The following is a 57,671-nucleotide window of genomic DNA, read 5'->3' as shown; positions in this document are numbered from 1 at the left end:
AAAAACCAATCCATTCAATATCAGCGCAAGCGTGGCCCATACGTTTACAGTTTGCAGGCGGCTTTGCCCTGTGGTAAAAACTTCATGCGAGCGGAAAGACAAGAAAAGCCCACCGCTCACCACAGCCATAACACCCGAAAAGTGAAACTGCTCGGCAGCCAGGTACATAAAGTATGGCGCTATAAGTGTAAATGCGGTATCGATACTTGGCGTTGTAGGCAAAAAGCGATGGATAACGTAGGCAACATGCGCTACAGCAAGGCCGATAACAATACCCATCAGCGTAACTACAAAGAAATCTACCGCTGCCTCCTGAGCCGAGAAATGCCCTGTTAATACTGCAGCCAGCGCAAACCTGAATACAATTAAACTTGATGCATCATTTACAAGGCTTTCGCCTTCCAGTATGGTTGTTATTCGCTTTGGTATCTTAACAAATTTTAGGACGGAAGTGGCAGCAACCGCATCGGGCGGAGAAATGATCCCTCCCAATAAAAAGCCCATAGCCAGTGTAAAACCCGGTATAATTGATGATGATACGAAGGCAACAATGGTAGATGTAAAGATGACTAGACCAAAAGCCAGCAGGCTAATAGGGCGCTTCCATTTCCAAAATTCGTTCCATGAGGTGTACCATGCTGCCTCGTAAAGCAGCGGTGGTAAAAATATCAGGAAAATCAGTTCGGGATCTATCTCAACCAGCGGCATGCCGGGAATGAAACTAACCACCAGTCCCGCAATCACCAGGAAAAGCGGATATGCTATTTTTAGCTTTTTGGCCAGCATAATCAGCAAAAAAGCCGCCGCCAACAGTATCAGATATTGTAAAAGGTTGTAGTGCATTTAATATAAAAATATAAAAAATGCATCTAATACAAATCACAAACTAACCGGTCCGCAAAAACTGCGCTTGTTAAATCTGTTATCTACCGATGGGCAATCTTTTAACAGTTAAGCATATAAACAGCAAAGGCACCGTGTTGGAGTGCCTTTGCTGTTACATAAAATTGATGTTATTTAACGAGGTCGAACCTGTCAAGATTCATCACTTTGGTCCAAACTTTAACAAAGTCGGCTACAAATTTGTCTTTAGCATCAGCGCTGCCATAAACTTCGGCAACAGCTCTTAATTCGGAGTTTGAGCCAAACACAAGGTCGGCACGGGTGGCTGTAAATTTAACAGCGCCGGTTGCACGGTCGCGGCCCTCATAAACTTCCCGCTCCTGCGACGATGCCTTCCAGGCAATACCCATATCCAGCAAAGTGGTGAAGAAATCATTGCTAAGCCTGCCCGGTGTTGCAGTAAATACACCATGTTTAGAGCCATCGAAGTTGATGCTAAACGAACGCAGACCGCCGAATAATACGGTCAGCTCGGGGGCAGCTAATGTAAGCAAGTTTGCTTTATCTATAAGCAATTCTTCGGTAGATACGCCTGACCTGCCTTTGCGGTAATTACGGAAGCCGTCGGCAACTGGTTCCAGATAACCAAATGATTCCACATCTGTTTTCTCCTGCGATGCGTCCATACGGCCGGGTGTAAATGGCACAGTAATATTGTTGCCTGCATCAGCCGCAGCTTTTTCGATAGCAGCGCTGCCGCCCAACACAATTAAATCGGCAATTGACACCTTCTTACCTGCGCTTTGGCTTCTGTTAAACTCGGCTTGTATACCTTCGTAAACGCCCAATACTTTCTGCAATTGCGCCGGCTGGTTAACCTGCCAGTATTTTTGCGGTGCCAGGCGTATACGGGCACCATTTGCGCCTCCCCTTTTATCGGTACCGCGGAAAGTTGACGCCGAAGCCCAGGCGGTAGAAACCAATTCTGATACGCTTAAGCCCGAGGATAATATCTGCGATTTAAGATTTGCCACATCACCTTCATTTATCAACTCATGGTCGACAGCCGGAATAGGATCTTGCCATAACAATTCTTCCTGTGGTACATCGGCGCCAAGGTAACGTGCTATAGGGCCCATATCGCGGTGGGTTAGTTTAAACCATGCACGCGCAAAAGCATCAGCAAATGCATCGGGGTTTTCCAGGAAATTCCTTGAAATTTTCTCGTACGCCGGGTCAAACCTCAAAGCAAGGTCGGTAGTAAGCATTGATGGCTTATGCTTTTTGCTGCTGTCATAAGCATCCGGGATAATGTCTTCGGCATCTTTAGCAACCCACTGGTGCGCACCACCAGGACTTTTGGTTAACTCCCACTCAAATCCAAAAAGATTTTCGAAATAATTATTGCTCCATTGGGTTGGTGTGGTTGTCCACGTAACTTCAAGGCCGCTGGTAATGGTATCGGCACCTTTACCTGTACCGTAGTTGTTGGCCCAGCCAAATCCCTGTAGCTCTACATCTGCCGCCTCGGGCTCCTTGCCAACGTGGTCTGATGAAGCTGCACCGTGAGTTTTACCAAAGCTATGGCCACCGGCAATAAGTGCAACCGTTTCTTCATCATTCATGGCCATGCGGCCAAATGTTTCACGTATATCTTTAGCAGAAGCAACCGGATCAGGGTTGCCATCAGGGCCTTCCGGATTAACGTATATCAAGCCCATGTGGGCGGCGCCAAGCGGCTCTTCTAACGTGCGCGACTGGTGCTTTTTGCCATCAGCATCCTCATCAGATACCAAAACACCATGTGCAGCTACACCTGGTTGGCCATCTGCGTAACGCTTATCATTACCCAGCCAGGTAGTTTCAGAACCCCAGTATACAGATTCGTCGGCTTCCCAAACATCTGCACGGCCACCGGCGAAACCAAAGGTTTTAAAGCCCATTGATTCAAGCGCTACGTTACCGGTCAGGATCATCAAATCTGCCCATGAAATTTTGTTGCCATATTTTTGTTTTATTGGCCAAAGTAAACGGCGGGCTTTATCAAGGCTTACGTTATCCGGCCAGCTATTAAGCGGGGCAAAACGTTGCAAACCTGCGCCTGCGCCACCACGGCCGTCGCCAACGCGGTACGTACCGGCGCTATGCCATGCCATACGAATAAACAGCCCGCCATAGTGGCCAAAATCTGCAGGCCACCAATCTTGCGAGTCGGTCATCAAAGCATGCAAATCATTTTTAACCGCTTCCAGATCAAGACTTTTAAAAGCCTCTGCATAATTAAAATCATCACCCATCGGGTTTGATAACGATGAGTTTTGACGAAGGATATTAAGCTTCAGTTGGTTTGGCCACCAATCGTGATTACGGGTACCGCCACCGCCTGTGTTGTGATTCGTGCTACCGTTATGAAACGGGCATTTGCTAATGTCATTCGAGTTGCCTTCCATATATATTTAAGTTTTATAGATTGAACAATTGACTGCTGTTACTTATTGCAGATGGTATAAAAGTATGTGATTTAAAACAACGCCGCCAATCGATTAATTCTATAGCGGATAGACAGAACTAATTAAGCCAAAACACATTTGGCCGTGTATATAAAGATATTATACTATCATCTTAAAAAGCAAATATTACTTATAAGCTTTGGAAGACGTTAAAATTAATTTCCACTATTGCCATGCCACAACGCTAAAAGACTACTCGTCAAGGTTTCGCAGGTTTTTCAAACGGAATGTTTCACGGGCTATTATTTTGATGTTACTTGCAAGTTCATCAAGCGTGCAGCACTTGGTATTTATTTTAACAGGCAATGCATCTACCGTTTCCATTTGATCGATGTGCAAAACTGCACGGCCGTCAGGCTCGGGATCACCCTCCAGATTGATGAAGAGCGTGTTTGCAGCATCCTTATCGTTGCCCAATTCAAACTGGCCAAAATATTCAAACCCGGCAGGTGTTTTTAAGCTAAGCAAAATATAATATTGAGTTTTCATAAAAAAATAAGGCCCCTTACCGGGGCCTTGGAATTAGATGTTAAACGAATTATTTAATCTCTATTTGGCGACGAACCATCTTCGCCTCTTCGCGTTTGGCAATATCAATCGATAACACGCCATCGTTGTATGACGCTTCAATATTTTCGTAATTCGCGCTATCTGGCAGTGTAAACGAGCGCACAAATGAGTTATAACTGAACTCGCGTTTGCTGTAATTTTTCTGCGCGTCTTTGTTTTCGTGTTGCTGCTCTACAGAAATATTGAGCATGTTACGATCAAGGCTGATTTTGAAATCTTCCTTTTTTAATCCCGGTGCTGCCAACTCAACGTGGTAATGGTCTTCAGATTCGCTGATGTTTGCTGCCGGCACCCGTGTTGCCATACGGTCGTTAAAAAAGGTGTCGTTAAAGATCGAATCAAAAACGTCATTAATGCCTGGCAAAAATGAACCATTGTTTTTTCTGTCCGAATTAAATTTAACCAATGTCATGGGTTTTTCCTCCTTAAAATTTTTAATGATTAAAACTTATAATTAATTAAACCGACAGCCGTAAATCAAATCGCAGACCAAACGATAAACTATTAAGCTGTCTGAAAAATTTTCAGTTTTAAAACAAATGATTGTATAGAACTGGCTGACAAATTTGCAATAATAGTGACAAAAATTATGGGTGCCGTATACCAACATACAGTACCGCAATTTATTCACCTGCCTTATTATCACTTGTGTAGAACTTATCGGAATTATTGTTGTTACGTAGGAGCAAAAACAACTAGCCGATAAATGGACGAATTTCACGATCAGTTCCCCAATATTGAACAAGCGGATATCCGGATATTCGCCGCGGCGGTTAACGCATCAAGCAATGGCGTGGTGATAACCGACAACACGCAGCCCGACCAGCCGATAATTTATTGCAATGCTGCTTTCGAACAAATAACAGGTTACACCAAAGACGAGATTATAGGCCGTAACTGTCGCTTTTTGCAAGCCAATGATCGTGAGCAGAAAGGTCGTGAAGCACTTCTTGGTGCAATAACTGCCGGTGAGCATTGCAAAGTTGAGCTTCGCAACTATAAAAAAAACGGGCAGATGATCTGGAACGAACTGAGGATATCGCCGGTAAAGGACAGCAACGGCCAGATAACTCACTTCATTGGCATCCAGAATGATATTACTGCGCGCAAAAATGCCGAAAATGCTTTGGCCGATGAAAAGGCTAATTTGGAGAAGAGGGTAACTGAGCGTACGCAAGACTTGCAAGAGAGCGAGGATTATCTTGCCAGTATAATTGAGACAATACGCGAAAGTTTAGTTGTACTGAATGAAGACTTAAAAATATTGGGCGTCAATGAACACTTTTGTAAGTTTTTCCAGGTAAAAAGTGCGGATGTTATTGGTAAAGGTTTGCTTAGCCTTGGCGATGGGCAGTGGAATATACCTGAGTTAAAAGATCTCCTGGTAAACGTTTTGCCCCATAATAACCCGTTTGAGGGTTTCGAACTCGAGAACGAATTTCCGGATATTGGCCGCAAACTGCTGGTTTTAAATGCCCGCCAAATTGTGCTGGAAGGTAAATATCAGGACAGGATATTACTCGCCATTGAGGATATCACCGAACGACGGGAAGTGGAACAGCGAAAAGAAGATTTTATAAGCATTGCAAGCCACGAGATGAAAACGCCTTTAACCAGCATTAAAGGTAACATCCAATTGCTGGAGCGCCAGGCGATAAAAAACAATGACACCGCTTACTTAAATGGTTTTGCTACGGCAACAAAATCTATTGCCAGGCTCGAACGACTGATTTATGATTTGCTTGATGTTTCGAAAATACAATCGGGCAAGGTGGAGTTTCATTATACCACTTTTAATTTTGATCATTTGGTTGAGGAGGCTGTTAAAGGGGTGCAGGTAACCACACCAACGCATCAGCTCATTATAACCAGTAAATGCAATACCGACGTTACTGCCGACTTTGGCCGCCTTGAACAGGTACTGATAAACCTGCTGAGCAACGCTGTAAAATATTCGCCGGCGGCAAAAGAAGTTAAAATACATGTTACCAAAGACGATGAATTTGTAAAGGTTGCCATTGCCGACACTGGTATCGGCATAAATGCAGATGATCAACGCAAAATATTTGAGCGGTTTTATCGCTCGGAACGCACCACCGAAAAGTTTCCAGGTGTAGGCATTGGATTATACGTTAGTAAACAAATTATTAAAGAACATAAAGGTACCCTTTGGGTAGATAGCGATGAGGGCAAAGGCTCTGTATTCAACTTTACTGTACCTATTAATCGAGCATAATGAGTGCTAAAATTATTATTTGCGACGACGAACAGGAAATATTAGATATAACATCAATGATACTCGAGGCCGAGGGCTATACTGTTATCCCTACTATAAACAGCCTTACCGTTACGGAACTCGTGGCCAGCGAAAAGCCTGATATTGTACTGCTTGACCTATGGATGCCGGGCCTCTCTGGCGACCAGGTTGCGAGACAGCTCAGGAGCGACGAAGCAGTAAAAAGCATACCCATCATCGTGATATCTGCAAGCAGGGATGGCCGCGAAATCGCTTTTGCAGCCGGTGCTAACGACTTCCTTGAAAAGCCGTATGATATTGATGCGCTGCTATCAATAGTAAATAGACATTTGTTGGGCGGTGAACAAATTGCGTCTTAAAAATTTTTCAGGACATTAAGTATGAATTTGCCAACACATGGGCAGTATGTTGAATACGACCCGATTGCAAAAAACCGAGATATTGGAAATTTATTAGAGCAATTTAATTTATTTAACCTTAAACAAGGTTTTATTAACCATTAGGTATGAATCTTGATGTGTGCTTGGCATGAACAAGCGGATACTCATAATTGATGACGACGAGGACATCCTGGATATTCTGCACATCATATTTAGGGACGAAGGATACAATGTGGTGGTATCAAACACAGGCGAAGCAGCCGATAATATACATATCATAAACCCCGACGTAATTTTATTAGACGTACGCATAGCGGGATCGGCGAAAAGAGGCGATCAGATTTGTGCGGAAATTAAATCATCTTATCCGGGAAAAAAAATACCTGTTGTGTTAGTTTCTGCGGAAACAGACCTGGCAATGCTAGCCAATCAGTGTGGCGCAGATTTGTATATTACCAAACCATTTGATATTTACGACCTGCTGCTAAAGGTAAAAACCTGCATGAAGTAGTTAGTAAAACGATAATTCCATGATTGTGGTTAAGTCGTATATTTGTATGTTAACTGACCCTAATGGAAAAAAGATCAAACCAGCAAAAGCCAAACGGTAAAATTGCTTTAGGCCCACAAAAGTTAAGGACGTATTTTATAAATAATCTCGACAAAATATACGCTGCAAAAAGCCATTTAGTAAAACACCTTCCTGAAATTGCAGACGAAGTGCATTTTGCAGATCTTAGGATGGCCATACTAGAGACGCTTGAAGATGTGGAAAAGCAGCTGGCAAGGATGGACATCATTTATGCCATAATGGATGCCGACCGTGGAAAAGGTAATTACAGCGGTTTGGCTGGTTTGGTTGACGACGCTTTTGAAGACATAAAGTTGCACAGCAATGATCCTGAATTGCGCGATATGTCTATCGCTTTTTATATGCAAACTATTGAAAGTGTAGAGATGGCCTCTTTCCAGGTATTAGAGATGGCAGCTGTTAAGCTTAAGAATAAACAGATAAAGCAACTGATTAAAGAAAATTACGATGAGGCTAAGGCTGACCGTACGTTATTACTGCTGATCACTGCTAAGTATGTTACTGCAAAGTAGCGTCAAATTATTTAAGCAGGGTAAACCAAAATATGCTTCCCTTTCCAGGCTCACTCTCAACACCAATTTCGCCATGGTGGGCTTTTACAATACTTGCGCAGATAAATAATCCCAACCCCATGCCTGAATTACGCCCAACCCGATTTTCGGCCTGGTAATAACGGTCAAACAGAAACTTCTGCTGATCTTCCTTAATACCAGGCCCTTGGTCAATCACCCTTACCATATATCCTGAAGAAGTTGACTGTACGTTAACTTCCACATACTTCGACTCTCTTGCATATTTATGGGCATTGTTAACCAGGTTAACCACAATTTGCTCAACCTTAACAGGGTCGCCAAACACCTTGGCGGTTTCCTCGCCCGTAATCACAACCGGTTGGTTATCGTTAGACAAATAAGCCACAGAGTCTTTTACCAAGGCAACCAGATCAAAATTCTCCTTCCAAATTGTTAACTGCCCCAGGCCAATGCTGTTTGCGTTAAGTAACTCATCTATCAGCTTATTAAGTTTCCTAACGTTTGTTACAGATGACAATACCAGCTTTTCGAGCATAGGGCTGCCACCAGCAATATTGCTTACCATCTTTTGCAGAAACTGAATATTGGCACTTAAGCTTGTTAACGGTGTTTTTAATTCATGGCTGGCAATATTAATAAAGTCGTCTTTTTGCTGTTGTAAAAGCTTTTGCTCGTTAATATCGGTACAAGTGCCAAACCACTTCAATATTTTGCCATCGTTATCATAATAAGGTGCGGCCCTGCCCAACACCCATACATATTCGCCTGTGTATTTTCTTAAACGGTATTCAATTTCATACGGTTCGCCGGTATCGAGTGAGTGGCGCCATACTTTCCAGGCGCGTTCCTGGTCGTCGGGATGAAAAACCTGGTTCCACCCCTCACCTTCCGTTTGCTCGTGTGTTGCGCCCGTAAAGTCATACCATCTTTGATTATAGTATTCGTGCATTCCCTCTGCATCTGTTACCCATATCATCTGGATAATTGAATCAGCCATTTGCCTGAATTGAGTTTCGCTTTCAATTACCCTTTGCGCTGCTATTTCCTGGTCGGTAATGTCAATCATGCTGCCTACAAATTCTATGGTAGCGCCTTCCATTAGCAAAGGTGTTACTTTCATAAAAACCCACCTTATTTTGCCTTCAGCATCAAAAATGCGATACTTCGTTTCGTATGATGTACGGCTTTCTAAAGCACCTGCAAATAACTTACGTTGTTCCGGAATATCATCGGGATGAAACGCCTTGAGGTGCCCCGAGCCAAGGCTGTCTTCGTAAGACAAACCAGTAGTTTCCATCCAGGCATTGTTTACATAAATACAGGATGCTCCCGCGCTTCGCCAAATCATAAATGGAGATTGCTCTGCAAGTGCCATAAAATATTGCTCACGCGATTTGAGCAACCTGCTTTCGGTAACATCCGTAACGGAATGAATTATATAGGCAACCTCGCCCTCAACAATAACGGGCTTATTAACGGGTGCCCAAAATTTCTCAACAAAAGTGTTAGACACCCCGTCCTGCACAGGATAACGCTGTATACCCATCTCGTGACTTTGCCTTGTACTAATCACCGTATGAAAAGATGCGTTAAGATTGGCGACACCATCAGCATATAAATCAGCCGGATCATCCGGAAAAACCTCGAACATTGCGCTTCCAATGATATCCTCGCGCTTTGTAAAGGTAGCGCGGTTATACTCGTCACTCACCTCGACAATTGTAAACCGGGGCGCATCAGGCAATAAAATAAGAAAATTTCCCGGCAAACTTTTTATGATGGCAAGCAAGGCTGCCTTGTCGCTAATGAGGGTAATATTCAAGGGGTATTGGGCTAATATGTTAAACGTAAAAGTAGCAATTATAGGCTAAGAAGTGCTACAAGACGCTCGAAAAAGCTGACGCAGATACATTTCCGGACGTCTAATATATTAGTACTTAAATCGATTAATTAAATATTAATAGGGATTACTATAAAAATGCACGAAAGCCATTTTTACCGCCCGGGAACGAATTGGGTAATACTTATTGACCATTAGTATTTAAGAACAGCAGGCTGTGAGCCGATTAATGAGGAAATCCATCAAGAGTACTAGGTAACTACACTCATAATGCCTTTATAAGAGCGAACACTAATCGAACATGGCTATAAAGCCATCACCTGAGCCGAGATCAATGTTAAACTTGTCTTTATTGGTGACCGTTCCCTTAGCTGAGGTGTTTGCTTGTTTATTACCCATAAACTGATAGCTGTGTGCTTTATAGGATAGAAATGAAAGCGGAACACTTATGTTGCGCGCCTGTTTATTATTCAGCACTGCTAAAAACCATTTTGTACCGCTTCGCCTTGCCATTACGCACACCTCCCCTATTTCACTTGGGGGAAGGACTACAGTCTCATCCCAAACACTTGGAATGGCACGTACAAAAGGTAAGGCCTCACTTTTAAGTAAATCAGCAGGATCCACCCCCAGGCACAAAAACGGGGATGTAAAAGTAACCATTGTAGCAACCTGATGAGGAAGCGTGGTTGACGAAACAAACTTGGCTGTACTCAACGGCGTGTAATCACCATGCCCCGCAAGGTAACGCGTAAACGGAATGATGGTGTTATGGCTTGGCCAGTCGGTATCGTCACTATACTCCAGCCCCCTTACAGCCTCTCGGGATAGCTCATTTGGCCAGGTACGGCTTTGCCCCGACGGTTTACTTGCGCCGTGATAATCGATCATGAGGTGCTGTTTTGCCGCCTCACGGCTTGCCCTGTTGTAAAAGTCGACCAGGTTTTGCGACTCGCTGCTCATGAAATCAATTTTTACCCCGGCTACGCCAGCCTGACGGCAATTTTTAAAGAATTCTTTCATGTAAAAGGAGTCTTTAAGCCCGGCAATACCATTGTTGTTTGGATAAGCTGCCCAAACCCATATTTTGACGTTCTTGGCGGCGGAGTAATCTACCAATTCTCTCAATAACTGCCAGTTATCTTTGCCGGCAGCCTCCCATCGGCCCCAGCCATCATCTACCAAATTGTAAGGTATCCCACACTGTGCTGCAAGGTCGGTAAACCTGCGCATGTTCTCGGGTGTTACCGCGCGAACGGCTGTCATCCATGACCATACACTTTTGCCAGGTTTAATCCATTCCGTATCAAAATCTTCTGGAAACAACCTGCTGTCAGGCTCGGGCGACAAGCAGGCAATTATGTCGTTGTTAACCACTGAGTTTAAATCGGGCCCAATGCTGATCACCCTCCAGGGCGTTGTAACATTTCTGTCCAAATTAACCTCACCATCTAAAGCAGTTGCAAAAACACTGGTACCGGTAGCAACAAGGTACATACCTGCATAGTTGTTAACATTCGCCTCGGTGATTGCCGCAAAACCTTTATTATTTGGTAATACTACTGTTATTGGCATACCAATAACCTGCCCGCTTTTGATGCCTGCGGCCGTACTCTTACTGTACGTCCCTTCATAATTATGTATATCGCCCTGCCACCAGTTTTCTGCCTTTTCAGGTATGTTAAAGGTTGTTAACTCACGGGTAATTTTAGCCTGCCCCTGGTCTGGCATAACATAGCGGAAAGCTATTCCTGTATTAAAAGCCTGTACTTCAATAGCAAGCGTATTTGTTGAATTAACAGGCCCGGTAAAAACTGTTGCTGTTGTTGCATGATAAATAGCCTTGCTATGCACACCACGCCAGGCAAACTGCTTTTGTATCACCTTGGCTTTCGACGCCCGGAGTTTTTTGGCGCTTCCAATTTCAAAACCGTTAACCAACAGCCCCATACGCGATTGATTGATTACCGCAATCTTTTTATAGTCAACGCGGTATTGCAGCAAGCCTTGCTTATCCGTAAATATGGTTGCGGAGACCTTTTTATCAGGGCTTTTGATAGTAAAGCTGTTAATCTGTGCCTTTACATTTAAAGAGTTGCCTATAAATAAAATAATCAATAAAACCCTGTTTAGCGGAGAAATGAGCATAGTAATAATTAAGAATACAGTAAAAACAAAAGGCGGAAATTGACCTCAAAAATCCTGTCGATGAAGATAGACCAATATTTTGTTTGTACAAAATGAAAATAAAGCAGACATATGACGAGATTAACAAATCGGTTAGATAGCCCGTACTTATCAATTGATTTTTCCGGGCACTTGGTACTTCGCTTCATAACTCATTGTATCCTTATCAACAAAGTCTATCCGCCGGTTAGGTTGTCCTTTTAGCTCCACCTTATCGTCAATAGCAAATTTACATTCGAGAAAATTATACCCCGTTACGGTGTTAAAGCTGACTGTGTATATCGAGTCTTTAATTACCGGCTGCATGACTAAATCTTTGTCACTACTTAAAGGATTACCTTCGCCCCGCACGCCCACTTGCTTAATGTTTTTAATACCGGTAACATATAGCTTTAAGTTAACGGTAACCGTCCTTGATTTTTGTACGCAACCAGTCAGCATTGCTGCGAAAATAATAAAGGTGCTGATTGATAATGTTTTCATTTGCTTGATTTTGTTAGTAAATAGTCTATGCCAAATCTGCCGCTTCCCAGTAAGGTAGTGTACAAGGCCACCCAGCAAAATCCCATTGCCGGTAACATGTTCCATAAGCCGTTTTCCCACTGTTGCATAAAAATGGCCACCAACATGGTAAGCAGTAATAAAAAGCTAAATAATCTTGTCTGTAAGCCCAGCAGCAGGAATATGCCGCCCACAGCCTCGCTGAATGCGCCTATCCAGGCAAAAAAAGCAGGGAACATTGCAAATATTCCGCCGTAATGCGCAACATCATTAGGGAACCAAAATGCAACTTCAAAAAAATGCAGGTTGGCATCGGCGGGGCTCCATGGCAAACCAAACTTTGCCGAGCCGAAGTTTGTTGCAAGCAGGTAACCACAAACAATCCTCGGGATTGCTGATAATAGATCTTGAAACCAGTGAGGCAATAAATGCGGCCTGGTTAATGGTGTAAGTAAATGGATCATTGTTTGTTTTTTGACGCAATTTCTGCAGATGCAAACAGCGCTGCGCTTCAAAACATGTTATGAGGCAATAACTATCGATTTGTTACTTATTGCTTCAAATATTGGCTTGGATTAACGCCTGTAAACTTTTTAAAGGCCCGGTTGAAAGTGGCTTTTGAGTAAAAACCTGCCTCGAGCGCTATAGCCAGCAGGCTGAAATTCATGTACTGTGGGTGTTGCATTAACCTAACCGCCTCCTTAACGCGATGTTGGTTTATAAAATCATTAAACGATAAACCGTAGCTGCCATTAATTACTTTGCTTAGCAGCGAAGGGTTGGTGCCCAAATGCAGGGCCAGGTCAGACAGGGTAAGGTCGGCCTTTAAAAACATCTTTTCTTCAATCGCTGCGTCCAGTTTATGTTTCCATAGCAGCATCCACGTATCATCAACTAAATTCACAGCATCATCAACCAAAACCGGATTCTGTTGAGTTGTAATTGCATCTGGATCAAAAGTTAGTTTAAGATCGCGTACTAGTTGCGTATTGTATGCGCTTATGGCCATATAATAACAGATGATGGCGAACGCAAGGAAGTAATACCAGTTTCGAGCATACTGCAACTCGATGAATATGGAAAGGATTTGCTCGAAAAGGAAGAGAACGGTGAGCGCTGTAAATACCCAAAGGAAGTTTCGTAACCAACGAAAGCCCGCTACATCTGCAAAAGACAATTCGACACCGGCAAACTGCTTGTAATTTTGATAGTACCTTAAAGTTATGAGCAAGTAGATAACAACGCTGCACAACCATGCATAACTATACCAGCGGTCAAAGTCAGGGTCGGACCTTCCATTCATTAAATAATAGCGCTTCAGTATTAATTTGTCTGTCACGAACACTACTAAGCACCAAGTTAAATAAAGCAAGCCCGGTAAAAAATGTAGCAACTCCTGCTTTCGAACTTTGTAGGTTACGTTGGTCAACGCCTTTATGTACAGGTACAATAACGGCCCGAAAAACAAGGGTTGTAAGAAAGGCGTGTAAAACAGAATATCGCGATATGGCTGCTTATCATACCATCCTCCAAAGCCGGTCATCCACGGTACAATAAATAACGAAGCTAAAATCAAAAAGAAGCCCAGGAGCTGGTCGGAAAGCCTGCTATCGCGCTTGCCGCGTACCAGAAAAAGAATGCTGTAAACTACAAGATGTAAAAAGAAAGCGAGTAACAGTGAACTGTTACGTCCGAAAATGAAATACATGTACCGAATATACGAAAAGGCGACAGCGTATATACACGCATTGTTCCCTAGCGATATGAAGAAAAATTAATTTGATTTTCATCAGTCAATCATGGAGTTGGAGTTTCTTTTGCAGTGGATAGTGAAAATCAATCTACCTGTAATTATCCATTTATATGATGACACCAAGCAACTCGTCGATACCTGTTAGAATTGAAAAAGGCACCATTCGTGCTTTGGAAAGCCTTAACTTTTTTATGGCCGATTTACAGGCAGGTGTTGGCCCATTCCTGGGCATTTTCCTTTTAGCCCACGGTTGGAAAAGCGGATTGATTGGTTCGGTCATGACCATTGGCGGCGTTGCGGGCATGATCATGACCATTCCTGCAGGGGCACTGATTGATGCGACGAAAAAGAAGCGTAATTACATAATCCTGTCGGCAATCTTCAGCATTCTTGCTTCGGGGATCATCCTGCTTTCTCAAGAATTTTGGATGGTAACCGTATCGCAGGTTGCAACAGCAATAGCCGGATCAGCCATTGGCCCGGCAGTAATTGGTATCACTTTAGGCATTGTAAAACAAAAAGGCTTTAACAGGCAAAATGGCTATAACCAGGCATGGAACCACGCAGGCAATGTAACAGGCGCTGCATTGTCCGGTTACCTTGGCTATAAGTTTGGCCTTCCGGCTATTTTTGCCTTGTCGGCATTATTTGGCGTACTAGCCATCATATCAACCTTATTTATCCCTGCTAATGCAATTGACGACCGTGCTGCCCGGGGAATGAAAGATGACAATACAGATGATAAAGCAAGTGGTTTAGCCGTTTTGCTGAATTGTAAGCCGCTGCTAATCCTCGCTGCGGCACTGGCATTTTTCCATCTGGGCAACGGCGCAATGCTTCCGTTATATGGCTTAGCAGCTGCTGCCAACAAAGTTGGTAACCCATCGGGCTTTGTGGCCCAAACTATTGTAATTGCGCAAGTTGTGATGATAGTTGTATCGCTCATAGCCATGCGCATGGCCGAAAAGAGTGGTTACTGGCTGGTAATGCTCATCTCCTTTATTGCCTTGCCCATTAGGGGACTAATTGCTTCGTATATGATTAATAATACCGGTATTTATCCGGTTCAAATTCTTGACGGTATTGGTGCGGGGCTGCAAAGCGTTGCGGTACCGGGGTTGGTTGCGCATATTTTAAACGGCACCGGGCGGGTAAATATAGGCCAAGGCGCAGTGATGACCGTTCAGGGATTGGGTGCTGCATTAAGCCCTGCTATTGGTGGTTGGATAGCGCAAAGCATTGGTTATAATTCTGCATTCCTGATACTGGGCAGCTTTGCAACCGGCTCAATATTACTATGGATCATATATTCTAAATGTATTAAAGAAGCTTGTTAAGGCTATTTATTGTTTGCTTACATACCTCCCTGTCATAATTGCTTTTGTTGTTTAAGACAGTTACGTACAATTTTATGAAAAATCAGCTCACATTTGCCCACATCGGCGACCTGCATATAACCAAAGCAAGGGAGCAAAATTATATTGATTTCCTTTCCATCATTTCACAAATTGAAATTGAGTGCAGCAAACAGTTAGACTTTGTTTTTCTACCAGGAGATAATGCAGACAATGGATTGCCTTTTCAATATCAGTTGGTTGAAACGGCACTTAAGATGCTGAGCGTACCGGTACATATCATCCCCGGCGATCATGATATGGAACAGGGTAGCCTGGAAAACTACTATCAATTAAGTCATACCCGGAAGCTACCCTACTCGTTCACAAAAAATGGTTGTCGTTGCGTGCTTCTTGACGTATGCGGGCGTGGCAAAGGCGGCCCTGATTTTAGATTATTAGATGAACAACTCATTTGGCTGGAAAATGAGTTTAACCTTGCCCATACTGAAAGCAACAAGATTGTGCTGTTTATGCATACTTACCCAGCCGACCTGGCCGACATGAAGGAAATAGCCCGCCTAAACCAGCTTATTTCAAAGCATCAGGTAGTTTTGGTAGATATGGGACACACGCACTACAATGAGATAAGTAATGATGGCCACACGATATACTCGGCCACACGGTCGACCGGACAGATAGAGGAAGGGCCGGTAGGTTATTCCTTAATAACGATTAAGGATGGGGTTGTAAGCTGGCGGTTTAAGCCGCTTGATGATCCATTCCCTCTCGTTGTGATTACACAACCTGCCGACTACAGACTTTTAACTTCTAAGGATCATACCATAGTTGACAAGATAGAAGTGGAAGCAATAGTTTTTGGATCGCGCGATTTGGAACAGGTAAAGTGCAAAACAGAAAATAACACTTGGCTGGAAATGACTAAAGAGCGGGATAATATTTACAGTGCTACTTTATATGATCTACCTTATGCAGATAAAATAAGCATTACAGTAGAAGCTAAAGATTTAACCGGCAGGCCGGGCAGGCACACAATATGTGCAGCTACTCCCCTGTTTATTATAGAACGAAAAATTAAAGATGGCAGTAACAGAAATGCTATTGATGGCTGGCCGGAAAATGGCATATTTGGTACACAACTGGGGCCAAATCAAAATGGAAAACCCTTATCATAATCAACCATAATATGCAGCCTGTTTTTATTTGGGTTATCTCGATTTTGGCCATTGGGGGCGTTATTACCCGTCCATTTAAATTACCCGAGGCGGTGTGGGCCGTATCTGGCGCAGTTGCACTTGTTGCTTTCGGCCTGATAAGCCCCTCCGCAGGATTAGCAGGCATTAAAAAAGGCCTCGACGTGTACTTGTTTTTAATAGGCATGATGCTACTTGCCGAGACCGCCCGTGAAGAGAAGCTATTTGATTGGCTGGCTGCCCATGCCACCAGAATGGCCAGGGGATCTGCCGCCCTGTTGTTTTTTTTAATTTACCTGGTTGGGATTGTGGTAACGGCATTCCTATCAAATGATGCTACCGCAGTTGTGCTTACACCCGCAGTGGCCGCAGCGGTGAAAACGGCTAATGCAAAAAAACCATTGCCTTTTCTGTTTATCTGCGCATTTATTGCTAATGCTGCATCTTTTCTACTGCCAATTTCTAACCCGGCTAACCTGGTTATTTATGGTTCGCACATGCCATCGCTATTACAATGGCTGCCGCAATACTTGCTGCCATCTGCCTGCTCAATCGTGGCAACCTATCTCATTTTGCGTTTTACCCAGCGCGAGGAACTTAAACAAACAATTGCAACAGATATTGAGATACCAACGCTATCTACCGGCGGCAAAACAGCTTTAATTGGAATAGTGTGTACCGCGGTACTGCTATTAATTTCGTCTGCCTACGCGGTAGACCTTGGCCTGCCTACTGCCATTGCCGGAATTTTAACTTGCCTGGTGGTATTAATCAGTGCGAAGAAAAGCCCGTTAATAATTATTAAAGGAATATCATGGGCGGTTTTGCCTTTGGTTGCAGGGTTGTTTGTGATAGTAGAAGCGCTAAACAAAACAGGATTAACACAACAGCTTAGCGCTTTGCTGCAACAGGCAGTAGCTGAATCTACTTATGGTGCTGTATGGCTCAGCGGGACAGTAGTTGCAGCTGCCTGTAACCTCATGAATAATTTACCCGCCGGGCTAATAGTAGGTAATGTTATGCAAACAGGGCATGTGCCCGAGGTGGTGAAAAGTGCCGTACTAATTGGTATTGACCTTGGCCCCAACCTATCCATAACCGGTTCACTTGCCACCTTATTGTGGCTCGTGGCGTTGCGGCGCGAGGGAATAGAAGTTGGCGCATGGCAATTTTTAAAGTTGGGCGCCGTAGTGATGACCGCAGCATTGATAATAACACTGGCTTCGCTGTGGATATGAAGTATTCTTAATTTGCTATTCATACCCGCTTCAGGCCAGCTGGGTAATTTTGAGTATAAATAAGATAATCCAATTTAAATTCAAAAAAAATGAAAAATCAAATTAAGAAAATGTCACTGTTGGCTGCCATGCTGCTCACCGGCTCAGCAATATATGCGCAAAACGCTAAAACAGGCGCCGTGCCGCCAACACCGCCTACATTCCATGCAGCTTTACCGCCAACGCCGCCAAAAGATCATCCGGCTCCACGTGGAAGGAACAGCCGGAATGTGCCACAACAAGGCCTTAAAGTTATTACTACCATTAGCGGTAAGGTAATTGCTTATGTTGCAAATGACCGAAACATTTATGACAGTTTTAATCTGCAAAGCGGTAGCAAGATGGTAAACGTTAAATTCCCCGACCACTTAGGCAGCCAACTAATGCGCGATGCAAAAAAGGGTGAAAACGTTGTTGTTAATGGCTTTTCACAAACTGATCCGAGTGGTGTTGCAGTATTTCACTTGGTAAGCGCAACAGCAAGTGGAAATCAAATTACTGACGCGCCGCCTGCAGCACCTGCAAAAACCAATGCTCCTGAGCTTAAAAACCACGAAAGTACCATTAGTAGTTTCCAAAAAAATGCGGAGGGTAATGTTAATGGTATCGTATTAAACTCAAAAGAGATCGTCGAAACGCCACCGCATATCATGGAGCAACTGCAGGGTATCCTAAAAGTTGGCCAAAAAATCAGTTTAACCGGTTTTAAATTTATGCCACCTTCCGGCGTGGTAATGGCAAGTTCAAATACCGTTATTCGGCCTCAAACTATTACTGCCGGCGGCCAAACCTACCTGGTACGCTAAAACAGCACAAACTCATTTGTGTTATATGTAAAAAGTCGATCATAATGAGCCAACAGCAATTATTACCACCCGGCAAGCCAAACACGGCGCTAATGGTGGTAATTGCTTTGTTAACACTTATAATCCTGGTCCTGCTATTTAAATCGCCGTTACCAGGTCCTCCCGCGGGGCCATCAACCCTGCCGCCGCCGCCAGACCATCACATTGGTGTAGTTAAAGAAAAAACGGGGAAGGTAATTTCATATAAATACAACGCTCATTTCGATATTAATTCATTGCAATTGCAAACCAAGACCGATGGCTTAATAACCGTAGACTTTTTACCGCACACCGCTGCAAAAGTTATGGAAACAGGTCCTGTGGGGCAATTGGTAAACCTGACAATTACCAGCAGGCCAAATGACGAGCAGGTTGGCAACAGGTTGGTAAGCATTAAAAACGCTGCTACAGATTCTACTTTTGTTATGACTGAATTGCCCCCTCCGCCTGATGTACCCGGTCAGTTGATCGAAAACTTCAATATTGCCAATCCAATTGTAGTAACTGATAATTACGGCGGCATAGTGGCATTAAGAAAAGGCGATTTGTTCTTTCATTTTAAACCGGGCCTGGTTGACGATATAGCCGGTCAGATTAAGGCCAGCAAACTATTTGGCATACAAGCCGTTAGGCGAGGCGATCAGTTAGGGTTTGTGAATGTAAAGCATGACAAGGTGTATATAGTGCTAAGTCTTCATATCGATAATAAAACATTTTTGGTACGATGAAAATCTTGTTGATTGAAGACGAATTGAAGCTGGCAGGTTTTATTGCCGATGCGCTGCGCCAATCGGGCCACGTATGTGATCATATACCGGATGGTACAAAGGGCTTGGAAGCCATCATGACGGGCGACTACGATTTGGTTTTGCTTGACCTGATGCTGCCATCTATGAATGGCTTTGACGTATTAAAAAATTTAAAAAGCTTTAATAAGAGTGTGGGCGTTATCATATTAAGTGCCCTTAATGATACCGAAAACGTAATCAAAGGACTTGACCTTGGTGCAGTTGACTATCTCAAAAAACCTTTTGATCTGGAAGAATTATTAGCAAGGGTAAGAAGTGCTCAGCGCCGATTGCTAAATCAGGGAACATTTAAGCTAAAATCTGAAGGCTTGACTGTAGATCTGTTAAGCCGCGAAGTTTGCCGTGATGGGAAAGCTGTTTTGTTAAGCAATCGTGAGTTTGCATTACTGGAATACCTGATGACCAACAGCAACAAAGTACTTACAAAATCGCAGATACTTGAAAAAGTCTGGGACATGAACTTTGACCCGGGAAGCAATATAGTAGAAGTGCATCTTTATCAACTGCGAAAAAAAATGGACCGCGGTTACGCGCAGGAGTTGATACAAACAGTAATTGGCCGGGGTTACATTTTTAAAGGCAATGTGGTAAGCGCTTGATATGAAATTAACGTTTATATCGGGCATTAAACTAAAGATTACTGTAGCTTTCAGCCTGGTGTTTGTGAGCCTGAGCCTTGTTTTTAACTTATATTGTTACCAGCGGATCAAAAGCCTGCTCATAAACGATAACAACAAATACTTACTTGACAGAGCCGAGCGCTATCTCAGCAAGATCGACGTATCTCCTGTCATTATACCTTTGCCAGGCAATAATACCATGATACGGGTGCTTAATCACTCCCGTAATAATCACCACATCCTGTTCGAGTCGCCGGGTATAATTCGAAAAATTCCAACGCCCGTTAAAACGGGCGTAACGGACACTTTAAACCAACGTGTAACTTTTGTAACCAACGTTATCGAAGATAACCCGGCAGAACTGGTATTGGTAACAGACGGCACTCAATTAAATAAAAGCCTTGATTATCTGCTAATTCTACTCATATCCTGTAGTCTGGCAAGCGTAGTCATTGCAGCACTAGTCTCTTATATATTGGCCTATTCACTACTAAGGCCTGTGCAAAAAATCATTAATGCGTCAAACGTAATTAACACTAACCAATTAAAGGAACTAATCCCTGTTGAGGAAACTGGTGACGAATTGCAGGAGCTAACCGAGACTATAAACAGGATGCTTATCCGGATAGAATCATCCCTTCAGCAACAGCAGAATTTTTTTGCCTCAGCCTCACACGAATTAAAAACGCCATTAGCCATCATGAAAGCCGAACTGGAGCTCGGGCTGATAAAAAAGGGGGTCGATCCGGAATTGAAAGCTTTGCTAAGCAGCCAATTAGACGAAATTAACCGCTTACAAATGGTTGTGCAGGAATTTCTGATGATAAGCGAACTTAAGAACGGCTCATTAAAGGCATACAAAGAACCGGTTGATATTGCGGCATTTGTTGTTAAAGCTTTTCACCATTTGCAACCGCTATTAGCAGCTAAAAATTTGAAACCTGAAATTACTTTTAATAAAAACGTCAGCGACTTTACCATATCTGCAGATAAAGATAAAATTTGGATAACGCTGCTAAACGTTATCGAGAATGCAATTAAGTACAGTCCGGATGCAGGAAGCATAAGTTGCCTGGTTGAAGAATGCCCCCATAAGCCTGCATTGGTTATCTGTGTTACTAATGCCACAACTCATGAAAAAATTAACACCGATTTTCTCCAGAATGCCTTTTACCGTGCAGATGCAATCCAATCCGGTAACGGCATGGGCTTGTGGCTTTCTAATCAATTACTATCGGCCCAAGGCGGCGAACTGCAGCTCGTGTCGGCTGATTATACTTTTACCGCCAAATTGATATTATTGATTTGAAGGCCTTTATCAGGCAAACTTAAGTTCTTGGTTTGCTCCAACTGATTAAATAAAGTTACAGTAACAGCCTCCATTGAAATAACGCCCAAAAAATCCACATCGTTATAAACCGGAAGATATGGCGTGGAAGCTGTTTGCATCAATTTAAAAATTTCGCTTAGAGAATTTTTCGGGCTTACGCTGGGTTTATGGAACGCACAATCAATAAGCTGATAGCCCGTTTCACGGATCATGTCAACAGGTGTAATTAGTCCTACGGTTTTTAAATCTTCGTCTACAACTACTAAAAACTCGTTTACTTTGAGCCACTGCAAAACCTGCCTTGTATCTTCCAAAATGGAAACGCTTGTATAGTCTCTGGTAATTATTGCTGCTATGTCCATATCTATTGGTGATCTATCGTAAAAAATTGAGTCTAAAGCATTATAATTGGTAACGAAAATTTAAAAACTGCGCCTTTCCCCTCTTCACTTTCTACTGATATGTGCCCCTTATGCTGACGTATTATTTCCGATGCAATGAATAGCCCCAAACCCAAACCCTCATATTGCCCTTTTGGTAAGGTATCTACACGATAGAATCGATCGAAAACCCTGCGAAGTTTTTCTTTCGGAATGCCAATGCCATGATCGCTCACGGTAACTTCAAGCGTGTTATCAACTTTTGCCAACGAAAGATTAACAGGAGCATGAGGCGGAGAATATTTAAATGCGTTGCTAAGCAAATTGGTAACCACTTGTCCAATCCTTTCATGATCTGCGTTAACGTGCGGAAGTCCTTCGGGAATGTCCATTATTAATTCGCGGCCGGTAGTACTTGCACTTACCGCAACAGCCGCGTCCTTTACACATACAGCTAAATCAATAGGGTTGAAATGGTAGCTTAACTCCCCAGCTTTAATACGGGTCATGTTAAGCATGTCATCAATCAGGATCAGCAGTTTTTCGGTTTGCGCCTTTATGCGCGACAGGTACATGGGCTGGTCGTCACGTTTATTATCCTGCCAGCGCTTTTCTGCAATCTGCAAAAATCCACGTATGGCCGTTATGGGCGACTTAAGCTCGTGCGACGCCATGTTTACAAAATCCTCCTGATGGCGTTGTTGGTTAACCCGGTGCGTTATGTCCCTAACTTGTATAATTAATCCGCGTACCATCGGGTCGTTCAGTAAGTTGTTAATACAGCACTCTGTCCACCGCCACTCGCCGTTTCCGCACAATATGCGTTGCTGCAATAAAGCCGATCCCTGCCCCTGGTTTTGCAGGCGAAGCTGGGTTAACTCAAAATCTGTCCTTTCTTCGGGATGCACAAGTTCTGCAAGTGAAAAATCATGAAGCTCCTGGCCGCTCCGTACAAACAACCGCAATGCTGCCGACGAGGCTTGCGTTACATTGCATTGTGCATCGCACATGAGCAAAGCTTCGGCGCCCTGGTCAATAATGCGCCGGTATTTTTGTTCGCTTTCGTCAAGCTTACGCATCCAGCGGCCATTCCACCAAAACAATAGAATAAGGGCCACGCCCTCACTAAAAAACAGCACCAATTCGGCAATGGTGTATCGGCCCACCGTATTTGTTACCGGCATAAGCCAACTAAACGTGCATACAGCTATTGCTACCAGGGCAGCTGTAATACCCCTTACACCTGTAGCAAACCCCGAAGCAAATAATACTAAAAAGTACAACAGGAATGGTATGCTGTAATTTGTTTGTTTAAAACAAATTAGCTTGATATACGTAGCTAATACGGCCAGTAATACCGGCAATACATAAACTGCTATTGGATGTTGAATAATTTGCATTTGTAAAGATCTTCTTCCCATACCCCTTCCCTTTCTGGGAATAAAGCTATTTGATAAGAATTTCTCGAGCTGGGTTATTTACGCATTCAACAATGTTTTTTTACGTTAAATTGCGCTCATTGTCAACAATTTAACTAACGAATAGCAAACTTTAGCCCAGGCAACTAAAAATCAATTCATGTAAGTAAAGCAATACGTATACTAAATTGAGCAGTAGCCTTGCTAACAACTTGTTGTTGTAATCTGTTATCTTGGTTGCGCTATACCTAAAGCCAGACACGATGGAACCAAACGAAAACAACGAGCTGCTCAGAAATACGATTGACAGCTCCCTGGATATGATCCAGGTGTTTCGGACGGTAAGAGATGATAAGGGAGAGATAACAGACTTTGTTTGGATTTTAAATAATAATGCGTCAGAAAAATTTTATGGCGACGTTATCGGCAAAAGCTTACTTACCTTAAACCCCGGTGTTATAAAGGAAGGCATTTTTGACACCTTCAAAATGGTGGTAGAAACAGGCCAACCCAACCAATCTGTACGCCACTATGTACACGAGCAATTTGATGGCTGGTTCCTGCAATCGGCAGTGAAACAGGGCGATTGGCTAACAACTACCACTAAGGATATTACACAATTGAAAAGGGCCGAGCAAAACATCCTTGAGAAACAGGCTTTGTTAGAATCAGTGCTGAATAATACTGAAAGCAGTATAATGCTGCTTAAACCTATTCAAGACAAAAAAGGTGATATAATAGATTTTGAATATGAGTATGCAAATGATCCGACGCTAAAATCTGTAAGTCGCGACTCGCTTTTAGGGAAAAGAATGATTGAAGAATTCCCGGAAGTTAAAGATTCAGATCTCTTTAAAAAATATGTTACAGTCGCTGAAACCGGCGAGGGTTTTAAGGGAGAAGTTAATATCGACCCTTATGGCTATCCGGTATGGGCCCAGGTGTTCGCGCTGAAATTCGCCGACGGTATATTGGTCACCTACTTTGATATAAGTGAACGAAAAAGGACAGATCAGCAACTGGTAGAAAGTAAAGAATTAGTACAAACCGTTTTTAATGTGACCATCAATCCAATAGCTTACCATAAAGCCGTTCGGGATCATAACAATAAGATTATCGATTTCGAATTTCAATTGGAAAATCAGAAAGCACGGGAATATTCGCTCGAAGACCGGACCGGTCAACGCTACTCCGACGCCTACCCGGGGATAAAAGACACCGTTGTTTTTGAAAAGTATTGCAACGTAGTGGAAAGCGGCAACAACCTTGATACCGAAGTTGAAGTTTCCTTAAGGGGCCGTAACCATTGGTTTCACTTAATGGCAGCCAAGCTTGGCGACGGGCTGGTTGCAACCGCCATCAATATTACCGAACGGAAGCAAGCGCAGGACGAAATTCTCAGATTAAAGGATGATATTGCCCAACACGCGGAAGATAAATACCGAACGCTGTTTAATGCTATTGACGAAGGCTTCGCACTAATGGAACTGGTTCGCAACAACGATGGCCTAGTTGTTGATTTGATTTACAGAGAAGTAAATGAAGCCTTTAAACGCTTTACGGGGTGGCAGGAGGCCGTAGGCGTTAGAGGCAGTGAATTGATGCCACGGTTGGAAAGTTCACTCCTTGAACAGATGCAATTGGTTGCCGATACCGGGAACCCATTTAGAAAAGAAGACTATGTAATTAACCTTGATCGATGGTATGATGTACACTACTCTGCGGTAGGAGCGCCCGGTAGTAATGTGATAGTTGCTGTTTTTAATGACACCACTGACCGAAAACAGCAGGAAATGCAACAGCAATTTTTACTTGAGTTCTCTGACGCTTTGCGGGTTGAAACAAGTGAAGATGCTATAGCTAACCAGTCGCTTCGAATGATTGCAGATTTCCTGAAACTTGACCGCTGCTACATTGCGTTATACAATTTAGATGATGACAAGGCAGATGTTTTATTTCAAACAGGAAATGAAACTATCCCACCAATGCCCGACAAAATAAGATTGTCAGATTTCCCAGATGCGCTTAAAGTAATTTTTGACAGCACGCTTGTTATAAATGACCTTCAGCACGAGCCAGGCCTTTCCGACAATGATAAAATTAATATTGGTGCATTTGGTTTTAACGCATTGGTTGCTGCTACATTACGAAAGCATAAGAACATCCCGCTATGGTGCATTGTAGCCGTATCATCAAAGCCACGTGTATGGCTACAAAGCCATATATTTCTTTTGGAAGAAATTACAGAGCGAACCTGGGCGGCTATTGAAAAAGCAAAGGCCGATGAAATGATCCGGTATTCTGAGCAACGTTTCCAATCTATTGCCAACCTTATACCTGACCTGCTTTGGGATAGCGAACCTAATGGTTCAACAAACTGGTGTAACTATAGTTGGCTTGCATACACAGGGCAAAAATTTGAAGAGGCCATAGGCTCGGGTTGGATAAACACTATTCATCCCGACGACCGGCAGGGCTCTGCTCAGCGCTACGCCGAGGCTGTTACGGCCGGAAAGTATCTGCATCAAGAGCATAGAATAAGAAGATACGATGGCCAATACAGATGGTTTGTAGTTAGCGCGTCGCCAGTAACCGATGACAACGGAAAAGTGATAAAGATGTACGGTGCCGCTACAGACATACATGACCGTAAACTGGCGGAACAGCAAGCGCTGGCTAACGAGCGGCGACAGACATTTCTGTTGCAACTTTCTGACGCGATCCGCACAGTGTCTGACCCTGTTAAGATACAGCGCACGGCCGCACGGCTATTGCGCGAAAGGCTCAAAGCCGGATGGTGTTACTACAACGAATTTGACGAAACTCAAAAAGTTTCGAAAGTGCTTATTGATGACGTGAGGGACGGCTTGCCATCAATGGTGGGCGTTCATGATCTTTCTGTGGTTCCCGAGTTTCTTGACCATGTACGTGCAGGAAATATATTAAAAGCGCCGGATATCGCTGTATCCGGTTTATTCAACCAGCCGGTTACTGATCATTATGCATCGTTAGGCATGCGCTCGGCATTGGGTGTTCCGCTGGTAAAAGACGACAGATTACTTGCGGTTTTGCTTGTTGCAGACACCATTCCGCGCGAGTGGACACCGGAGGAGATTGAATTGTTAAAAGAGGTTGCCGAACGTACCTGGAACGCCATCGTTCGTGCACAGGCCGAAACGGAATTAAAACAGGTACAATCTACCTACTTGCTTAAATTAGAGCAACAGGTGCGAGATCGTACTGCAGAATTACTGGCTAACCGCGATCAGCTCCAATTATTTTTAGACACTACACTGGTGCAAATGTCAATACTGGAAGCGGTACGTGACAGCAACGGTGTACTGACGGACTTGAGGATAAAAGCAGTTAACCAGGAGCTTGAAAAGGAAACTGGGCGAAATGATCTGGTTGGTAAATTGTACGCTACAGAATATCCCGGCATTAAAGAAACCGGTTTATTCGGGATGATTATTAAGGCCATAGAAACCGGCGAACCGCAAAGTACAGAATATTTTTACCCGCACGACGGCTTTCAAAAGTGGTTTAGTTGCATGTTTGTTAAGTTGAACGATGGTGTAGTAGCAACCAACATGGATATCAGCGCCAGAAAGCAAGCTGAAGAGGAACGGTTCAAGAATTACGTTCTGTTACATCAATCGGAAGCCATAGCTTCTATGGGCAGTTGGGACTATGAACCGCTAACCGGCAAATTTACATGGTCTGACGGTATGTACCATCTGTTTGATCTTGAGATCGCGCTGGAGATCGCGCCGGAGATCTATCTTAAATATACAACAGAAAACGGCCGCATGGCGGCGGAAAGTGTTGTAGAACATATACGAAATGGCGATACCGATTTTGAGGAAACACTGGAATTAAATATATCCGGTAAAACCAAAGTGCTGAATATCAAAGGTGCTATTGTAAAGGGTGGTGACGGAAAAATTGAGAGAGTATTGGGAGTAGACCTTGACATATCGGCTACGAAAGCTGCTGAAGAGAAGATAAAGCATATGGAGGTTGAGCAGCAATTGGAGATATTCCAAGTAACGTTGAGAACACAGGAGGAAGAACGCCGCCGAATCTCGGAAAGCTTACATAATGGCCTGGGGCAATTACTTTATGGTATAAAAATGAGCCTTTCGCAGCTAAGTATAAAACTGGCCAAAGAGAATGAAGCCGATTTCAACGAAGCCCGGCGCTACACCAGCGAACTCCTATCAGACGCGATACGCGATACCCGTAAGATTTCGCATGAACTTATGCCTACCGTTCTTAATGAGTTTGGCCTGGAGGCTGCCATTAAGGATATATGCAGCCTGATGCGCGACGGCACAAAATTTAACTGCATTGTTAATTTAAATGGCATTAAACTGGATAAATATATGCAGCTAGCCATATTTAGGACCTTGCAGGAGCTGATGACCAACATTGTAAAACACGCCAAAGCCACAGCGGCACTGGTTGAAGTAAACGCTGATGATAAAAACGTTTACCTGCGCGTATATGATAACGGCGAGGGTATCGATAAAACTAAACACGGCAAGGGTGGCATTGGCTTAGCGTCTATAAAAAGTAAGGTCGACTTGCTAAACGGCAACGTAGAAATTATCTCGGGCCCGGCACAGGGAACAGATGTAAAAATCGTTCTTCCGTATAAATCGCAAGTAGAGAATTAAGATAAAGTAATGGCAATGCATAGAAGCTTGTACCACTAGTATTTTATGGGCCGCTATCAACTCATGTTACGTATTAACGCGTTATAAATTTAGTATTTGCCTTTACCCGGTGTATTTTCGCTGACCTACATTTGCGATATAAGGGGAAGAGATTATGATGAGTGATGCTTCAAAAAAACACATACGCTTTAGCTATTATGGCAAGTGTTACAACGTTACGGTGGAGAGCCGCAGTTATGCAGATATTATAACCGCTAAGGTTTTAATTGGCCACATCAGGCTTTGGCTGATACTGCAAAATAACGCCTGCCGCCTTATTAGCGATATGCCTATATGTAGCGAACTGAAAGAAATAATTTTTCGTAAAATCGGTTCATATATAAAATCGAATACCGTTACTACTAAGGCAGCTCGATCAAAACTCAACTAAGCACCTTTAGCACGGGTAAATTAATGTGGTAAAGGGCAATAGTAGTGCATTACAGAATTTTTGGCTTGCAACTGGTGACTTATTGCAAACGCGCCGGCATCAACTTACGTAGTTGTCGCAACTAATTTAAGTAATGAAACAACTTGCGTAAAAGTCTCATGGCCTAAGTTTGCATATATCTGTATTATGAACAGCCAGGGAGGAATCAACAAAGTATTTTTGTTAGGTGTAATAAGCAGGCAGCCACGTTTACACAAGAGCGTGCAGGATGGGGCTAAAATATGTTTTACATTAACAACGCGCGAACCGCATCAACAACGGGGAGTGTCTGTTGAGCATACAGAAGAGCATGTAATTAAGATGCCCGAACAGAAAGTGCCGTTGGCCCTAGAATTAGGACAACTGGTGCACATTGAAGGCAAACTAAAAACCACAACTTTTACCGATGAGCAACTTGTAAAGCACTACAAAACAGAGGTGCTGATAACAAAACTAAGCGTTATAAAATAACAAAGTTGCTATCAGGCGAGCAATCCATTCCGCATGGCGAATGATATCAATGCAAGCGAATTACGGCTGCCGGTTTTATCAATCATTGATTGCCGGTAGCCTTCTACGGTGCGTTTGCTGGTAAATAGTTTATCGGCCACTTCTTCGTTGGTGAAGCCGGCAGCAATCAGGCGCAAAACTTCAATCTCGCGCTCCGAAAAGTCGATTTCTTCGGCGGTAACACTTTGCACATTGGGGGATGTAGCAATGCGCTGTATAACGTTGCTAGATAGTCCTGCACATAAGTAGGGCTGGTGACGGGCCACCTGCCTTATGGCAAATACAAGTTCATCCTCGTGTGCAGTTTTAAAAATGTAACTTTTTATGCCGGCTTGGAACGCTTGCTGAATATAACTATCCTCTTCCTGTATAGTCAATAAAATCACTTCAATTTCCGGATATTTATCCTGCACAACTTTGGCCAGTTCCAGCCCGTTCATTACGGGCATATTAAGGTCGCTAAGTAATACATCAGCTTCTACCCCACTGTCCAATAACTCGATAATCTCCTGCCCGTTGGCCCCTTCGCCTGTAACTTTCAGATCAGTTTCCTGGGCTAAAACCTGCCGAAGGCCCCGGCGCACTAATTGATGGTCGTCTGCTAATAATACCCGGATCATAGTTTTCTTGAGTTACTAAACATTAAATAAAAACTCAGCATTAATTTACTTAATTCAGCTAAGATGCCTGAGCCATTCAAGCACAGCTATGAAATAAAACGGCAACGAGCTTCATTAATTTAGTAAACGTTGAGGTAATTTCTGTTGAGTACATGTGCTGATCAATAAACGAGCATATTGAAACAGTACCTCAACAACTGGTGCCGCAATTTCTATTCGGCGTAAACTTTTGGAATTTTTTTAGAAAGCATACGTAATGATTTAGGTTGATGCAATTTTATAACATCATTTAAACATAAAGGTTTTAAGAAGACAAAACATTATCAGATCTCTTCTGTATTCCAGATTTTAACTTCCAAATCAAACTGCTGGGTATCATCTTTAATCAATAACAAAACATCTTCATGCCTTGATGGGTAATGCTTATCTATAGAGTAATATATCTGCTGCAGTAAAGAGCCCAGCGTTGAGTCGACGCATGATTGCCTTAAAGTAAGGAATACTTTTCCCTGCAGGCAACTTATTCTTCCCTGCCCTTCGAGCTGCTTTTCGAGGCATGTGGAGATAGCCTGCGCAAGCTGGAAATCACATCTATCGTTTGTCATTAATACGATTTTTATCTGGCAATTGAAGTGGATGGTTCTTTGCTAGTTGAGCCTTAATTTTGTCCTGCTTTGCACGTTGTTCTTCCTGTGTAAATCCTTGCTCCATCGATTCACTTACTAATGGACCGTTAAGAACTTCAGAGCCGTCTCCAATTTTCCTTTTATGCTTCATATTTAATTAACACGAAAATAAATAGGTAGCTTGATGTGTAAATACGCAATTTGCTGCGATGATTACGTGTTGACATCATGATATGCCTTGCCAAATTAATTAAAGAGTAATTAGATAAAAAAGCCTGCGGTATTTGCCGCAGGCTTTAGCTTATCATGGTAAAATAGTGTCCTTTATATTCTCGAGTATGCCTTTGTCAAGTCCACCTGTCATTTGTTGCTCTTGCGCATAGCCTTTAACATCCGGCGGACCCAAAACCGGCTCCTGGCCCAGCGGCGACGCATAAACATATTTAAATTCGCCTTTGCCGTCAATTGACGGGCCGCTTGCCCAGCGTGCATCCGGTGCTGGTGGCTGTTCAATGTTTGTGGAAACAAAAGCATATTCAAACTCGCGCACCTGATCGCTCATCGGGAAGGTATTTGGTATTGGCAAATTGCTACCAACACCGCCTAAGTCCTCAATCACGGCCAGCCATTGGTTTTGGTGCATGGTATCACGGGCAATTAAAAACGCAAGCATATCTTTCATGCCGGCGTCATCGGTAAGCTCCCATAAACGCGTTGCCAACACCCTACCTGTCGACTCGGCCATCACGTTAGCATACATATCCGCCGCGATGTTCCCGCTTCCTACTACCCATGATCCATTGAAAGGCACACCGTTACTATCAACTGCCATTGCAGCCAAACCCGATGATAGCACATGCCGCGGATCCATCCCGCCTAATATACTGCTTACTATCGGGTTCTCACCGGCCACCTTATCCTTCAACTCATTGGTAGCCCCTTCAAGGTTGAGTGCTACGGCAGTGCTTAGCATTTCGATATGGGAGATTTCTTCGGTTCCTGTGTCAAGCAACATATCCCTGTATTTAGCAGGGCCGCGACTTCCCCACGCCTGAAACAGGTATTGTAAGCATACCCTTATTTCGCCCTCGATACCGCCAATTGCCTGCTGCAACAATTTCGCAAACGCCGGATTTGGTGTTTCTACACGTACCTGGTACTGTAGTTTCTTGTCATGATAAAACATAATTTACCCTTGTTTTTAGATATAAATATTTAGTTATTTAATTGGTAAACTACCAGCCAAATATCAGCAAGTAACAGCACCTTAGTAGTGCCTGCGGTAGACGGATTGCGTAATGGTATCGCTTAGATACAGCTATAAATAATTTGATGCACCCGGAAATTTTAAACTTGTAGGGCTACAAAAACGGCACCGCTACTTTCCTTATCCTGCGCAGTTTCAAACGCATGATTAATATCATCAAGGTTAAAAGTATGGGTGATCATTTTTTTTGTGTTTATTTTACCATTTGCTAACAAGTCCAGGCACAGCTTCATTTCCGAATGTATGTCCCAAAATGCGTAGCTGGCGCTTGTAATAATTTTAATTTCGGCCATTTGGATGTGCTGCCATGGTAACGGTATGGCTATATCACCCGGATCAAACCCGCCAACAATTACAACTTTACCGCTGATGCGCACATATGATATTGCTTGTGGCAAGGTTTGCGGCATTGAGGGGCCGCCCGCGCATTCAAATACTATATCAGCACCTTTTCCATTAGTAAAGTTCATGATTTGCTGATGCGCATCTTGTGTTTTAGAATTAACAGCCAGGTCGGCACCCAGCTCGTGAGCTATCTGTAACGACGATTCAACTTTGTCAACTATGGCAACTCGTGCCCCGCTTAGCTTGGCAAGCTGCAGTTGGGCAAGCCCTATGGGCCCGGCACCTATTACAACAACAGTATCATTTATTTTTACTCCACTTAGCTGGATAGCATGCATCGATACCGAAAATGTATCTAAAACCGTAGCTTCTTCAAAACTGATATGATCAGGCAATAAATGTAGTTTTTCGGCCGGCGCTATTAAATACTCTGCAAAAGCGCGGGATACCGTTTCCATCCGCACTTTGTACAAATTAGGGCATAAGTTATATTGTTGCACTCTGCACCACTCGCAGGTTCCATCGCCAAGTAGGGTTTCAACCACCACCCTGTCTCCTGCTTTGTAACCTGTTACCTGGCTGCCTATATCTACCACCTCGGCGGCAAGTTCATGCCCCATAATTTTGTGGTTTAGCTCGGGCTCATCTTTCTTCCAGTGCCGCAAATCTGTACCGCAAATTCCGGTAGCTTTAATCCTTACAAGTACCCAGTCGGGATGAGGAATAGCCGGTGTTTGCACCTCTTCCACATCAAACTCGCCGCTTTCATTTTTTAAGGCTGCTTTCATCCTATTATCTAAAAGTTTATTTTAAGAAGTATTTATATCGCCGGAACTAATTGGTTGCGCGCACAACTAAAAGTTTTATTTGTAATACGTTGCACTTATAAAGTCAAATCAGCTGCTGATTGCGTGAGAATCAGCTTTTGCTAATCATATAACAAATTTGTAATCCATTGTTTTTATTTTTATTTAATAATTAATATAAAGATGTCAATATTAATTTAAAATACATTTGTTAAAACAATAGGCAACTACCTAAGTTATGTATTTACCTACTTGAAGTTCCTAATACCGTACATGCCGATTCTAAATAGGGTTTATAGACCCCATATATCTTTAAAAAGAATCAGTGTTATGAAAGCAATTATTTCAACTAAAACCCACGCTGTGCTCGACTATTTGGCCGGCGCCTTAATTACCTTTTCTCCCTGGATATTTGGTTTTGCCCATCTTGGGGGCGCTCCTCTTTTTATACCGTTACTAATCGGCTCAATGCAACTTGTAATGGCGCTTTTTAGCCAACATCAGTTGGGCCTATTCAAAGCCGTGCCCATGCAACTTCATTTAACTATTGATATGCTTGCTGGCTGCGTTTTAATTGCCAGCCCTTTTATTTATGGTTTTGCCCAGTTGGTGGTGTGGCCACATGTGCTACTAGGCATTTTTTCATTAAGTGCAGGCTTGTTAACCCAAAATTCACCTTTATACCGTGTTCGCTTTTTTGATGAACGGGGTTATTGATTCAACATTTTAAAGATTCACTTATATGAAAAGCTTCGATTTAATTGCGTGCTTATGCATTTGCTTAGTATGCATGTCATGCGGCGGCGGTAGCCCGCAAGGCACGTCGCACCACCACGAGCCAAACCCCGATACTGCTAAGCAATCAAAATTTGACAGGGATACAACTAAAGGTAACCGGCAGTCATCACCAAGCGATGCAGGGAATAGCTCCAGTAGATAATAAAGTCTTTCACATGATACAAACTGATATAGCCGTTATAGGTGCCGGCCCCGGCAGGGTTATTTGCCGTGTTTGAGGCAGGATTGCTAAAAATGCGGTGCCATATAATTGATGCATTGCCGCAAGTGGGGGGGCAGCTTTCAGAGGTGTACCCGCAAAAGCCGATTTATGATATTCCGGGGTATCCCGCAATAAACGCACTTGATCTGGTAAACAAGCTTGTGGAGCAGATCACACCCTTTAACCCAGGCTATACACTAGGCGAAAGGGTAGATTTACTTGAACGGCTTAGCGATGGCAGTTTTGTATTGATAACCAACTACCAAACCAGCATTCATTGCCGCGCGGTGGTTATTGCAGGTGGCTTAGGTTGCTTTGAACCGAGGAAGCCTCCGATTACGGGATTGGAGAATTTTGAGGGTAAAGGAGTGTCGTACATGATCAGAAATCCCGAAAAATTGCGTGGCCGAAAAGTGCTTTTAGCAGGCGGTGGCGATTCGGCTCTTGATTGGGCTGTGATTTTAAGTGAATTGGCCGAACGCGTGGTACTTGTTCATAGAGGTGACACTTTTAGGGGAGCGCCAGAAACGGCAGGTAAGGTTTTTGCGCTCGCAGCTGCCGGCCAGTTGGACTTGCTGTTAAATGCTAACGTTGTTGCGCTACATGGCAACGGTCACTTACAGTCGGCAGAAATACTCACGCACGATGGGCAAACCGTTAAATTAACAACAGAGCATTTTGTGCCATTATTTGGCCTTAGCCCGAAATTAGGGCCGCTCGAGCATTGGGGCCTTAACATTAACAAGTCGGCAATCACGGTAAACCCGGAGGACTTTTCAACCAACCAACCCGGCATATATGCTATTGGTGATATTAACACCTACCCCGGTAAGTTGAAGCTCATACTGTCCGGGTTTCATGAAGCAGCGCTAATGGCACAAAGTGCTTTTAAGTATATGTATCCTCATGAAAGGTTAAGTTTTAAATACACTACGGTTTACGGCATAAATAGCTTTTGACAGATGATAGATATAAAAGTTGAGACGGCAAATGGCTCGCACCTTGAATTAAAGATAGATAGCGACGAAAACAGGAGCCTGATGGAAATATTGTCAACCCATGACATAGGCATGCTTGCAGCCTGCGGAGGCCTCGCACTATGCGGAACCTGCCATATCATGTTTAAATCAGGCGGCGATAATCTCCCACCGCCAACTAAAGATGAATTGGCTATGCTTGAAATGTTGCCGGGTGCAGGTGCCAATAGCAGGCTTTCCTGCCAGGTGATGTTGAGTAAGAAATTAAACTCATCAAATATTAAGGTAATGCCAATAGATTAGTTTCTTTATAAATTAATATTTTAACTCAAAACAAATAATACAACCAAATGTTGTAAATATACACTGCCTTACTTGACGATCCCCATACATATACCACGTAATAACAATTGCCTGTGTACACTATTTTATGAGTTAGCAGGCTAACACCAACCTCGCTTATCATATGCAGTCAACAACACTATAAAATAACAAGGAATTTAATCAAAAAACATAGCCAAAATGGAAGACAAAAAAGGAAACATGGCTCCCGGACAGCAAAATTACCCATCAAATGAAGACCCACAAGGTAACCCGAACCGAAAGACCGGTAGCGAGATTATTAAGGGAGCACGGCAGGAAGACCAGTTGGATAAAATGAAGGAAAATGCCCCGGAAGATGGCACGAATAACACAATTGGTGCTGAACCAAAAGCCTACCAATATCACCGTAAAACCGAAAACGAGAACCAATAGTACTGAGCTAAGGTGCATTCATTTAAGAGAAAGAGGCGTTGGCAGAGAAGCGTAGCCCGCCAAAATAAGGTTACGGCAACGCACATTTTAATCATCGTTCTGCTAATCACGATAATCTTACTTTCCGAATCAGCTAAAATTTAAGCATTCAATCAACAATGAAAAAGGAAGAAATTAACCTAAGCGATTGGACGAGAATATTACTTGGCGAAGCACCGCCAATTTTCCTGCTGGAGGTGCTGATCAGATCGATAATTACCTACGTGCTGCTGTTGATAGTTGTTAGCTGGCTGGGCAAACGCATGAGCGGACAGCTAACCATTATGGAAATGGCAGTAATGCTCACCTTAGGTGCTATTGTTTCGGTACCTATGCAAACGCCGGATAGGGGAGTTTTGCAGGGCTTAACATTGTTGCTATGCGCTGTAGGTTTTCAACGCGGAATAAGCTACATAGGTTTTCGTAGCCATAAGTTTGAAAACATTACACGGGGTAAGCCAAATATATTGGTTAATGATGGCCTGATCGATTTGGAGCAAATGGTAGCTAACAGGATATCAAGGCAACAGCTTTTTTCAGTATTGCGCGGCCAAAAGATATTTAACCTGGGTGCTGTAGAAAGGGTTTACCTGGAGGCTTGCGACTTATTAAGTGTTTACCCCGCCGCCAAGCCTCAATACGGTTTACCAATTTATCCGCCCGATGATGCACAAGACCGGAACGGCGAGATGACAAGCGCAGAAAAAGCCGGCGATTACAAGGCCTGCGTTAATTGCGGAAATGTTACGAAAGAAAACCAACATTCGCCGTGCAGGATATGTGGCGAAAATAGCTTTACCCATGCAATAATATAATTTATATGAAGCCCGACGACATTAAAATAGCAGATTGGATGCGCTGGCTTGTTGGCGAGGTACCGGGTTCATTTTATATAGAACTTGTTATAAGAGCTGCCGTGATATACTTACTGCTGATGGTTTGCATGCGGCTTTTGGGTAAAAGGATGTCATCGCAGCTTGGGCGTAACGATATGGTAGCTATGGTTACCCTTGCAGCAACCATCGGTATACCGTTGCAAGCGCCAGACAGGGGTTTACTTCCGGCCATTGTTATTGCTGTGATTGTTGTGCTCACAGGCAGATGGGTTTCAAAAAAAGCCTTTTATAGCGAGTCGTTCGAAAAACTCTCTCAGGGTAATATCTCAATCCTTGTAAAAAACGCGGTTATGGACTTAACCGAAATGAAAAAAGCCCGGCTTACACGCGAACGCTTAGTTGCACAGCTTCGTTTTGCGGGGATTAAACACCTGGGCCAGGTAAAGCGGCTTTACATGGAAGCAAACGGAGCCTTTACGGTTATTGAAGAGGAGGAGCCACAAACCGGCCTTTTTATTATACCCCGGGATGACAGCGAAATGTATGACAGGTTTTACAAATCGGATACTATAGTGTCTTGCGAAAATTGCGGGTTCTCCCAAGACAAAAAATCGGTGGAAAAAAATGTCAGTTGCCCAAGTTGTGGCCATGAGGTATGGACAACTGCTGTATCAATAAAACAAAATTAATAAAACGCCATGCCATTAGTAGCATGGCCGTGAGTGAATAAACGTGGCTACCGGTAGGTACAATATCATGAAAAACAAACAAAACAAATATGGCACTACAGGAAAGTAATGTTTACACTCAAGAAGTTGTAAACGGTTTATCAGTAATTATTACGGGCGGCACTACAGGCATAGGCAGGGCCACCGCGCTGCTCTTAGCGTCGCATGGGGCAAATGTATTTGTCAACGGCACCGATCAGCAACATCTTGATGATTTACTTGCGGATGTTGCCTCTTCAAACTTGAAGGGCAGTGTAAAAGGCACCATAGCAGACCTGGCCACTGAGGATGGTGTTAACGGGCTGTTTGAAGAGGCCGGAAAATATCTAAATGGAGTTGACATGTTTATTAATAATGCTGCGCTAGCCTACCAAGGTGTTGCTGATGGAGAATACAGCGAATGGCACAAAGTAGTGAACACCAACCTTACCGGATACATTGCTTGCACGCATACAGCGCTGCAGAAAATGAAAGATGTTGGAAGCGGCCACATTGTAAACGTTGGCTCGATGAGTGCCGATGTGCGCGAGAAAGACAGCTCTGTTTATGTGGCAACTAAAGCGGCCATACAAGGTTTTACAGAAAGCTTGCGTAAGGAGGTTAATGAGCAGGGCATAAAGGTCACCCTCATAGAGCCCGGAGCTGTAGGTACAGACATGCAACCCGTATCCGTAAGCGACCAGCAAGACAATCAAAAAAACCTGGAAATGCTCAAAGCAGAAGATATTGCCAATGTGATATTGTTTACACTAAGCCAGCCCAAACGCTGCGACATTGTAGATATAAAGGTTAAGCCACACCTGCAAATAATTTGATTTGCAGACATTTCAAATAACCTATGATTAGCGTTATAAAATTAAGCAAATAAGAAAGAGACATGAAAAACCATAAAGAGATGCCCGTTCATCCACCTGAAACAAATCAGTTAAGTTTTGATGAAGCTTATGAACAACCCCAAACAGCAGATGCATCTGCAAAAAGCAGCCTTGGTCAGGACGATATCAATAAAGAAATAAAAACATTTTCGCCACCTAAAAACGGGCACATGGCTTTGGAGACTAAAGAAGGCAAAAATAACGGAGCACTGCCTAAAGCGTATCAAAATCAAAAGACCAACAGACCATAGTCAATCTCTGGCCCATAATTCAAACACATCGATTTAACTGAAAAATACAGCAACATGTCAACAAATAGCGACCCAAGAGAAAAAAACAGCAGTAACGCTTTTCCTGAACAACAACAGGCCATACCGGGAACAGAAAGTCAACTCACTCCCAAAGCCGACCACGGCGAACATACATATAAAGGCAGTGGTAAACTGGCAGGAAAAAAAGCCATTATTACTGGTGGCGACTCTGGCATTGGCAGAGCGGTGGCCATTGCTTTTGCGCGTGAAGGTGCCGATGTATTAATCGCTTATCTTAACGAACATGAAGATGCAGCAGAAACCAAGCATTATGTGGATGCAGCAGGGCGCAGAGCTGTATTAGTAAGCGGAGACATAAGCGCCGAAAGCCATTGCCAAAAAATCATTGACACAGCTGTTAGCGAATTGGGCGGGATTGACATTTTGGTGAACAATGCAGCTTTCCAGATGTCGAGGCAATCGTTACAGGAGGTATCGACCGAGGAATGGGAACGCACTTTCAAAACTAATATTTACCCGATGTTTTATTTATGCAAAATGGCAGAAGAGCACCTGAAGCCAGGAAGCTCGGTTATAAATACTACATCTGTTAATGCCTATAAACCCAAGCCTACATTAATTGCTTACGCATCAACAAAAGGCGCTATACAAAATTTCACATCAAACATGGCCCAGTTATGGGGTGAAAAAGGAATCCGTGTAAACTGCGTAGCTCCGGGGCCTATCTGGACACCGCTTATCCCCTCTACAATGACCGAAGAAGAGGTAACTTCTTTTGGCCAAGATGTTCCTTTGCAGCGTGCAGGGCAGCCTGTAGAACTGGCATCATCTTACGTACTATTAGCATCTGACGAAGCAAGTTATATATCCGGAGCTACCATACAGGTAACCGGTGGTACACCAACGATTTAAATAAAAGGTCTATGAAAAAATCAATTGCAATTTTATACTTACTTGTAAGCATCGCCTTTGCTGCTTGCGACGATACCTCCACAAGTGCCGTTGGCACTAATGACAAGCCAGACAGTGCGGTATTTGACAGTGCCGACAACGGTGTAGGCAGGCCGGAAGAAACTAAAGAAGACACCAGCGCTAACAATGTAGGGCCGGGGAGCGAGAAAACGCACGCCATTGACTCTGAGCACAAACAGAAGCATTAAGAATAAATAATTCAAAAGCCGGTTGCAGCAAATTTGCAACCGGCCTTTATAATGGCGTTAGGCTTGCAATTAGCTATTGATGTATCTGGAAAATGTGAGAAATTAACGCGTAAGTTGTATACCTACATGGTACTTCGCTTTGCGGGTTAAAGAACTGTTATGAAGTAATTTTGGATATATGAAGAAGCCAAAAACGTACCGACTTAATGTTTACTATTTTGGAAAAAAGATCTTATTTTTAATAAAGCGTTTTACTCAGAAAAACGGTACCGTAATTTATGATTTACAAGGATCGCCCATTCACTATGTTGTAATAAATAACAAAGAGGATTGGACATTTATAGCTGATTTTACGCCATGCGCAGATTTAAAACTGGCTATCATATCAAAGCTCCGGCGTCTTGTAGAAAGTAAGGGCCGGCCGCTAAAACCAAGTCGGCAACTTACGTCGGTCCCCTGCGAAGAATATAGTTATAAAGGCTAAATTTTATAATTCTGATATAGTTCAATTAAGTAAGGCCATGAAAAAATCCGCTATTCAATGTAACGTCAATGGTTCTAGTTCCGTGCTAAGCTTTAAGTATACGCTAACTTCTATACTTCAAATTTTTATTTATGATCAGCATAACTGGCTTGCGACAATTTACAAAGGGGTTGATAAAAAATACCAAATTATATCACGCAGCGTGAAGGCCATTTCAATGGCTGAGTTGGAAGCTATTGGCAATCAGATTGACTTGTTGGAACACAACTTGTCAACTAACCCTGATTAGTTTGCATTCGTACCTATAATTCATCCTCACCTGCACATATCCTATAATCGGCGGCTTGTAACATCACCAACCGGTGATTGCGACAATCTATTAAACGAACTTTATCAGTTAGCCTATCATAAAATTAAAAAAGGCTGCCCTTGAGAGAGGCAGCCTTTAACACCGAGGTTTACAATTGATTAAATCTTTATGTTTATCAATACAATTCTTGATTTGCGAGAGTCATCTATGGTGAGCAAACCATGATTTACATCTACGGTACGGTTAATTCTTTAAATCTGCCGGGGCTTCCTAGTAAAAGCGTATCATCAGATACAGCTTCGCCTGTCTGCTTACAGTTTTAAATGCTATACAGCTTTATGTGATACAATTTTAAGCCAAATTAAGGCTGCTTGCTTAAGCCTTGGACCAGTTGTACATTTTATGTGTATTTATGGGAAAGGCTGTATAAAAGAGTACTCGGTGATAAAGCGTAGAAGGAAAAATGACAAGTGTGCTCTTAGTTAAGGCGGCTATCATTAACGCTATAGATGGATTATTTTAACAGTTGCAATGCATGCACATCTTTTTACAAATTCATATACAACCAATTTAGTTGCCTTATTAAAGAGGTCTTTCCCCTTAATTTGGATAAAATGTGTGGTTATTTCACCATAATGACAAATTGATACCATTTACTTAAAGCGGGCAATAATTATGATAAACCTCAACAATCCTAACTGGATGGTGCTTTATACGAAATCAAAATGGGAAAAGAAAGTTGATCGGTTGTTAAAGGATCAAAATATCATTTCGTATTGTCCGCTCATAAAAACCACAAAAAAATGGGTAGACAGGAATAAAACGGTCGAAATTCCCTTATTTAATTCTTACCTGTTTGTTTACGCAACGCCCCGGGAATTAGAAAAAATTGTACAAACGTCGGGCGTGGTTACTTACATAACATTTTGCGGCAAACCTGCTGTTGTGCAAGAAAATGAAATTAAAAACATTAAGCGTGTTATAAGTAGTTACAGTGATTTGGAAGCTGTGCCGCTAAACAGTCTTCAAGTTGGAGATGAAGCGTTAATAACCGGCGGTTTATGGGACAATTACATGGGTGCTATTGACCAGATAAACGGCAAAACAGTTGTAATGGTGATAAAATCCATGAACTATGCATTAACTATAAAAGTGGACTCAAATATGATATTACCTGCAACCAAACTAAAATAACATCACAACAAATTACTTATGGATAAACATTACGGGCAAATAGTTGAACTTACTATCAGAAAAAAGGGCTTTAGCATCAGCGAACTTGCACGGCTGGCAGACATTAACAGAAAGTGCGTTTATAACTGGTTTAATCAAAAATATCTTAAGCCTGATATAATACACCGCATTGGCCACTTTATAAATCATGATTTTTCTGTAGAATTCCCGGAATTATTTACCGCCGACGACTTTATCAAGCCATTAGATGACCTCGCTTCCGATAATGTGGAAGGAGGCCCGGTATGGAAGGATAGATATATTGATCTTTTAGAAAAATATAACAACCTTTTGCTTGAGCAGTACCATAAAAGCTTATGATAACCACTACAAAAGCGGACGAAAAGGTAAAAGGCAGATTGACATACGTCGCTCTGCCTTTACTAACTATAACTGAACTATAAAAACCTGCTTATTAATTATTCACTTTGATTACGGTATCAACACCTTTGCCGACCAAATGCTGTTAACACTTTTGTTGGCCTCGTTATGGTATATTTGTTTACCCTCGCGGCTGTAAACGTTCACAACAATGTTTTGGTCAACATCTGCAGGTGTAACATCAATAGCTAAGGCATAATTTCTTTGATATTTTATGCGATACTCTCCCTGGGTTTTATTAACAATAGCATTATTAACATTGTCTGCAACACTGTAACGTACAATACACTGCCCGGCACATTGTACAGTTAATTTACCCTCGCCAAACTCCTTGTCGGGGTTTGCATCGTCTTTTTTACATCCCGAATTAAACGCGAATGATAAAGCCAGCAACGCTAAACAGCTAAAAACAGATCTTTTTGACGCAGGAAGCAAAAGCATATTGTATGATTTTTTCATATTTAAATTTTCATAAAATTAGCCTTTGGGTATTATAAAAAGCCGTTACCAATTAAAGTGTATAACAGGTTGTGCAACTATGTAAACATTGATTATCAGGAGGCTATCTTACAAAGTTGTAAGTTTTCATTATTTAACCTTTAGTGTTGATAAACCTGCTAATCGGCCTAACGCAAAATTTTGCATTTAACCCAATTATAGACGAGTAAAAACTGGCAGATGGTAACGGGCAGGCTGATCAAATTGAAATACAGCGAATAGCGAAAAGGTTCGAGTAGCTATTGAAGATTTCGGGCTGCAACCTGTAGCTAAAGGCCTAATATTTACACTGTCACATAATTTAAAGGTTGACACTATCCGCAACAGCTAAAAATTGAAGCTAAGCGTAATTTGGCAATATGAAGCATAAAATGACTGGGAGCCAGGGTTGCAGATGATTTTGCAAGCCCTGCATTTTAATACAAAAGTTGGCTTCGCTTATTATGATAATAATATCAATGGTGAGGAAACAATTGAAGGTACAGATGAAATAACCGCCGCTTACTTTGAAACGGCTGATAAAAACTTACCTGTTTTAGTAAGAAAGATTGCTTCGTATCATGATGTTGCCAAGTAAGTGACGCTGACACCCTCGAACTATTTTATAAAGCAAAAAAACGAACCCGGCCTGTGATACGTAAAGATATATACAACGGCCAAACGCTCCTGCCAACTACATTGTACATGCACGCGTCAATTTCAAGTGGTGATTGAGGTGCTATACATTGCCTTTAAGATAGGACCAAGTTTTACGACCGGAATATAAATTTTGAAAAAGTAGGCATACGCGTGTGGAAAGCAGTCAATGAAGCCCTTGTGATCATTACGGACACTTATATAACCGGCAGTGATTTATCTAGGAAAAAGGCAGCAATTATGAATACAGGACAACATTTATTTAATCAACAAATATTAAACCTTATTTAGCGGATAAGCTGCCTTACCTGCGAAGCTCTTTGAATGATATTAATCAATTTAATAAATTAAGCAACCTTAAAGTGGCTTTCAACGTAAACATTCCTAACTATTGATTAATATATGCAAAGAGCATTAAAAGATGTTCAGGAAGCCATTTTGAAGCTTGAAAAAAACCTGATTACTTGCGTTCCATACTGCTGTTTTGGACATGATAATAAGAAGAGAATTGCTGCAATGATTGATGTTCTAAAAAACAATCGCACCATTGTATGGATAAATTCAAACTTCTTGACGCCTACCGAACTATTTCATGAGTACCCGGATAACCCTTTATGGCGGGCAGCTTTAGATGCAAGAGAATGGTTAGACGGCAGCTTTGACGTAAATGATTTGCTGTTTAATGACGTAAATACTTTTAAAAAAGGCTTATTGGAAGGCCTGTTATTTAATCAATAAGCGTTTGATGCGGGCAGACAACCAATTGATTGCTCGAAAAATCAAACTTTATTTTTATGATCAAAGTCGGAAAGGACGTCCTTGTATTGATTAAGAACGTGATCCGGAAGATTATTGCGCTTTTGCAGATCTTTTAAAAATGCCGTTTTCTCGGCATAGGCCCCTTCCTCAAAAATTAGCTCTTTCTCATCATACCTTAAGCTCAAACTAATGTCCTTTTTGGATATCAGAAGCATAAATACTTTTATGGCGGTGGCTATTCTTTTCATTTAAATATTTTAGGGTTACAAACTTATACGTTTTGATAACGATTAAGTTACTCTTTTTGCACACATAGTTATCAAGACCCCAAGATAATTATTCTCACCTGCGCTTAAAACCGCTTAATACTTGTATGCTCACTATAATCTCAAATTTGGAATTAAGGGTTTAAACAGGCTTTTAAACTGATTAAGCTGCAGCCATATTCCCGGTACTTTCACACACCTACTCATTTGGCTATACAACCTTGTAAATAAGAATATTGGGCTTTATGGTTGTTATACCTTTACGGTTATTAAACTTATTATGGAACAAACCAATACAATATCGCTTAAACAGCCAACACTCACGATGCTTAATTCTACTAAAAAAGTCCTTTTATTATTTACATTATCATTAATGGTGTTTAGCTGTAAGAAATTCGATGGAACAGACCGCGACTACGGCTATGCAAAACTTACTGTTAAATGCAGCAACTGCAGCGTTAGTTACACAACTGCCGGCCAGCTTAACAGCTTTACAGTAAACGAAAGTACGGCTATAAATTACATCAGGTACAAAGCAAACTATAACCTGGACATCAACATTCAGTCGTTAGATGCCAAGCAGCCAATTACGCTCGGCGTTTACAGCCGAAGCGGCAAACAAGTTTTTTTGAACACCTCGGTGCGCGCTCAAGATGAGGTATGGAATTCCAAAATAGTTATTCCGTAACTCCCTGTTATAGATCAGATAAAATTGCGCATTCATTCGCAAGTGGTAAAAACTTCGTAAACCTTTTTAAACAATTACAACATGCTTAACACCGGTAAAGCAAACAAAAATTTAGCTATCGAAACTTTACGTGGCGTTGCTATTATATTAATGGTTTCGGGGCATGTAATTGGAGCAAAAGCAACAGATGGGCTAAAAGTTGCAGACAACTCATCCTGGAGGTTTTTTTACTATGCGTTTGAATATATACGCATGCCACTTTTTACGGTAATGTCGGGCTATATATACGCTTACAAACCTGTATATAAGTTTCCGTCAAACGGTAAATTTATTTTAGGAAAGATTAACCGGCTTCTTATCCCACTTATTGTCGTCTCCACGCTGTTTTACCTGATACAACACTTTAGCCCTGGTACAAATGCAAAAACCAACCTTGCAGATATCCGCTTTATTTACCTGTACCCATATGCACATTTTTGGTTTTTGCAGGGTATGCTCATTGTGTTTTTAATAATTGTAATACTGGAAAATTTCAATCTCCTAAAATCGTTTAAGTATGCTATGTTGTGCCTGGTAATATCGGCACTCATTTACATTCTTCTACCTTATAAGTTCAATAATTTCAGCATCAATAAGGTTCCGTTTTTGCTCACGTTCTTTACACTTGGTTTAATATTGAAAAGGTTTTATGACACCGTATTCAAAACCGGCACCGTTTACGTTGCGGTCGTGATATTTATATGTTGTTATACATATCAGTTGTACCTTTTTAATATTGCCGACAATGTTAGAATTAACAGTTTACTGGCATTCTTAGTAGGCTCGTCGGCATGCATATTATTGATACGGCTTAATTGGACAAATAAAAAGTTGATTTGGCTGGGAGGCTTCTCTTACGGGATATATTTATTTCATATTTTAGGCGCTGTTGCATCACGTGTGATAATGAATAAGCTTCATATAAATAACATGGTTATTCAGGTTTCATGTGGCGTAGCAGCGGGCGTTTTGTTTCCGGTTGCTCTTCAATTGGTTTTAGGAAGATTTAAACTTTTGTCTACTCTACTTTTTGGCGAGAAGCTCAAATTCGGCAAGCCAGTAATCAGCGCTAAAGAAAACGATAAACTAATACATCAAGAGCCCTCTTCAGGCTCCGCAGTGGTATAAAATCATTGTAAGGGTGTTTGCGTATAGCAATGGATGAATTATTAGCGCATCCGGCAACTTAAGTTAAATTTTATTAGTGTGTACTACACACAAGTATGTGGTTGTATTTCAGCCGTCTCAAGCAATTATCTGAAAAACATTTAAAAAATCTAAAGACAAGCCACATCTTCTCCATACAGCTTGTGGTCACATGACGTCTTAAATTAAAGTTGGCACCCAATCACAATCGTCAGCATACATTCGCCGTAAGTAAATGTTTTCTTAGTGCTTACTTTTAGTAATTTCTAATTAAAATGTCATCTACTATATCATTCCTATAAGTTTTACCGTTAAAAGGTTAAATCTTTTTAAAAACCCCTTATAATGATTAAAACTTACAAAATTAAAAAGCACGGAGTGTTGTTGTGTACCGCGTTGATTGGACTGTTTTCGTGCAAAAAAGAAGATGCTACTTTACCCCTTTCAGATAGTAGCAAAACTGAGGCAACTATCGGATCAGCATCAGAACTTTCAGGTTCTGCCATGGCCGTAGGCTCAATTCAAAATCTTCTTAGCGGCTCTGCCTTGCAAACCGGTGTTGTTGGCCATCCTTTCGGAAGTGAGCCTTATCAAAATGTGTCTGCAGCTACACAGATTAAACTTATTAAAGGAATGGGCATGAACTGGTATCGCATTGGCGCACTGGTGACATCTAGCGGAACAGTTACCGTACCGCACCTGTTTGATCCTTTGCTGGAAGCTGCTGCCGCCGGCAGTGTTAACATCTTACCCATGATATACTTGCGCACCATGGATTTTAATGATAGCCAGGCAGAGTCTTATAAAAAAGGCAAAACATTGGGTGCAAATTTTGCTGCAAAATATGGCAAGTATTTTACCTATTACAACCTTGGTAACGATCTTGAACTTGATCTGCTACTGCCTAAAACCACCGGACGAAGCCAGGATCACTACGATCGTGCTAAGTTCAACGTCACTGCAGCATATTTAAAGGGTATGGATGATGGCATCAAATCTAAAGACCCTGGCGCAAAAACGATGATCGGCGCCGGATGGTTACATTATGCGTTTTTAAGGATGCTGGATTGGTATGGAGTAAATTACGATGTTGTTGCTTACCAATGGTATTCTGACATGGAAAACAATGCACCAAAATCTCCAAATAACATCCCGGATATCACCTTAAAACTATCAAGTCTTTTCCCTAACAAACCTATTTGGTTCACGGAATTTAATTATCGATACAAATCATCTCTCACTGCTGCACAGAATGAGGCGGCGCAGAAAGAGTTTATAGCAAACTTTTTAGTAAAATGCAAGAGAAACCCACAGGTTAAAGTTGCCATAGCTTACGAATTATTTGACGAACCGGTAAAAAGCTGGCAAGAATCTAACTACGGATTAATGAAATGGACAACTCCATTTAAGGTATGGAAGAATAAGCTTTCAGCTGATGCACTTTTATTGAAATAAACCACAAAAATTATACAGAGGCCCTTATCGGTATATTACTGATAAGGGCTTTTTTATTTAAGGGCGTAGTGAGTTTTCTGAAATTTAAAAATTATTGAAATGTCAGACCTCAGAAAGAAGTTTTGCCCAGATAGCTAAGTTGCTTTTTGAAAAAATCCGTCCGACTATTGCAGTATTTTGCTTTTTATAGTTATATGGCTCCACTTTTAGGTGCTGAATTACAAAGCCGAGAGCTATATAAATCCACAGCGATAAATAGCTAAATTCCGGCACAGAAGCCATCATTATCAGATCTACAAAAAGCAAACCCAACTTATAGCAAATTGATACTACCGTATTTTTAATTTTAAACCACAAATTGCGTGAAGTATAAACCAAGTGAACACAAAAAGATCTATGATACCATTGTTTACAATGGGTGTCGAGGAAAAGTCTGTTGATCGCACATAGCCAAATCCTATACCAAATCTTTGATTAACCAATGCGTGGTTGACCGTTTTTACTAGTTTAAGCTCCAAAACCAGACTTGTGGACTGCGAGCAAAAGCTTAAATAAAGTATAATTTCTAAAAAATGCGCCAGCTCAGTATAAAATCTGCTTTTTCCCCTACCTGCATAACAAAAAGGGATTAACCTAAAAAGCATTGCGGACATAACATTTATTATAGTTGGGGCTGATACGGAAAGAGCCAGTACAGCGTAGTTGTTGGAAAAAACAGCTAAAAACATTCACACAACGCTATTTAAAATAGCATAATGCCATACGTTAATTGTTAACGCTTTTTAAAATCTTCTATTTAATGAATATGTATTATAAGTGCTGCCATACCAGCAAATATTAAATATCAAGGCTTAAAAGCGCACGCTAAAGCATTTGTTAATTTATGCATAAGCGTGATAAAACGACCATAACTTTCACTTAAAGAATCTGTTCCAACAACAATACAATAAAAATGCGTATTTACACCACACAATTTGCGTAAAAAGAAACAGCTAAGATTTAGCAGGCGAGATATTTTTGATAAATATCAAATTGGACTGTTGGTAAAGCAAATAAATATAGGTTTATGGCATTACCCATTAAATATAAATAAAGACAATTGTTTGGAACTCTTGAAATCACTAACAAACAAATTAAAAATCATAATTATTAATTAGGAAAATATGGACACTCACAAAAGTTACATCTATAATAAACATGAGCACGAAGGAAAGTTGCTAGAATATATTATTAGGCGAGATGGCTATAATTTGAGCGAGCTTTCCAAAATTCTGAATATAAATAGAAGGACATTATATAATTGGTTTAATCAGAAGTATGTGCATGACTCTATCTTTATAAAAATAGGTTTGATTTTAAGGCATGACTTTTCTTCAGATCTTCCTCATAAATTCACGAGCGACCAATTTAAACTGCAACCCAAAAGCATTACTCAAACCGTGGTTGCAGATAAAGACGATGATGCCTCGGATTGGAAAGGCAAGTATTTACAACTGCTTGAAAAATATAATGATCATCTTCTTTTAATAATTGATAATGTAAGGTAGTAGTTTGAACTAAGTCGGTTCGAGTCTATTTACCGATACAGAAAGTACTTAATCAATGATTATCAGCAAGTTATGAGATTTCAGCACCAAATTAGAAACAAAACTTTTGACCTGAATTCAGGTCATTTCTGGTGCTATCCTGTTACTGGAATGTGGATAACTTTGCAATATTAAACATTATTTTTCACGAGACGTTAACAAACTATTCTAAAAGGGGCATTTTTTTTATTGCTAACAACTATATTTCAAATCGTTGCATTGGTGATTGGTTTTGCGTAAATTCGATAATATATTACCTTATACTTTATCTAAATTCATGAGCGGTTACACCATTGTTGACCACATACAAATTGAAAATCATATTAGTTTTATCAGAATTGACCCTACTGATATTAGCTTAACGCTTAGAAATATTCTGATTTCGTTTAATGACCTTTCTTGGATAAGTCAATTTGATGACGAATATCAGCGGGTTTCTTACCAAGTTAGAGCCCAAAAGACCGCAGACCATATCGCAAATTTTATCATTAAGGCAAAAGCAGATAAGATTACCAGTAGTTCAGCTGAATATGTAGTATCTGAATTAGCAAGGCAAACTATTGTTGAAAAGCTAAATTACTTAGACATTCCCCTTGCTGAATTATTTAAGAAGAACATCATTTTGAATCCGGGATTTGATTTTTATACAAGAAATCTAAATGAGATCTTGCTATTCGGTGAAGCTAAGTATGTGGCCAAACAAAGCGCCTTTGGCAGGTCGTTAGAACAGATCATCCGATTCGCAAATCAACAACAGGATATATCTGATTTGAATGACATTAAAGATTTCTTCTGCAAAAACTCCATGAACAACTGTGTAAAAGGCCACAAAGGGTATATTGCTGCATTTTCGGCCAAGGCCACTCCTACCGATCAACTGGTAAAGAGTATTCAACGGAATAAGCACTTTGTTGATGCGAGTAAGTACAAAGAACTAATTTGTGTTGCAGTCAACTTATGAAGAATGCAATTAAAAGTATTATAGGAGGCCAAAACACGGCAGATATATTCAAGTATGTCATGGCGAATCTGTACATGCATGGTCCAACTTCTATTACTGATCTGGAAATTCTTTCCTACTTGGCACTCTACCGGCCGGAAGAATTTAAGCTTCACGAAATCCCCATCTTAAACTATATGGCGGTTTTCTACAAGCCGACAACGCGGGATACGCTCGCCGAAGTGATCTTTACCCAGTATCGCCAGTATATCCGGGACACATATAGTTACACATTAACCCCTGTACAGGCAGATATTATTAAGGGCATCAATGGCAACGCTTGCTTTAGCTTTTCGGCCCCTACGAGTACTGGTAAGTCCTTCGTATTCAGAAAGCAAATTGAGGAGAGTCAAAATGATGTTGTAGTTGTTGTGCCATCAAGGGCCCTAATTAATGAATATTATCTAGAGCTGTCTGAGCAGATTAAGGATCAATCTGTTAATATTTTAACGTTTATCGACAAAATTAACACCAGATATGCCAAGAGAAGCATTTTCATCGTCACGCCAGAACGCTGTCGGGAACTATTTAAACAGCGTGAGCAGTTTAAGGTTGATTTATTTTTATTCGATGAGGCCCAGTTAAGCGATGAAGATTCTAAGCGGGGATTGTATTTCGATAGTATCGTCCGTCGATGTCAGAAAGCCTACCCAGAGGCCAAATTTATTTTCGCGCACCCTTTTGTACAAAATCCCGAATCTCAGATAGAGAAAAATCATTTTGAACTACAGACTGCTAATGCAAAGCAGTACATTCAGAAAAATGTTGGACAGCTTTTTTTATGTCAAAACCCGGATGGACAGTTTTCACACTTCGGCATTGACCAACAGATAATGGGCCATAAAAAAACAATTGCCGGATTTGATCCGCTATCAGCGACCATCCAGAAAGGTGGTACAGTGCTGATCTATACATCTAAGCAAAAAATATATAACGGGAATTTCTGGAGAAATTCGCCAAATACGTGGCGTTATGCGATGAATTACCATCTGAAACGATTTCCCAATACTTAAGTCAACTTAAAGAATATACGGGCGGTGACACCGAGCGCAACGATGCCCATTATTCATTGCTTTTAGACTTACTTTGCAAGGGTATTGTTATCCATCACGGGTCACTCCCTCTACATACCAGACTCATCATTGAACAATTTACCAAAGCTGGCTATTGTCGCATCTGTTTCGCCACCTCCACACTTGAGCAAGGCATTAATATGCCATTTGACGTTGTTTATCTTGACCGCTTAGAGGGCAGTAAGCCATTAGCGGTTAAAAACCTTATAGGAAGGGCCGGCCGTTCAACGAGAGATTTAAAGTTTGATTATGGATATGTGATTGTGAATAGCCCGCAACGTATTCCTACTTTCCGAAATATCATGACCAATGATGAGATACTCGACAACGTCTCCTCTCTCGAAAAAACAGATTTACAGAATGATGATTATAATGACTTTAGGGAGGCTATTCTTAATGGGACCTATTCGGATGAATATAATCTTACTGAAAAAGACCTCGAAAAACTCAGTACCGACAGTATCGATGGTATAATTGAAAAAATTTTAAATTCAGTCTTTGAAGATGGCCAACTAATCGCGTTCAAGAAAATCACTGATGACATTGATGCGAAGTTGTCGTTGTATGCATATTTCAGGAACTTATACACACTTTATCTCAGCAGATCCCTTAGCGATGGAGAAGCCCGAGTTTTAGATACCGCAGTTAAAATTATGCTGTGGCGAGTCTACGGCCGTAACTTTAAAAATATCTGCTGGTACAGGTATTCGCATGCAAGTAAATCTCAGGAGAGGACCCGACTAGAAAAGTCACCTCAGTTGCTTGATCAGTTGCCTGCAGCATTCATTACTGGATATAAAGAAATTCCAGATAAAGAATTGAGAATGTTCAGTCTGTTTCCGTTAGGAACAAAAGCGAAAGATGTTTCTTACGATCTTATCATGTACGACACCTACGATTATATTGACAAACTGATCGGATTTAAATTAAGCGATATTTTTTTCGCCGCATTTTGGAAATATGCTGAAAAATATCAAGATGATCGTGCGAAGAAATTAGCGATGTATGTAAGATACGGAACGGAAAGTGACCGAGATATATGGATGCTCCGTTATGGAATGTCCTTTGAGGATATAGAGGTTCTTGACCAGCATATCGTATCTATAGATGCAGAACAGATTATATTCCGGGATTCTATTTCTACGGTACCTGATGAACAACGCACATCAGTAAGGCGATTCATCAGATAATACCTATGTGTCTAAACAATAAAAAATGATTGAATCAGTCTAACCTCTATTTTATCGTGAATATCAAAGGGGCTTAACTAACATGAGTAGATTCCTGTTGACTTCTGAAGCAGTAAATGTAGCCAACATCCTTTTCCAAAAATCTGTAATTAATTCAGAAAGGCAGTCATTCAATTTAATACCCTTGCTAAAAAAACGTTTGCGACTTATAATCGAATCAATAAAACCATTGGTATAGTCTGGCAGGAAATATACTTTTCGACCATGTTGTTGTCTTGGAATAATTGAAACACTTGAGGGGTATTCTCAAACGAACCATCTTGTATGATCTCATTGCGAAGTGCTTGAATTGGGCTCATATTAGGACACTCTTCGAATATAGTCCCCTGCGCTTTTTTAAATAAAAGACGATTGGCATCACCTACCAATATGCCAGATGACTGCAACATATCATATTTTTTTTCTGTCATCTTTAAGTGCTCAAGTTCATAACAGATTTTTGATACATAATCCATCTGACTATAAAGTGATATGAATAAATAGTTTACATAACTGAAGAAACGGGTCACGATGACACCGGAAGCATGCATTTCCATGTTGTGTTCAAACGGATCTTTCATCATCATAAAAAAATTGTTGTTCAGTTCCTTACAAGATTGACTAAGTAAAGATTAATAATGTTGAACACTTCCGAATAATTTGCTTGAACGCCAAATCGTAAAGTATGCGCCATGGCCTCGATGTCATGCGTCAGATCACCTTCGCTCTGTATCCGCGATGTTGCCATAATTTGACGAGCGTATCCATGATCCGTATCGCGCGGTCCAGTTTTGATTTTAAAGGACGTACGGTCAGCTTAACAGAACCGGCCCGGAGCATGTGTTCCAACACGTGGAGCTGATGGTCCTGCCTGATGGAGTTTTGGGCTCGGAGGATAGGCGGATCCGGATCTTTTAACTTCCGGGGAACGAGAAAGCTTTGCATCGATTCCCTAGGGAAGTGAAGCGCGTTAACAGCCGCAGCAATGGCGTTACTGTTCTCGTTTTCGTGGTAACGACAGTCGAACCCGTCGTCGTAAGCTTTCTCTTTCTTTAGTATTTCGGGTGTACATGGGTTAGGATTTGCTTAAAGATAAATTATCTGACTTTTTATAAAACCCCTTTGAAGAAAGACAATTAATTAATAAGATGAATTTCAGAACTTTCGAACCATTTGAAATCTATCGCATTCTTTGATAGCACCTCGGGACGGCTCGTATAGGCTACTATTGCCAGGCTTTGTTCTGCCCGGCTACAAGCAACATACAATAAGCGCCGTGTTCTGTCCAGACTTGTTTCCTTACCTTCTTTTTGATTGGCCAGATCACGGTCGGATAGTTCTTCTACGCCAAACAATCGTTCATACTTAAACAAATTCCCCCTTGCGTTCTCATCATCTAGGATCACCATAACTCTGGGAAACTCTAATCCCTTTACGCCTTGGTGTGTGCCAAAACCGGATGATTCTTCGACATAAAGTTTGTAATGGATAATTTCTGCGAAAGGTCTTTGTAAAGCTGTTTCCCAAGCGGTGATTTCATCGTCGCCGGTATTTGTTTCCGTACCGGATGCATCTTCATCCTCCCCAGATTCTTTTCTTGACAAGATCACATTGATCACGTCGGGGATAAGAAATAATCCTTCTGCCTTTAGGACTTCTGCAACTTGTTTTACCGATGGCTCCGATCCTTCCTGCCACAAGCTTAAAAGATTTTTGACTTTATCGTGAACAATGCCTATGGAATCGATCTGGTTTTCTGAAGCCATCATTGCCGTTCGGTCCATCAACGGTGAATGCTTTTTCAGCAGTCGCATCACTTCGTAGGCGTCATTGTGCTGATGAGCTAAAACAAGCGGCGCAACCAATTTAGTAAACACCTGTATCGATGGTAATGTACCGTCTAAAAGACCTGTGCGATAAGATTCAGGTCCATTCAAGGCTTCGTAAAGCTCTTTGAATCCTAAACGGCTTGCTGCCATGTGGTGTTCGAGGATCAGTTTCTTGATAAGTTTGTCGTCTTGCCAGCCCTCATCGCCTGCAAGATCCTTCATCATAGAGCTGATCTCGGCTTCTGCTTTAGTTTTATCTTTATTAGCGTTATCGACAATAAAAAGCCGGGCAAAACCAGTTGTGGCATTTTCGGCAGGACATTGCTGATGAGTGTCTACTTTTGATCGGATTTGGTTGATAAGAGTGATGATCCTAACCGGACATCTGTAATTGGTTGTTTTCTCAGGCTTAAGCCAATCCTCAGGCAAGGTGTTGCCTAAATTTTCTTTTCCATCAAGATAGATCCGCTGCATAGTATCACCAAATAAACCAAGAGCAAAGCTTTCTTTATATTTGGACTGTAGAGCAAATAGAACTTCGATAAGCTCTTTTCGCGTATCCTGCGCTTCGTCGATAATGATGATTGGAAATTTATTGATGAGAATTTGTTGCATCAGCGGTTGATCCCTTATGAAGTCCGTTGCAATTTTGATCACATGGCTGTGGCTCAAAGAATCTCTCGTACGGTTATCACCATTTGGATTGTAAACAATTTTTTTGATGTTAGGGAGTTGCTCGAGACGCTGCTTTGCCTTTTCAAGTTTAATTTTACGATCCTCCAGTGTGCGGCCGGCACGGCCATTTACGATCTGGGCTTCCAAAGTATCAATTTCTACTTGCAGTTCTGCTATGCGCCATTTCCTGATGTCATGCTGAAAGTGCTGGATCAGTTCCCAACAAAATGAATGTATTGTTGAAACAAATACCAGAGGATCAAATTCCATCCGCTCTTTAACGACATTGCTGGCAGCTTTTGTGTAAGTGATCACCGCAATTCTACGGTGCTGCAAACGGTAATCGATCCCAAACGCTTCTCTGAAACGCTTCAGGGCATTGACCAGGGATCTTGTCTTCCCGGACCCTGCCCCGGCAAAAAGAAAGAAGCTTTTTAAAGCTTGTGGCTGTATCGAATTGAAGATGATATCGTCAGCGCTTTCTATATCTGTAGTTGTATTTGCACTCATCATTATTTCGCTTCTTTGGGGCGGGCATTTAGTTGTTCACTCAACCAGTTCAATCCTTCTTTTATATATTCGGGAACGATCAAAGTTGTTGGATCATGTAAGTACAATACATCCAATGCGAATTCAGCTTTCTTTTTGCTTTTGAGGGCATCGTATAAAGCCCGGTTCACGACATCGGTGGTACTGAGTTTAAGCGCTTCCTGGAAATCTGCCATCATATCCTGAGGGTCTTTGAATGTGGAGAAGGTCACTTTATTTTCCAGGGCAAGCGCTACTTCAAAAGTGTAAGGAATGGCCGTTACCGGTTTTTCATCTCCTGGAAACTGACATTGAATACCTGTCTGGTAAGCTACCCTAAACGGGAAATCGTTAGCAATCTTACCTGCCGCGGCGACTTTTATTAACTCATCCAATCCCTTCTTAGCGGGTAACCAGGTGCGTAATACAGTGTTGCCTGAATTATATCCTTTGCCAGGAACAGGGTACACTGAGGAATTTCTCTTTGTAGGATCAACACTGTCAAGATCCGTTATGATCAAAGTGATGATACCCAACTGTTCAAGTAGCGGCCTGAGTGTATGGCCGTGCCTGCCGCCGATCTCCAAAATCGCTATATAACAGCTGTAGAGATCTTTATGCGCATGGCGAAGAAAATGTGGCACAAGCATACGTTCAGCCGATCCTTCAACCAAAATAACGGCATCTGCAAAAAACAGGTCAGCATGATTGGAACGTAAATAGCGTTTGGCAAATTTAGTTGTATCGTCTTTCTTTCCGAATGTTTCAGACAGGTTCACGATCGTGGAGGTCGGGACCTCCCCTTCGGCGGCTGGCTTGCGCTTGAAATAGCGCAAAGCGGTAAAGTCGATCTCATGCGCAATATGATTAGAATGGGTACTGACAACGAGCTGGGATTTGAAATGACTGTATTTCTCCAGGTAAGCGTTTTTCCGGAGAACGTCATAGGCTTTTTTTATGAAAACTTGTTGTACTTGTGCATGCAAATGGGCTTCCGGTTCTTCTACTAATACCAGATGCAAAGGCTCGAACTCTGGCTCTTCGTTCGCAGATGGTTTTGCAGATTTCCCGACCTGCATCCATTCATCTCTAAAGCGGATGAGTTTAAAGACCATGGAGATGAGGTTTTGATAACCAAGTCCATTATACTTTTCCGGAAGGGACAGGGGGTAACTCGCGCTTTCCCCTTCTAATTTCAATAACTCGAACTGGACAGCGGATTTATGATTTAGTCCATCTATAGCCTCGAGCTTGGTTGTCAGTTTTATGGTGGGATTTCCGCCAAATCCCGGATAGTTTAGATCGGCCAATTCTTTTAAGGGGATCTCAAAACTACTGGTTAATTTACTGTCAAATGCAGCCTTTGCAGCTTCAAGGGCAACCAAAGCCTCTATATCTGCTGCCGCAGGTGTTTCATAAGGGTTCAGATGTTTGCTATAGTATTCCCTCAGCTGACTCGACAAATTTCCGTGTCCGACCGGCTCTGTAGACTTCTCGCTATTCGGATCGTTAAATCCCCGCTGAGCGTTGATGATATCAACTTTTATCAAACCTTTGAAAGGATCGCCCTCAACAGGTACCGCGTTAGGTAATAATTTTTGAGATTGAGCTACGCCAGATATGGGGTCTAATAATTTCACCTCATCAAGTACATATGCACTGACATGAAAAAAACTATGTAAGCGGCGCTCCAGAAAATCCCATAGGGTCTTCGGCCATAATTCCAACTTTGGCTTTTCCTTCCCTTCTTTCGTCGTGGAGGTAATTATAGCACTCACTGTGCTGTGTTGAATGACGAATTCTTTATATAGCTTTTAGATTTCTGTTGGTTCAAAGATCAATCTTACACCAATATCTCCCCCGGCCCAATCCAAACGCGGTATCAGATCGCTTATTAAGTGAACTTCTTTATCGTTCGCTGATAACCAAACGTCTATCGACGGGACAAGGTCTTGCCATTGCGCCGGACTGACATCGGCTGGAACCTCTGTCGTTGCTTTCAACCACTCTTCACCGATTTTGTTAATTGCGCGCCAGTTTGACAAAGTAAAATCGCGGGTGCTGATGGAGCTTCTTTGTTTTAAGAATAGCATCAGTGCATCCATGGCCGATGTTTTACCACTGTTATTTGCGCCAACAAAAACTGTTTCTGATTCAGATCCAAGACTATGCCGGAATAATTGAAAACATCGATCAAATTTTACAGCTTCCGGTTAACCTTATCGAAGCATATTATCTTCAATCCTTAAAGGGGTATTGTGCTTACCGATCTAAACAAAATGACTTGGGTAACGAAATAATTTTAGAACTCGAAAATTATGAAGTTTTAAAGAAAACAATAGGCGGCATGACTTACGACTGCATGTTCGCTTTAATAAAAGGAGCAGCCTTGCTCAATGCGCCGGAATCATATAATCGAGGCTATCAGAAAATCAGTATGATACTGACAAAGACCACAGCTGACACTATTTTAGTATTATCGACAATTGCTTTTGATTTTGTAAAATTACCTAATCCCTGATTCATGACCCTATCAGAAAAAATCCGACATTTTGATTTTCTTCCAAACCTTGATTGGATATACCACTGATGTTGACCCCTCTTCGCCAATCTAAAGTGACCCCTTTGAGTTAGGGTTTGAAAGAGAGTAAAGTTGTTGTACAGATAGGCTCCTGAGAGCGGATGTTTTTGTACGGTT

Annotated in this window: 60 protein-coding genes (1 of these 60 running past the window's edge); 38 read left to right on the top strand and 22 right to left on the bottom strand. The window is 41.9% G+C overall.

Going from position 1 to position 57,671, the window contains the following annotated elements:
- The 4 genes from FPZ43_RS00295 to FPZ43_RS00280 all read right to left on the bottom strand — a co-directional run.
- A protein-coding gene (locus FPZ43_RS00295; protein ID WP_146379854.1) for a Na+/H+ antiporter crosses the window boundary here: on the bottom strand, positions 1–843 show its 5' portion. It extends 765 nt beyond the left edge of the window; only the first 843 of its 1,608 coding nucleotides appear in the window; its start codon is at positions 841–843; its stop codon lies beyond the left edge, outside the window.
- Positions 844–1,013: 170 nt separating this feature from the next.
- Positions 1,014–3,293: a catalase/peroxidase HPI gene (gene katG / locus FPZ43_RS00290; RefSeq protein WP_146379853.1), complete on the bottom strand. Its 2,280-nt coding sequence runs from the start codon at positions 3,291–3,293 to the stop codon at positions 1,014–1,016.
- Positions 3,294–3,545: 252 nt separating this feature from the next.
- A complete protein-coding gene (locus FPZ43_RS00285) occupies positions 3,546–3,842 on the bottom strand; it encodes a hypothetical protein (protein WP_146379852.1) in 297 nt (98 codons plus the stop codon).
- A 49-nt stretch (positions 3,843–3,891) separates the two neighbouring features.
- Positions 3,892–4,335 (bottom strand): Hsp20/alpha crystallin family protein, encoded by a 444-nt coding sequence (locus tag FPZ43_RS00280; protein ID WP_146379851.1) that lies wholly within the window; start codon positions 4,333–4,335, stop codon positions 3,892–3,894.
- Between the two features lie 294 nt (positions 4,336–4,629).
- On the opposite strand from FPZ43_RS00280, the gene FPZ43_RS00275 reads away from it, so the two are divergent.
- From FPZ43_RS00275 to FPZ43_RS00260, 4 genes are all read left to right on the top strand, one after another.
- Positions 4,630–6,159, top strand: coding sequence for a PAS domain-containing sensor histidine kinase (locus FPZ43_RS00275; protein WP_146379850.1), 1,530 nt, complete (start codon positions 4,630–4,632; stop codon positions 6,157–6,159).
- Complete coding sequence (locus FPZ43_RS00270) at positions 6,159–6,539, top strand: response regulator (RefSeq protein WP_146379849.1); 381 nt, start codon at positions 6,159–6,161, stop codon at positions 6,537–6,539. The genes FPZ43_RS00275 and FPZ43_RS00270 overlap by 1 nt, the downstream gene beginning before the upstream one ends.
- Before the next feature lie 169 nt (positions 6,540–6,708).
- Entirely contained in the window at positions 6,709–7,071 is a 363-nt protein-coding gene (locus FPZ43_RS00265) for a response regulator (RefSeq protein ID WP_146379848.1), read from the top strand.
- A 62-nt stretch (positions 7,072–7,133) separates the two neighbouring features.
- Positions 7,134–7,664 carry a DUF892 family protein gene (locus FPZ43_RS00260; protein WP_146379847.1) on the top strand — a complete coding sequence of 177 codons (531 nt, stop codon included), beginning with the start codon at positions 7,134–7,136 and terminating at the stop codon, positions 7,662–7,664.
- A gap of 7 nt (positions 7,665–7,671) precedes the next feature.
- On the opposite strand, the gene FPZ43_RS00255 is transcribed toward FPZ43_RS00260, so the two are convergent.
- The 5 genes from FPZ43_RS00255 to FPZ43_RS00235 all read right to left on the bottom strand — a co-directional run bounded on the left by FPZ43_RS00255 (position 7,672) and on the right by FPZ43_RS00235 (position 13,921).
- Complete coding sequence (locus FPZ43_RS00255) at positions 7,672–9,507, bottom strand: PAS domain-containing sensor histidine kinase (RefSeq protein WP_146379846.1); 1,836 nt, start codon at positions 9,505–9,507, stop codon at positions 7,672–7,674.
- Positions 9,508–9,816: 309 nt separating this feature from the next.
- Positions 9,817–11,673, bottom strand: coding sequence for a glycoside hydrolase family 97 protein (locus FPZ43_RS00250; protein ID WP_146379845.1), 1,857 nt, complete (start codon positions 11,671–11,673; stop codon positions 9,817–9,819).
- Positions 11,674–11,823: 150 nt separating this feature from the next.
- Complete coding sequence (locus tag FPZ43_RS00245) at positions 11,824–12,195, bottom strand: hypothetical protein (protein ID WP_146379844.1); 372 nt, start codon at positions 12,193–12,195, stop codon at positions 11,824–11,826.
- Positions 12,192–12,677, bottom strand: coding sequence for a DoxX family protein (locus FPZ43_RS00240; protein ID WP_146379843.1), 486 nt, complete (start codon positions 12,675–12,677; stop codon positions 12,192–12,194). Before FPZ43_RS00240 ends, FPZ43_RS00245 begins: the two co-directional genes overlap by 4 nt.
- 86 nt (positions 12,678–12,763) lie before the next feature.
- The gene (locus FPZ43_RS00235; RefSeq protein WP_146379842.1) at positions 12,764–13,921 is read right to left on the bottom strand and encodes a helix-turn-helix domain-containing protein; all 1,158 of its coding nucleotides are present in this window, start codon (positions 13,919–13,921) and stop codon (positions 12,764–12,766) included.
- Between the two features lie 155 nt (positions 13,922–14,076).
- Here FPZ43_RS00235 and FPZ43_RS00230 point away from each other — a divergent pair, with 155 nt between their 5' ends.
- From FPZ43_RS00230 to FPZ43_RS00200, 7 genes are all read left to right on the top strand, one after another.
- Positions 14,077–15,303 carry an MFS transporter gene (locus tag FPZ43_RS00230; RefSeq protein ID WP_146379841.1) on the top strand — a complete coding sequence of 409 codons (1,227 nt, stop codon included), beginning with the start codon at positions 14,077–14,079 and terminating at the stop codon, positions 15,301–15,303.
- A 74-nt stretch (positions 15,304–15,377) separates the two neighbouring features.
- Positions 15,378–16,496 (top strand): metallophosphoesterase family protein, encoded by a 1,119-nt coding sequence (locus FPZ43_RS00225; protein WP_146379840.1) that lies wholly within the window; start codon positions 15,378–15,380, stop codon positions 16,494–16,496.
- 11 nt (positions 16,497–16,507) lie between these two features.
- Entirely contained in the window at positions 16,508–17,752 is a 1,245-nt protein-coding gene (locus tag FPZ43_RS00220; RefSeq protein WP_146379839.1) for an arsenic transporter, read from the top strand.
- Positions 17,753–17,841: 89 nt separating this feature from the next.
- Positions 17,842–18,597: a hypothetical protein gene (locus FPZ43_RS00215; RefSeq protein ID WP_146379838.1), complete on the top strand. Its 756-nt coding sequence runs from the start codon at positions 17,842–17,844 to the stop codon at positions 18,595–18,597.
- A 44-nt stretch (positions 18,598–18,641) separates the two neighbouring features.
- Positions 18,642–19,364, top strand: coding sequence for a hypothetical protein (locus tag FPZ43_RS00210; protein WP_146379837.1), 723 nt, complete (start codon positions 18,642–18,644; stop codon positions 19,362–19,364).
- The gene (locus tag FPZ43_RS00205) at positions 19,361–20,044 is read left to right on the top strand and encodes a response regulator transcription factor (RefSeq protein WP_146379836.1); all 684 of its coding nucleotides are present in this window, start codon (positions 19,361–19,363) and stop codon (positions 20,042–20,044) included. Before FPZ43_RS00210 ends, FPZ43_RS00205 begins: the two co-directional genes overlap by 4 nt.
- Before the next feature lies 1 nt (position 20,045).
- The gene (locus tag FPZ43_RS00200) at positions 20,046–21,374 is read left to right on the top strand and encodes a histidine kinase dimerization/phospho-acceptor domain-containing protein (protein WP_146379835.1); all 1,329 of its coding nucleotides are present in this window, start codon (positions 20,046–20,048) and stop codon (positions 21,372–21,374) included.
- Here the strand turns inward: FPZ43_RS00200 and FPZ43_RS00195 are convergent.
- Together FPZ43_RS00195 and FPZ43_RS00190 are read right to left on the bottom strand one after the other, a co-directional pair.
- Complete coding sequence (locus FPZ43_RS00195; RefSeq protein ID WP_146379834.1) at positions 21,338–21,757, bottom strand: CBS domain-containing protein; 420 nt, start codon at positions 21,755–21,757, stop codon at positions 21,338–21,340. The genes FPZ43_RS00200 and FPZ43_RS00195 overlap by 37 nt on opposite strands.
- Positions 21,758–21,789: 32 nt before the next feature.
- A complete protein-coding gene (locus FPZ43_RS00190) occupies positions 21,790–23,175 on the bottom strand; it encodes a PAS domain-containing sensor histidine kinase (protein WP_186461726.1) in 1,386 nt (461 codons plus the stop codon).
- Positions 23,176–23,456: 281 nt separating this feature from the next.
- Between FPZ43_RS00190 and FPZ43_RS00185 the strand changes: the two genes are divergently transcribed.
- The 3 genes from FPZ43_RS00185 to FPZ43_RS00175 all read left to right on the top strand — a co-directional run bounded on the left by FPZ43_RS00185 (position 23,457) and on the right by FPZ43_RS00175 (position 28,812).
- Positions 23,457–27,872, top strand: a complete 4,416-nt coding sequence (locus FPZ43_RS00185) for a PAS domain S-box protein (RefSeq protein WP_146379832.1) — start codon at positions 23,457–23,459, stop codon at positions 27,870–27,872.
- 154 nt (positions 27,873–28,026) lie between these two features.
- Positions 28,027–28,302 carry a hypothetical protein gene (locus tag FPZ43_RS00180; protein ID WP_146379831.1) on the top strand — a complete coding sequence of 92 codons (276 nt, stop codon included), beginning with the start codon at positions 28,027–28,029 and terminating at the stop codon, positions 28,300–28,302.
- Between the two features lie 186 nt (positions 28,303–28,488).
- Positions 28,489–28,812, top strand: coding sequence for a single-stranded DNA-binding protein (locus FPZ43_RS00175; protein WP_146379830.1), 324 nt, complete (start codon positions 28,489–28,491; stop codon positions 28,810–28,812).
- 11 nt (positions 28,813–28,823) lie between these two features.
- On the opposite strand, the gene FPZ43_RS00170 is transcribed toward FPZ43_RS00175, so the two are convergent.
- The 5 genes from FPZ43_RS00170 to FPZ43_RS00150 form a co-directional block, all read right to left on the bottom strand.
- A complete protein-coding gene (locus FPZ43_RS00170) occupies positions 28,824–29,471 on the bottom strand; it encodes a response regulator (RefSeq protein WP_146379829.1) in 648 nt (215 codons plus the stop codon).
- A 323-nt stretch (positions 29,472–29,794) separates the two neighbouring features.
- Positions 29,795–30,076 carry a hypothetical protein gene (locus tag FPZ43_RS00165; protein ID WP_146379828.1) on the bottom strand — a complete coding sequence of 94 codons (282 nt, stop codon included), beginning with the start codon at positions 30,074–30,076 and terminating at the stop codon, positions 29,795–29,797.
- Positions 30,063–30,248, bottom strand: a complete 186-nt coding sequence (locus tag FPZ43_RS00160) for a hypothetical protein (protein ID WP_146379827.1) — start codon at positions 30,246–30,248, stop codon at positions 30,063–30,065. The genes FPZ43_RS00165 and FPZ43_RS00160 overlap by 14 nt, the downstream gene beginning before the upstream one ends.
- 153 nt (positions 30,249–30,401) lie before the next feature.
- Entirely contained in the window at positions 30,402–31,283 is an 882-nt protein-coding gene (locus FPZ43_RS00155; RefSeq protein ID WP_146379826.1) for a manganese catalase family protein, read from the bottom strand.
- A 161-nt stretch (positions 31,284–31,444) separates the two neighbouring features.
- Positions 31,445–32,497 (bottom strand): zinc-dependent alcohol dehydrogenase, encoded by a 1,053-nt coding sequence (locus FPZ43_RS00150; RefSeq protein WP_146379825.1) that lies wholly within the window; start codon positions 32,495–32,497, stop codon positions 31,445–31,447.
- Positions 32,498–32,845: 348 nt separating this feature from the next.
- Here FPZ43_RS00150 and FPZ43_RS00145 point away from each other — a divergent pair, with 348 nt between their 5' ends.
- The 14 genes from FPZ43_RS00145 (at position 32,846) to FPZ43_RS00080 (ending at position 41,506) form a co-directional block, all read left to right on the top strand.
- Positions 32,846–33,232, top strand: a complete 387-nt coding sequence (locus FPZ43_RS00145; RefSeq protein WP_146379824.1) for an SPW repeat domain-containing protein — start codon at positions 32,846–32,848, stop codon at positions 33,230–33,232.
- Between the two features lie 25 nt (positions 33,233–33,257).
- The gene (locus tag FPZ43_RS00140) at positions 33,258–33,455 is read left to right on the top strand and encodes a hypothetical protein (protein ID WP_146379823.1); all 198 of its coding nucleotides are present in this window, start codon (positions 33,258–33,260) and stop codon (positions 33,453–33,455) included.
- Positions 33,456–33,547: 92 nt separating this feature from the next.
- Positions 33,548–34,474 (top strand): NAD(P)/FAD-dependent oxidoreductase, encoded by a 927-nt coding sequence (locus FPZ43_RS00135; RefSeq protein ID WP_261380921.1) that lies wholly within the window; start codon positions 33,548–33,550, stop codon positions 34,472–34,474.
- 3 nt (positions 34,475–34,477) lie between these two features.
- Entirely contained in the window at positions 34,478–34,795 is a 318-nt protein-coding gene (locus FPZ43_RS00130; RefSeq protein WP_146379822.1) for a 2Fe-2S iron-sulfur cluster-binding protein, read from the top strand.
- A 219-nt stretch (positions 34,796–35,014) separates the two neighbouring features.
- Positions 35,015–35,248 carry a hypothetical protein gene (locus FPZ43_RS00125; RefSeq protein WP_146379821.1) on the top strand — a complete coding sequence of 78 codons (234 nt, stop codon included), beginning with the start codon at positions 35,015–35,017 and terminating at the stop codon, positions 35,246–35,248.
- Between the two features lie 158 nt (positions 35,249–35,406).
- Positions 35,407–36,102, top strand: a complete 696-nt coding sequence (locus tag FPZ43_RS00120) for a DUF421 domain-containing protein (protein ID WP_146379820.1) — start codon at positions 35,407–35,409, stop codon at positions 36,100–36,102.
- A gap of 5 nt (positions 36,103–36,107) precedes the next feature.
- A complete protein-coding gene (locus FPZ43_RS00115; RefSeq protein ID WP_146379819.1) occupies positions 36,108–36,812 on the top strand; it encodes a DUF421 domain-containing protein in 705 nt (234 codons plus the stop codon).
- Positions 36,813–36,901: 89 nt separating this feature from the next.
- On the top strand, positions 36,902–37,666 hold the full coding sequence (locus FPZ43_RS00110) for an SDR family oxidoreductase (protein ID WP_146379818.1): 765 nt from the start codon (positions 36,902–36,904) through the stop codon (positions 37,664–37,666).
- Positions 37,667–37,728: 62 nt separating this feature from the next.
- Positions 37,729–37,977, top strand: a complete 249-nt coding sequence (locus FPZ43_RS00105; protein WP_146379817.1) for a hypothetical protein — start codon at positions 37,729–37,731, stop codon at positions 37,975–37,977.
- A 54-nt stretch (positions 37,978–38,031) separates the two neighbouring features.
- Positions 38,032–38,910, top strand: coding sequence for a glucose 1-dehydrogenase (locus FPZ43_RS00100; RefSeq protein WP_146379816.1), 879 nt, complete (start codon positions 38,032–38,034; stop codon positions 38,908–38,910).
- An 11-nt stretch (positions 38,911–38,921) separates the two neighbouring features.
- Entirely contained in the window at positions 38,922–39,158 is a 237-nt protein-coding gene (locus tag FPZ43_RS00095) for a hypothetical protein (RefSeq protein WP_146379815.1), read from the top strand.
- 521 nt (positions 39,159–39,679) lie between these two features.
- The gene (locus FPZ43_RS00090) at positions 39,680–39,931 is read left to right on the top strand and encodes a hypothetical protein (protein ID WP_146379814.1); all 252 of its coding nucleotides are present in this window, start codon (positions 39,680–39,682) and stop codon (positions 39,929–39,931) included.
- Positions 39,932–40,627: 696 nt separating this feature from the next.
- Positions 40,628–41,146, top strand: coding sequence for a UpxY family transcription antiterminator (locus FPZ43_RS00085; protein ID WP_146379813.1), 519 nt, complete (start codon positions 40,628–40,630; stop codon positions 41,144–41,146).
- An 18-nt stretch (positions 41,147–41,164) separates the two neighbouring features.
- Positions 41,165–41,506: a helix-turn-helix domain containing protein gene (locus tag FPZ43_RS00080; protein WP_146379812.1), complete on the top strand. Its 342-nt coding sequence runs from the start codon at positions 41,165–41,167 to the stop codon at positions 41,504–41,506.
- A 111-nt stretch (positions 41,507–41,617) separates the two neighbouring features.
- Here the strand turns inward: FPZ43_RS00080 and FPZ43_RS00075 are convergent, their stop codons facing one another.
- Positions 41,618–42,025, bottom strand: a complete 408-nt coding sequence (locus FPZ43_RS00075) for a hypothetical protein (protein ID WP_146379811.1) — start codon at positions 42,023–42,025, stop codon at positions 41,618–41,620.
- 433 nt (positions 42,026–42,458) lie between these two features.
- On the opposite strand from FPZ43_RS00075, the gene FPZ43_RS00070 reads away from it, so the two are divergent.
- Together FPZ43_RS00070 and FPZ43_RS00065 are read left to right on the top strand one after the other, a co-directional pair.
- The gene (locus tag FPZ43_RS00070) at positions 42,459–42,641 is read left to right on the top strand and encodes a hypothetical protein (protein WP_146379810.1); all 183 of its coding nucleotides are present in this window, start codon (positions 42,459–42,461) and stop codon (positions 42,639–42,641) included.
- A 461-nt stretch (positions 42,642–43,102) separates the two neighbouring features.
- Positions 43,103–43,438 (top strand): hypothetical protein, encoded by a 336-nt coding sequence (locus FPZ43_RS00065; RefSeq protein ID WP_146379809.1) that lies wholly within the window; start codon positions 43,103–43,105, stop codon positions 43,436–43,438.
- Positions 43,439–43,479: 41 nt separating this feature from the next.
- Here FPZ43_RS00065 and FPZ43_RS00060 read toward each other — a convergent pair whose 3' ends face one another.
- Positions 43,480–43,707, bottom strand: a complete 228-nt coding sequence (locus FPZ43_RS00060) for a hypothetical protein (RefSeq protein ID WP_146379808.1) — start codon at positions 43,705–43,707, stop codon at positions 43,480–43,482.
- A gap of 298 nt (positions 43,708–44,005) precedes the next feature.
- Between FPZ43_RS00060 and FPZ43_RS00055 the strand changes: the two genes are divergently transcribed.
- The 7 genes from FPZ43_RS00055 to FPZ43_RS19385 all read left to right on the top strand — a co-directional run bounded on the left by FPZ43_RS00055 (position 44,006) and on the right by FPZ43_RS19385 (position 51,902).
- Positions 44,006–44,413 carry a hypothetical protein gene (locus tag FPZ43_RS00055; RefSeq protein WP_146379807.1) on the top strand — a complete coding sequence of 136 codons (408 nt, stop codon included), beginning with the start codon at positions 44,006–44,008 and terminating at the stop codon, positions 44,411–44,413.
- 81 nt (positions 44,414–44,494) lie between these two features.
- The gene (locus FPZ43_RS00050) at positions 44,495–45,580 is read left to right on the top strand and encodes an acyltransferase family protein (protein WP_146379806.1); all 1,086 of its coding nucleotides are present in this window, start codon (positions 44,495–44,497) and stop codon (positions 45,578–45,580) included.
- Positions 45,581–45,943: 363 nt separating this feature from the next.
- On the top strand, positions 45,944–47,053 hold the full coding sequence (locus FPZ43_RS00045; RefSeq protein ID WP_146379805.1) for a hypothetical protein: 1,110 nt from the start codon (positions 45,944–45,946) through the stop codon (positions 47,051–47,053).
- A gap of 1,163 nt (positions 47,054–48,216) precedes the next feature.
- A complete protein-coding gene (locus tag FPZ43_RS00040) occupies positions 48,217–48,600 on the top strand; it encodes a helix-turn-helix domain-containing protein (protein WP_146379804.1) in 384 nt (127 codons plus the stop codon).
- A gap of 316 nt (positions 48,601–48,916) precedes the next feature.
- A complete protein-coding gene (locus FPZ43_RS00035) occupies positions 48,917–49,600 on the top strand; it encodes a hypothetical protein (RefSeq protein WP_146379803.1) in 684 nt (227 codons plus the stop codon).
- On the top strand, positions 49,597–50,652 hold the full coding sequence (locus tag FPZ43_RS19390) for a DEAD/DEAH box helicase (protein ID WP_222430905.1): 1,056 nt from the start codon (positions 49,597–49,599) through the stop codon (positions 50,650–50,652). Before FPZ43_RS00035 ends, FPZ43_RS19390 begins: the two co-directional genes overlap by 4 nt.
- Positions 50,604–51,902: a helicase-related protein gene (locus FPZ43_RS19385; protein ID WP_222430904.1), complete on the top strand. Its 1,299-nt coding sequence runs from the start codon at positions 50,604–50,606 to the stop codon at positions 51,900–51,902. The genes FPZ43_RS19390 and FPZ43_RS19385 overlap by 49 nt, the downstream gene beginning before the upstream one ends.
- Positions 51,903–52,108: 206 nt before the next feature.
- Here the strand turns inward: FPZ43_RS19385 and FPZ43_RS00025 are convergent, their stop codons facing one another.
- The 4 genes from FPZ43_RS00025 to FPZ43_RS00010 form a co-directional block, all read right to left on the bottom strand.
- Complete coding sequence (locus tag FPZ43_RS00025) at positions 52,109–52,528, bottom strand: hypothetical protein (protein ID WP_146379802.1); 420 nt, start codon at positions 52,526–52,528, stop codon at positions 52,109–52,111.
- 549 nt (positions 52,529–53,077) lie between these two features.
- Positions 53,078–54,958 (bottom strand): UvrD-helicase domain-containing protein, encoded by a 1,881-nt coding sequence (locus FPZ43_RS00020; protein ID WP_146379801.1) that lies wholly within the window; start codon positions 54,956–54,958, stop codon positions 53,078–53,080.
- A complete protein-coding gene (locus tag FPZ43_RS00015; RefSeq protein WP_186461725.1) occupies positions 54,958–56,751 on the bottom strand; it encodes an ATP-dependent nuclease in 1,794 nt (597 codons plus the stop codon). The genes FPZ43_RS00020 and FPZ43_RS00015 overlap by 1 nt, the downstream gene beginning before the upstream one ends.
- A gap of 36 nt (positions 56,752–56,787) precedes the next feature.
- Positions 56,788–57,078, bottom strand: coding sequence for a hypothetical protein (locus FPZ43_RS00010; RefSeq protein WP_146379799.1), 291 nt, complete (start codon positions 57,076–57,078; stop codon positions 56,788–56,790).
- 23 nt (positions 57,079–57,101) lie between these two features.
- Between FPZ43_RS00010 and FPZ43_RS00005 the strand changes: the two genes are divergently transcribed.
- Positions 57,102–57,494: a hypothetical protein gene (locus FPZ43_RS00005; RefSeq protein ID WP_146379798.1), complete on the top strand. Its 393-nt coding sequence runs from the start codon at positions 57,102–57,104 to the stop codon at positions 57,492–57,494.
- Positions 57,495–57,671 lie beyond the last annotated feature (177 nt).

Origin of the sequence: Mucilaginibacter pallidiroseus, assembly GCF_007846085.1 — a bacterium.
Classification (GTDB): Bacteria; Bacteroidota; Bacteroidia; order Sphingobacteriales; family Sphingobacteriaceae; genus Mucilaginibacter; species Mucilaginibacter pallidiroseus.
The sequence above is the reverse complement of the archived record's forward strand: the minus strand, read 5'-3'. Positions and strand labels throughout refer to the sequence as shown.

What these genes read in the sequence shown, in the direction of transcription:
- FPZ43_RS00275 (WP_146379850.1), top strand. Translation starts at nt 4,630, where the DNA reads ATGGACGAATTTCACGATCAGTTCCCCAATATTGAACAAGCGGATATC.
- FPZ43_RS00240 (WP_146379843.1), bottom strand. Translation starts at nt 12,677, where the DNA reads ATGATCCATTTACTTACACCATTAACCAGGCCGCATTTATTGCCTCAC.
- FPZ43_RS00155 (WP_146379826.1), bottom strand. Translation starts at nt 31,283, where the DNA reads ATGTTTTATCATGACAAGAAACTACAGTACCAGGTACGTGTAGAAACA.
- FPZ43_RS00265 (WP_146379848.1), top strand. Translation starts at nt 6,709, where the DNA reads ATGAACAAGCGGATACTCATAATTGATGACGACGAGGACATCCTGGAT.
- FPZ43_RS00095 (WP_146379815.1), top strand. Translation starts at nt 38,922, where the DNA reads ATGAAAAAATCAATTGCAATTTTATACTTACTTGTAAGCATCGCCTTT.
- FPZ43_RS00150 (WP_146379825.1), bottom strand. Translation starts at nt 32,497, where the DNA reads ATGAAAGCAGCCTTAAAAAATGAAAGCGGCGAGTTTGATGTGGAAGAG.
- FPZ43_RS00225 (WP_146379840.1), top strand. Translation starts at nt 15,378, where the DNA reads ATGAAAAATCAGCTCACATTTGCCCACATCGGCGACCTGCATATAACC.
- FPZ43_RS00175 (WP_146379830.1), top strand. Translation starts at nt 28,489, where the DNA reads ATGAACAGCCAGGGAGGAATCAACAAAGTATTTTTGTTAGGTGTAATA.
- FPZ43_RS00245 (WP_146379844.1), bottom strand. Translation starts at nt 12,195, where the DNA reads ATGAAAACATTATCAATCAGCACCTTTATTATTTTCGCAGCAATGCTG.
- FPZ43_RS00200 (WP_146379835.1), top strand. Translation starts at nt 20,046, where the DNA reads ATGAAATTAACGTTTATATCGGGCATTAAACTAAAGATTACTGTAGCT.
- FPZ43_RS00285 (WP_146379852.1), bottom strand. Translation starts at nt 3,842, where the DNA reads ATGAAAACTCAATATTATATTTTGCTTAGCTTAAAAACACCTGCCGGG.
- FPZ43_RS00270 (WP_146379849.1), top strand. Translation starts at nt 6,159, where the DNA reads ATGAGTGCTAAAATTATTATTTGCGACGACGAACAGGAAATATTAGAT.
- FPZ43_RS00020 (WP_146379801.1), bottom strand. Translation starts at nt 54,958, where the DNA reads ATGATGAGTGCAAATACAACTACAGATATAGAAAGCGCTGACGATATC.
- FPZ43_RS00070 (WP_146379810.1), top strand. Translation starts at nt 42,459, where the DNA reads ATGATTTTGCAAGCCCTGCATTTTAATACAAAAGTTGGCTTCGCTTAT.
- FPZ43_RS00210 (WP_146379837.1), top strand. Translation starts at nt 18,642, where the DNA reads ATGAGCCAACAGCAATTATTACCACCCGGCAAGCCAAACACGGCGCTA.
- katG (WP_146379853.1), bottom strand. Translation starts at nt 3,293, where the DNA reads ATGGAAGGCAACTCGAATGACATTAGCAAATGCCCGTTTCATAACGGT.
- FPZ43_RS00110 (WP_146379818.1), top strand. Translation starts at nt 36,902, where the DNA reads ATGGCACTACAGGAAAGTAATGTTTACACTCAAGAAGTTGTAAACGGT.
- FPZ43_RS00250 (WP_146379845.1), bottom strand. Translation starts at nt 11,673, where the DNA reads ATGCTCATTTCTCCGCTAAACAGGGTTTTATTGATTATTTTATTTATA.
- FPZ43_RS00085 (WP_146379813.1), top strand. Translation starts at nt 40,628, where the DNA reads ATGATAAACCTCAACAATCCTAACTGGATGGTGCTTTATACGAAATCA.
- FPZ43_RS00080 (WP_146379812.1), top strand. Translation starts at nt 41,165, where the DNA reads ATGGATAAACATTACGGGCAAATAGTTGAACTTACTATCAGAAAAAAG.
- FPZ43_RS19390 (WP_222430905.1), top strand. Translation starts at nt 49,597, where the DNA reads ATGAAGAATGCAATTAAAAGTATTATAGGAGGCCAAAACACGGCAGAT.
- FPZ43_RS00165 (WP_146379828.1), bottom strand. Translation starts at nt 30,076, where the DNA reads ATGACAAACGATAGATGTGATTTCCAGCTTGCGCAGGCTATCTCCACA.
- FPZ43_RS00140 (WP_146379823.1), top strand. Translation starts at nt 33,258, where the DNA reads ATGAAAAGCTTCGATTTAATTGCGTGCTTATGCATTTGCTTAGTATGC.
- FPZ43_RS00230 (WP_146379841.1), top strand. Translation starts at nt 14,077, where the DNA reads ATGATGACACCAAGCAACTCGTCGATACCTGTTAGAATTGAAAAAGGC.
- FPZ43_RS00190 (WP_186461726.1), bottom strand. Translation starts at nt 23,175, where the DNA reads ATGCAAATTATTCAACATCCAATAGCAGTTTATGTATTGCCGGTATTA.
- FPZ43_RS00260 (WP_146379847.1), top strand. Translation starts at nt 7,134, where the DNA reads ATGGAAAAAAGATCAAACCAGCAAAAGCCAAACGGTAAAATTGCTTTA.
- FPZ43_RS00100 (WP_146379816.1), top strand. Translation starts at nt 38,032, where the DNA reads ATGTCAACAAATAGCGACCCAAGAGAAAAAAACAGCAGTAACGCTTTT.
- FPZ43_RS00060 (WP_146379808.1), bottom strand. Translation starts at nt 43,707, where the DNA reads ATGAAAAGAATAGCCACCGCCATAAAAGTATTTATGCTTCTGATATCC.
- FPZ43_RS00215 (WP_146379838.1), top strand. Translation starts at nt 17,842, where the DNA reads ATGAAAAATCAAATTAAGAAAATGTCACTGTTGGCTGCCATGCTGCTC.
- FPZ43_RS00145 (WP_146379824.1), top strand. Translation starts at nt 32,846, where the DNA reads ATGAAAGCAATTATTTCAACTAAAACCCACGCTGTGCTCGACTATTTG.
- FPZ43_RS00125 (WP_146379821.1), top strand. Translation starts at nt 35,015, where the DNA reads ATGGAAGACAAAAAAGGAAACATGGCTCCCGGACAGCAAAATTACCCA.
- FPZ43_RS00035 (WP_146379803.1), top strand. Translation starts at nt 48,917, where the DNA reads ATGAGCGGTTACACCATTGTTGACCACATACAAATTGAAAATCATATT.
- FPZ43_RS00185 (WP_146379832.1), top strand. Translation starts at nt 23,457, where the DNA reads ATGGAACCAAACGAAAACAACGAGCTGCTCAGAAATACGATTGACAGC.
- FPZ43_RS00115 (WP_146379819.1), top strand. Translation starts at nt 36,108, where the DNA reads ATGAAGCCCGACGACATTAAAATAGCAGATTGGATGCGCTGGCTTGTT.
- FPZ43_RS00010 (WP_146379799.1), bottom strand. Translation starts at nt 57,078, where the DNA reads ATGGATGCACTGATGCTATTCTTAAAACAAAGAAGCTCCATCAGCACC.
- FPZ43_RS00195 (WP_146379834.1), bottom strand. Translation starts at nt 21,757, where the DNA reads ATGGACATAGCAGCAATAATTACCAGAGACTATACAAGCGTTTCCATT.
- FPZ43_RS00220 (WP_146379839.1), top strand. Translation starts at nt 16,508, where the DNA reads ATGCAGCCTGTTTTTATTTGGGTTATCTCGATTTTGGCCATTGGGGGC.
- FPZ43_RS00040 (WP_146379804.1), top strand. Translation starts at nt 48,217, where the DNA reads ATGGACACTCACAAAAGTTACATCTATAATAAACATGAGCACGAAGGA.
- FPZ43_RS00205 (WP_146379836.1), top strand. Translation starts at nt 19,361, where the DNA reads ATGAAAATCTTGTTGATTGAAGACGAATTGAAGCTGGCAGGTTTTATT.
- FPZ43_RS00180 (WP_146379831.1), top strand. Translation starts at nt 28,027, where the DNA reads ATGATGAGTGATGCTTCAAAAAAACACATACGCTTTAGCTATTATGGC.
- FPZ43_RS00170 (WP_146379829.1), bottom strand. Translation starts at nt 29,471, where the DNA reads ATGATCCGGGTATTATTAGCAGACGACCATCAATTAGTGCGCCGGGGC.
- FPZ43_RS00130 (WP_146379822.1), top strand. Translation starts at nt 34,478, where the DNA reads ATGATAGATATAAAAGTTGAGACGGCAAATGGCTCGCACCTTGAATTA.
- FPZ43_RS00235 (WP_146379842.1), bottom strand. Translation starts at nt 13,921, where the DNA reads ATGTATTTCATTTTCGGACGTAACAGTTCACTGTTACTCGCTTTCTTT.
- FPZ43_RS00160 (WP_146379827.1), bottom strand. Translation starts at nt 30,248, where the DNA reads ATGAAGCATAAAAGGAAAATTGGAGACGGCTCTGAAGTTCTTAACGGT.
- FPZ43_RS00090 (WP_146379814.1), top strand. Translation starts at nt 39,680, where the DNA reads ATGAAAAAATCCGCTATTCAATGTAACGTCAATGGTTCTAGTTCCGTG.
- FPZ43_RS00025 (WP_146379802.1), bottom strand. Translation starts at nt 52,528, where the DNA reads ATGATGATGAAAGATCCGTTTGAACACAACATGGAAATGCATGCTTCC.
- FPZ43_RS00135 (WP_261380921.1), top strand. Translation starts at nt 33,548, where the DNA reads ATGCGGTGCCATATAATTGATGCATTGCCGCAAGTGGGGGGGCAGCTT.
- FPZ43_RS00050 (WP_146379806.1), top strand. Translation starts at nt 44,495, where the DNA reads ATGCTTAACACCGGTAAAGCAAACAAAAATTTAGCTATCGAAACTTTA.
- FPZ43_RS00280 (WP_146379851.1), bottom strand. Translation starts at nt 4,335, where the DNA reads ATGACATTGGTTAAATTTAATTCGGACAGAAAAAACAATGGTTCATTT.
- FPZ43_RS00065 (WP_146379809.1), top strand. Translation starts at nt 43,103, where the DNA reads ATGCAAAGAGCATTAAAAGATGTTCAGGAAGCCATTTTGAAGCTTGAA.
- FPZ43_RS00120 (WP_146379820.1), top strand. Translation starts at nt 35,407, where the DNA reads ATGAAAAAGGAAGAAATTAACCTAAGCGATTGGACGAGAATATTACTT.
- FPZ43_RS00045 (WP_146379805.1), top strand. Translation starts at nt 45,944, where the DNA reads ATGATTAAAACTTACAAAATTAAAAAGCACGGAGTGTTGTTGTGTACC.
- FPZ43_RS00075 (WP_146379811.1), bottom strand. Translation starts at nt 42,025, where the DNA reads ATGAAAAAATCATACAATATGCTTTTGCTTCCTGCGTCAAAAAGATCT.
- FPZ43_RS00105 (WP_146379817.1), top strand. Translation starts at nt 37,729, where the DNA reads ATGAAAAACCATAAAGAGATGCCCGTTCATCCACCTGAAACAAATCAG.
- FPZ43_RS00055 (WP_146379807.1), top strand. Translation starts at nt 44,006, where the DNA reads ATGGAACAAACCAATACAATATCGCTTAAACAGCCAACACTCACGATG.